The sequence below is a fragment of the Pontibacter pamirensis genome, from assembly GCF_010015475.1.
Lineage (GTDB): Bacteria > Bacteroidota > Bacteroidia > Cytophagales > Hymenobacteraceae > Pontibacter > Pontibacter pamirensis.
In genome coordinates this window covers 1-57671 of the sequence record NZ_SSNI01000002.1, presented here as the reverse complement: position 1 = coordinate 57671, position 57671 = coordinate 1, and the positions used below count along the sequence as shown (strand labels likewise).

The 57671-nt window shown below is 49.0% G+C and carries 55 protein-coding genes; 40 read left to right on the top strand and 15 right to left on the bottom strand.

What is annotated here, in order from left to right:
* The first annotated feature begins 423 nt into the window (after positions 1 to 423).
* Positions 424 to 825, top strand: coding sequence for an Ig-like domain-containing protein (locus tag E1919_RS03105; protein WP_162051877.1), 402 nt, complete (start codon positions 424 to 426; stop codon positions 823 to 825).
* A 118-nt stretch (positions 826 to 943) separates the two neighbouring features.
* Here the strand turns inward: E1919_RS03105 and E1919_RS03100 are convergent, their stop codons facing one another.
* A complete protein-coding gene (locus tag E1919_RS03100; protein ID WP_162051876.1) occupies positions 944 to 3400 on the bottom strand; it encodes a type IA DNA topoisomerase in 2457 nt (818 codons plus the stop codon).
* A gap of 219 nt (positions 3401 to 3619) precedes the next feature.
* Here E1919_RS03100 and E1919_RS03095 point away from each other — a divergent pair, with 219 nt between their 5' ends.
* The 11 genes from E1919_RS03095 (at position 3620) to E1919_RS03045 (ending at position 11579) form a co-directional block, all read left to right on the top strand.
* A complete protein-coding gene (locus E1919_RS03095; RefSeq protein ID WP_162051875.1) occupies positions 3620 to 4450 on the top strand; it encodes a metallophosphoesterase family protein in 831 nt (276 codons plus the stop codon).
* A 9-nt stretch (positions 4451 to 4459) separates the two neighbouring features.
* Positions 4460 to 5068 carry a hypothetical protein gene (locus tag E1919_RS03090; protein ID WP_162051874.1) on the top strand — a complete coding sequence of 203 codons (609 nt, stop codon included), beginning with the start codon at positions 4460 to 4462 and terminating at the stop codon, positions 5066 to 5068.
* Between the two features lie 98 nt (positions 5069 to 5166).
* Entirely contained in the window at positions 5167 to 5388 is a 222-nt protein-coding gene (locus E1919_RS03085; RefSeq protein WP_162051873.1) for a DUF2905 domain-containing protein, read from the top strand.
* 157 nt (positions 5389 to 5545) lie between these two features.
* Positions 5546 to 6310, top strand: a complete 765-nt coding sequence (locus tag E1919_RS03080; protein WP_162051872.1) for a YdcF family protein — start codon at positions 5546 to 5548, stop codon at positions 6308 to 6310.
* A 126-nt stretch (positions 6311 to 6436) separates the two neighbouring features.
* Positions 6437 to 7156 carry a DUF2064 domain-containing protein gene (locus tag E1919_RS03075; protein ID WP_162051871.1) on the top strand — a complete coding sequence of 240 codons (720 nt, stop codon included), beginning with the start codon at positions 6437 to 6439 and terminating at the stop codon, positions 7154 to 7156.
* Positions 7157 to 7349: 193 nt separating this feature from the next.
* The gene (locus tag E1919_RS03070; RefSeq protein ID WP_162051870.1) at positions 7350 to 7685 is read left to right on the top strand and encodes an arsenosugar biosynthesis-associated peroxidase-like protein; all 336 of its coding nucleotides are present in this window, start codon (positions 7350 to 7352) and stop codon (positions 7683 to 7685) included.
* A 3-nt stretch (positions 7686 to 7688) separates the two neighbouring features.
* Positions 7689 to 8756, top strand: coding sequence for an arsenosugar biosynthesis radical SAM (seleno)protein ArsS (arsS, locus tag E1919_RS03065; RefSeq protein WP_162051869.1), 1068 nt, complete (start codon positions 7689 to 7691; stop codon positions 8754 to 8756).
* A gap of 149 nt (positions 8757 to 8905) precedes the next feature.
* Positions 8906 to 9418: a rhodanese-like domain-containing protein gene (locus E1919_RS03060; protein ID WP_162051868.1), complete on the top strand. Its 513-nt coding sequence runs from the start codon at positions 8906 to 8908 to the stop codon at positions 9416 to 9418.
* Positions 9411 to 10007 carry a TIGR04282 family arsenosugar biosynthesis glycosyltransferase gene (locus E1919_RS03055; RefSeq protein WP_162051867.1) on the top strand — a complete coding sequence of 199 codons (597 nt, stop codon included), beginning with the start codon at positions 9411 to 9413 and terminating at the stop codon, positions 10005 to 10007. Before E1919_RS03060 ends, E1919_RS03055 begins: the two co-directional genes overlap by 8 nt.
* Positions 10008 to 10131: 124 nt before the next feature.
* Positions 10132 to 10812, top strand: a complete 681-nt coding sequence (locus tag E1919_RS03050; RefSeq protein ID WP_162051866.1) for a DUF2461 domain-containing protein — start codon at positions 10132 to 10134, stop codon at positions 10810 to 10812.
* A gap of 83 nt (positions 10813 to 10895) precedes the next feature.
* Positions 10896 to 11579, top strand: a complete 684-nt coding sequence (locus E1919_RS03045) for a DUF4919 domain-containing protein (protein ID WP_162051865.1) — start codon at positions 10896 to 10898, stop codon at positions 11577 to 11579.
* A 74-nt stretch (positions 11580 to 11653) separates the two neighbouring features.
* On the opposite strand, the gene E1919_RS03040 is transcribed toward E1919_RS03045, so the two are convergent.
* The 3 genes from E1919_RS03040 to E1919_RS03030 are packed head-to-tail and all read right to left on the bottom strand — an operon-like array spanning position 11654 to position 15199.
* A complete protein-coding gene (locus E1919_RS03040; RefSeq protein ID WP_162051864.1) occupies positions 11654 to 13012 on the bottom strand; it encodes an MptA/MptB family glycosyltransferase in 1359 nt (452 codons plus the stop codon).
* A 3-nt stretch (positions 13013 to 13015) separates the two neighbouring features.
* Positions 13016 to 14497 carry a cellulose synthase family protein gene (locus E1919_RS03035; protein WP_162051863.1) on the bottom strand — a complete coding sequence of 494 codons (1482 nt, stop codon included), beginning with the start codon at positions 14495 to 14497 and terminating at the stop codon, positions 13016 to 13018.
* A 9-nt stretch (positions 14498 to 14506) separates the two neighbouring features.
* Positions 14507 to 15199, bottom strand: a complete 693-nt coding sequence (locus E1919_RS03030; protein WP_162051862.1) for a glycosyltransferase family 2 protein — start codon at positions 15197 to 15199, stop codon at positions 14507 to 14509.
* Between the two features lie 134 nt (positions 15200 to 15333).
* Here E1919_RS03030 and E1919_RS03025 point away from each other — a divergent pair, with 134 nt between their 5' ends.
* Positions 15334 to 15837 (top strand): peroxiredoxin, encoded by a 504-nt coding sequence (locus tag E1919_RS03025; protein WP_162051861.1) that lies wholly within the window; start codon positions 15334 to 15336, stop codon positions 15835 to 15837.
* A gap of 72 nt (positions 15838 to 15909) precedes the next feature.
* On the opposite strand, the gene E1919_RS03020 is transcribed toward E1919_RS03025, so the two are convergent.
* From E1919_RS03020 to E1919_RS03000, 5 genes are all read right to left on the bottom strand, one after another.
* Positions 15910 to 16479 (bottom strand): hypothetical protein, encoded by a 570-nt coding sequence (locus E1919_RS03020; RefSeq protein ID WP_162051860.1) that lies wholly within the window; start codon positions 16477 to 16479, stop codon positions 15910 to 15912.
* Positions 16480 to 16499: 20 nt separating this feature from the next.
* Entirely contained in the window at positions 16500 to 17498 is a 999-nt protein-coding gene (locus E1919_RS03015) for an alpha/beta fold hydrolase (protein WP_162051859.1), read from the bottom strand.
* A gap of 11 nt (positions 17499 to 17509) precedes the next feature.
* Entirely contained in the window at positions 17510 to 18559 is a 1050-nt protein-coding gene (locus E1919_RS03010) for a patatin-like phospholipase family protein (RefSeq protein WP_162051858.1), read from the bottom strand.
* A gap of 98 nt (positions 18560 to 18657) precedes the next feature.
* Positions 18658 to 18891 carry a hypothetical protein gene (locus E1919_RS03005; protein ID WP_162051857.1) on the bottom strand — a complete coding sequence of 78 codons (234 nt, stop codon included), beginning with the start codon at positions 18889 to 18891 and terminating at the stop codon, positions 18658 to 18660.
* 399 nt (positions 18892 to 19290) lie between these two features.
* Complete coding sequence (locus E1919_RS03000; RefSeq protein ID WP_237143968.1) at positions 19291 to 20682, bottom strand: neutral/alkaline non-lysosomal ceramidase N-terminal domain-containing protein; 1392 nt, start codon at positions 20680 to 20682, stop codon at positions 19291 to 19293.
* Between the two features lie 406 nt (positions 20683 to 21088).
* On the opposite strand from E1919_RS03000, the gene E1919_RS02995 reads away from it, so the two are divergent.
* From E1919_RS02995 to E1919_RS02965, 7 genes are all read left to right on the top strand, one after another.
* Complete coding sequence (locus E1919_RS02995; RefSeq protein ID WP_162051856.1) at positions 21089 to 23350, top strand: Tex family protein; 2262 nt, start codon at positions 21089 to 21091, stop codon at positions 23348 to 23350.
* Between the two features lie 143 nt (positions 23351 to 23493).
* Positions 23494 to 24657 (top strand): PQQ-dependent sugar dehydrogenase, encoded by a 1164-nt coding sequence (locus E1919_RS02990; RefSeq protein WP_162051855.1) that lies wholly within the window; start codon positions 23494 to 23496, stop codon positions 24655 to 24657.
* Positions 24658 to 24989: 332 nt separating this feature from the next.
* Positions 24990 to 25739: an SRPBCC family protein gene (locus tag E1919_RS02985; RefSeq protein WP_162051854.1), complete on the top strand. Its 750-nt coding sequence runs from the start codon at positions 24990 to 24992 to the stop codon at positions 25737 to 25739.
* Between the two features lie 43 nt (positions 25740 to 25782).
* Positions 25783 to 26952 carry a zinc-dependent alcohol dehydrogenase gene (locus E1919_RS02980; RefSeq protein ID WP_162051853.1) on the top strand — a complete coding sequence of 390 codons (1170 nt, stop codon included), beginning with the start codon at positions 25783 to 25785 and terminating at the stop codon, positions 26950 to 26952.
* Positions 26953 to 27334: 382 nt separating this feature from the next.
* On the top strand, positions 27335 to 27928 hold the full coding sequence (locus E1919_RS02975) for a hypothetical protein (protein WP_162051852.1): 594 nt from the start codon (positions 27335 to 27337) through the stop codon (positions 27926 to 27928).
* A 40-nt stretch (positions 27929 to 27968) separates the two neighbouring features.
* Positions 27969 to 28163, top strand: coding sequence for a hypothetical protein (locus E1919_RS02970; RefSeq protein ID WP_162051851.1), 195 nt, complete (start codon positions 27969 to 27971; stop codon positions 28161 to 28163).
* 42 nt (positions 28164 to 28205) lie between these two features.
* Complete coding sequence (locus tag E1919_RS02965) at positions 28206 to 28580, top strand: hypothetical protein (protein ID WP_162051850.1); 375 nt, start codon at positions 28206 to 28208, stop codon at positions 28578 to 28580.
* A gap of 158 nt (positions 28581 to 28738) precedes the next feature.
* On the opposite strand, the gene E1919_RS02960 is transcribed toward E1919_RS02965, so the two are convergent.
* Both E1919_RS02960 and E1919_RS02955 read right to left on the bottom strand, forming a co-directional pair.
* Positions 28739 to 29200, bottom strand: coding sequence for a hypothetical protein (locus E1919_RS02960; protein WP_162051849.1), 462 nt, complete (start codon positions 29198 to 29200; stop codon positions 28739 to 28741).
* A gap of 74 nt (positions 29201 to 29274) precedes the next feature.
* A complete protein-coding gene (locus E1919_RS02955; protein ID WP_162051848.1) occupies positions 29275 to 30690 on the bottom strand; it encodes a high affinity choline transporter 1 in 1416 nt (471 codons plus the stop codon).
* A 199-nt stretch (positions 30691 to 30889) separates the two neighbouring features.
* On the opposite strand from E1919_RS02955, the gene E1919_RS02950 reads away from it, so the two are divergent.
* The 8 genes from E1919_RS02950 (at position 30890) to E1919_RS02915 (ending at position 37489) form a co-directional block, all read left to right on the top strand.
* A complete protein-coding gene (locus E1919_RS02950; RefSeq protein ID WP_162051847.1) occupies positions 30890 to 31810 on the top strand; it encodes a M48 family metalloprotease in 921 nt (306 codons plus the stop codon).
* 120 nt (positions 31811 to 31930) lie between these two features.
* Positions 31931 to 32653 carry a head GIN domain-containing protein gene (locus E1919_RS02945; protein WP_162051846.1) on the top strand — a complete coding sequence of 241 codons (723 nt, stop codon included), beginning with the start codon at positions 31931 to 31933 and terminating at the stop codon, positions 32651 to 32653.
* A 3-nt stretch (positions 32654 to 32656) separates the two neighbouring features.
* On the top strand, positions 32657 to 33238 hold the full coding sequence (locus E1919_RS02940) for a hypothetical protein (RefSeq protein ID WP_162051845.1): 582 nt from the start codon (positions 32657 to 32659) through the stop codon (positions 33236 to 33238).
* A gap of 273 nt (positions 33239 to 33511) precedes the next feature.
* Positions 33512 to 33724, top strand: a complete 213-nt coding sequence (locus E1919_RS02935) for a hypothetical protein (RefSeq protein ID WP_162051844.1) — start codon at positions 33512 to 33514, stop codon at positions 33722 to 33724.
* Between the two features lie 58 nt (positions 33725 to 33782).
* The gene (locus E1919_RS02930; RefSeq protein ID WP_162051843.1) at positions 33783 to 34697 is read left to right on the top strand and encodes a M28 family peptidase; all 915 of its coding nucleotides are present in this window, start codon (positions 33783 to 33785) and stop codon (positions 34695 to 34697) included.
* A 383-nt stretch (positions 34698 to 35080) separates the two neighbouring features.
* Entirely contained in the window at positions 35081 to 35764 is a 684-nt protein-coding gene (locus tag E1919_RS02925) for an outer membrane beta-barrel protein (protein WP_162051842.1), read from the top strand.
* A gap of 124 nt (positions 35765 to 35888) precedes the next feature.
* A complete protein-coding gene (locus E1919_RS02920; RefSeq protein ID WP_162051841.1) occupies positions 35889 to 36911 on the top strand; it encodes an SDR family NAD(P)-dependent oxidoreductase in 1023 nt (340 codons plus the stop codon).
* Positions 36912 to 36973: 62 nt separating this feature from the next.
* Positions 36974 to 37489 carry an NUDIX domain-containing protein gene (locus E1919_RS02915; protein ID WP_162051840.1) on the top strand — a complete coding sequence of 172 codons (516 nt, stop codon included), beginning with the start codon at positions 36974 to 36976 and terminating at the stop codon, positions 37487 to 37489.
* Positions 37490 to 37551: 62 nt separating this feature from the next.
* Here E1919_RS02915 and E1919_RS02910 read toward each other — a convergent pair whose 3' ends face one another.
* The gene (locus tag E1919_RS02910; protein ID WP_162051839.1) at positions 37552 to 38265 is read right to left on the bottom strand and encodes a hypothetical protein; all 714 of its coding nucleotides are present in this window, start codon (positions 38263 to 38265) and stop codon (positions 37552 to 37554) included.
* Between the two features lie 63 nt (positions 38266 to 38328).
* A complete protein-coding gene (locus E1919_RS02905; protein ID WP_237143967.1) occupies positions 38329 to 40059 on the bottom strand; it encodes a glycoside hydrolase family 3 protein in 1731 nt (576 codons plus the stop codon).
* 397 nt (positions 40060 to 40456) lie between these two features.
* Here E1919_RS02905 and E1919_RS02900 point away from each other — a divergent pair, with 397 nt between their 5' ends.
* The 6 genes from E1919_RS02900 (at position 40457) to E1919_RS02875 (ending at position 45619) form a co-directional block, all read left to right on the top strand.
* Positions 40457 to 41266, top strand: a complete 810-nt coding sequence (locus E1919_RS02900; RefSeq protein ID WP_162051837.1) for a rhomboid family intramembrane serine protease — start codon at positions 40457 to 40459, stop codon at positions 41264 to 41266.
* A 16-nt stretch (positions 41267 to 41282) separates the two neighbouring features.
* Positions 41283 to 42125: a TVP38/TMEM64 family protein gene (locus tag E1919_RS02895; protein WP_162051836.1), complete on the top strand. Its 843-nt coding sequence runs from the start codon at positions 41283 to 41285 to the stop codon at positions 42123 to 42125.
* A 408-nt stretch (positions 42126 to 42533) separates the two neighbouring features.
* On the top strand, positions 42534 to 43061 hold the full coding sequence (locus E1919_RS02890) for an RlpA-like double-psi beta-barrel domain-containing protein (RefSeq protein WP_162051835.1): 528 nt from the start codon (positions 42534 to 42536) through the stop codon (positions 43059 to 43061).
* 101 nt (positions 43062 to 43162) lie between these two features.
* Positions 43163 to 44005: a potassium channel family protein gene (locus tag E1919_RS02885; RefSeq protein ID WP_162051834.1), complete on the top strand. Its 843-nt coding sequence runs from the start codon at positions 43163 to 43165 to the stop codon at positions 44003 to 44005.
* Positions 44006 to 44058: 53 nt separating this feature from the next.
* Entirely contained in the window at positions 44059 to 44619 is a 561-nt protein-coding gene (locus E1919_RS02880; protein ID WP_162051833.1) for an HD domain-containing protein, read from the top strand.
* A 418-nt stretch (positions 44620 to 45037) separates the two neighbouring features.
* A complete protein-coding gene (locus E1919_RS02875; RefSeq protein ID WP_162051832.1) occupies positions 45038 to 45619 on the top strand; it encodes a nitroreductase family protein in 582 nt (193 codons plus the stop codon).
* A gap of 67 nt (positions 45620 to 45686) precedes the next feature.
* On the opposite strand, the gene E1919_RS02870 is transcribed toward E1919_RS02875, so the two are convergent.
* Positions 45687 to 46379, bottom strand: coding sequence for a TIGR02117 family protein (locus tag E1919_RS02870; protein WP_162051831.1), 693 nt, complete (start codon positions 46377 to 46379; stop codon positions 45687 to 45689).
* A gap of 208 nt (positions 46380 to 46587) precedes the next feature.
* Here E1919_RS02870 and E1919_RS02865 point away from each other — a divergent pair, with 208 nt between their 5' ends.
* From E1919_RS02865 to E1919_RS02845, 5 genes are all read left to right on the top strand, one after another.
* Complete coding sequence (locus E1919_RS02865) at positions 46588 to 49143, top strand: M14 family metallopeptidase (protein WP_162051830.1); 2556 nt, start codon at positions 46588 to 46590, stop codon at positions 49141 to 49143.
* Positions 49144 to 49311: 168 nt separating this feature from the next.
* On the top strand, positions 49312 to 49848 hold the full coding sequence (locus E1919_RS02860; protein ID WP_162051829.1) for a DinB family protein: 537 nt from the start codon (positions 49312 to 49314) through the stop codon (positions 49846 to 49848).
* Between the two features lie 185 nt (positions 49849 to 50033).
* Positions 50034 to 51605, top strand: coding sequence for an FG-GAP repeat domain-containing protein (locus E1919_RS02855; protein WP_162051828.1), 1572 nt, complete (start codon positions 50034 to 50036; stop codon positions 51603 to 51605).
* A gap of 205 nt (positions 51606 to 51810) precedes the next feature.
* Positions 51811 to 53250 (top strand): SLC13 family permease, encoded by a 1440-nt coding sequence (locus E1919_RS02850; RefSeq protein WP_162051827.1) that lies wholly within the window; start codon positions 51811 to 51813, stop codon positions 53248 to 53250.
* Between the two features lie 101 nt (positions 53251 to 53351).
* Positions 53352 to 53534 carry a hypothetical protein gene (locus E1919_RS02845; protein ID WP_162051826.1) on the top strand — a complete coding sequence of 61 codons (183 nt, stop codon included), beginning with the start codon at positions 53352 to 53354 and terminating at the stop codon, positions 53532 to 53534.
* Between the two features lie 297 nt (positions 53535 to 53831).
* Here the strand turns inward: E1919_RS02845 and priA are convergent, their stop codons facing one another.
* Positions 53832 to 56363, bottom strand: a complete 2532-nt coding sequence (priA, locus tag E1919_RS02840) for a replication restart helicase PriA (protein WP_162051825.1) — start codon at positions 56361 to 56363, stop codon at positions 53832 to 53834.
* 302 nt (positions 56364 to 56665) lie between these two features.
* Here priA and E1919_RS02835 point away from each other — a divergent pair, with 302 nt between their 5' ends.
* Positions 56666 to 57448 (top strand): endonuclease/exonuclease/phosphatase family protein, encoded by a 783-nt coding sequence (locus tag E1919_RS02835; RefSeq protein ID WP_237143966.1) that lies wholly within the window; start codon positions 56666 to 56668, stop codon positions 57446 to 57448.
* The last annotated feature ends 223 nt before the right edge of the window (positions 57449 to 57671 follow it).

The following is a 57671-nucleotide window of genomic DNA, read 5'->3' as shown; positions in this document are numbered from 1 at the left end:
CTTAAAGTTATTAACAGAGTACTTATCTATGTATAAGCCCGCAGCGCTGCTGTCATATTTTAGCGCTGTTTTTGACGTTTTTTTCTGTGCAACTAGGATGATCTTTTACACCTGCATGCGTGGTTTTGTTAAAAATTAAATAATTGTACTTTTAATTATAATTTTTATCACGGTGTAGCGTTGTAACATACATGATATAGGATATGTGGCTGATGTGTAGTGGTGTAAGCGTGTTTTTAATAAAGACGGCTATTTATATAGTATATTATGAATTGTAAATTTTTATGAAGGAAGTCTTTGACTTGTAAACAATGTTTTTAAAATTGCAGCATGCTTCTGGTAAGGGACCCGCTGGAGGTTGAGTCAAAGGAGTGCAAATTTATGCTACTTCCAAAGGTAGTTTTACAACTTTTAGCCAATTTTATGAAATTAAAAACAATGCTAGCCTCTATGGCAGCCGTATGTATGCTTACGGCATGTGAGGATTTGTTCGAGGACGGAAGCTTGCAGCCAGATGGATCTGTTCCAAGCTTAAAGGTCAACAGCCCCACCAGAAATCCTACTGTTACAGCTGCACAAGGGCTGCAGGTTTATGTAACTGTAGTAGACAAAGATAAAGTAGATAAAATTGACTTCAAGGTATTAGGAGCCAGCGGTGAAAAGGCGCTTATCGACTTCAGCAAAAAGTCTAACAAAACTGTAGTTGAATTCGATACATTGGTATCACTTAAAGGTATTGTGCCGGGTGATTATACGCTGAAAATCAGTGCTAAAGATAAGCGCACCAACTTATCAGAAGAAGAGGTTACATTCACTGTTGAATAAACAGGATTCCATCTTAGTGGAGCGGCAACTGTAGTGTATTTACGGTTGCCGCTTTTTTATTGAAGGAATATTTTCTAAAGAAATAGAACCGATGCCAGTGGAGGAACTTTAGTTTAACCTAAAACTGGTAAACCACCTGCCATTGCTCATTTAGCTTTAAGCCGGCATCAAAAGGTTCCCCTGTCTTCTCGGAGGTAAAGCCTTTTATCTTTGGTGTTTTACCTTTTGTAAGAAGTGTGGCTATTTGTTTATCCGTCAACTGTTTGCCGCCCATTTCAAAAGGCACCAGGAAACGGCATCCTTCCCTGAAGCGGCTGCACCCATAAGCTGTCTTGCCTTTCAGTAGTTTGCCTTGTTTGCAGCGCGGGCACTGTTCGAACGGATCTGCTGCAGGTGTCTTCTCTACTTTTTCCAACACCAATTGGTTTACTTTGTCTAATTTCAAAACCGCATCAAAGCTCTCGCCTTGTTCATCTTTAAAGCCTTTTATAGCAGGTGTTCTGCCTTTGCTGAGCAAAGTCTGCACTTGCTTCTCCGTTAGTTCCTTGCCTTGCTGCTCTATTGGGATGAGGAAGCGGCAACCTTCTTTATAACGGATGCAGCCGTACGCTTTGGAGCCTTTGAGAATATGGCCTTCCTTGCAGGCGGGGCAGGAGCCCAGACCGGCCGCTGCCGGAGCAGTCTCTTTCACTGCCTTTGAAGCAGCAGCGGCTTTCTTCTGAGGCTTCACCTGTTTAGTGTCCTCCTGTTGCGGCTCCAGGGTAACGGAGGCGGCATGGTCGTATTTTACCTCCTGTACCAGGCTGATGACGAACTCCTGCAGTTCCTGCAGGAAGGCTTCTGCCTTAAATTCGCCGCCCTCTATCTGGCGCAGCTTGCGCTCCCACTGCCCCGTCATTTCCGCCGATTTCAGCGTCTGGTTCCGGATTACACCAATCAGGTCAATGCCCATTTGCGTGGGTACAATCTTCTTTTTCTCCTTGCGGATGTACTGGCGCTTGTAAAGGGTTTCGATGATGGCGGCCCGGGTTGAGGGGCGGCCGATGCCGTTTTCCTTCAGCGCCTCTTTCAACTCATCGTCTTCCACCTGCCGGCCGGCTGTTTCCATGGCGCGCAGCAGCGTGGCCTCCGTGTACTCCTTCGGCGGGTTTGTCATCTTCTTATCCAGCAGCGGCTCGTGCGGACCATGTTCTCCTTTTTCAAAATTGGGCAGCACTCCTGCGGCTTCTTCTTCCTCCTTGTTTTCACCTTCCTTTCCTGCCGGTGCATCCGAAGACTTCACATCATCGGCTCCGTAGAGCACGCGCCAGCCCGGTTCCAGAATCTGCTTGCCCCGCACCCGGAACGTATAACCTGCCGATTCAGCCATCACAGTGGTATTACTCACGATACAATCGGGGTAAAAAGCAGCAATGAAGCGGCGTGTGATGATGTCGTACACATCTGCCTCACGGCCATACAGGCTGCCTGCCGCTGCGCCGGTAGGTATAATGGCGTGGTGGTCGGTTACTTTGTTGTTGTTGAATACTTTCTTCGTCTTCCGGATTTTGCTTTGCAGCAGCGGGGCCACCTCCTGGGTGTAGTTGCTCAGGCCCTGCAGGATGCCCGGTATCTTGGGGTAAATATCATCCGGCAGGAAAGTCGTGTCCACGCGGGGGTAGGAGACCACCTTTTTCTCGTACAGGCTCTGTACCGTCTTAAGCGTCTCATCCGCGGATAGGCTCAGCTTGTTGTTGCACTCAATCTGCAGCGAAGTCAGGTCAAACAGTTTGGGAGGCGACTCAGTACCTTTCTTTATTTCAACATCCGTTATTGTCAGCTCTGCCTGTCGTATAGCATCCAGTATCTTCTGCGCCTCTTCCTCTTTCTGAAAGCGGCCGTTGGTGCTGGAGAAGGTGGTATCGCGGTAAACTGTTTTTAGCTCCCAGTAAGGCTGCGGCACAAAGTTCGCAATTTCGTGGTGGCGGTTAACCAGCATGGCCAGCGTTGGTGTCTGCACCCTTCCGATGGAGAGCGTCTGGCGGCTGCCGTTAGCATACTTCAAGGTGAAGAGGCGGGTGGCATTCAGGCCCAGCAGCCAGTCGCCGATGGCGCGGCTTTTACCTGCCTGGTAGAGCGAATCAAACTCAGAGCCCTCTCGCAGCTTTGCAAAGCCCTGCCGGATGGCATCCTCAGTGAGCGACGAAATCCAAAGTCGCTTGAAGGGCTTGCGGTAGTTGGCCTCCGTGAGCACCCAGCGCTGGATTACTTCTCCCTCCTGGCCGGCATCCCCACAGTTAATCACCTCATCTGCTTTTTCAAGCAGCTTCTTGATGATATTGAACTGCTTCTGTACCCCACTGTCCTTCATTAGTTTGATGCCGTAGCGCTCGGGCAGCATGGGCAGGTCATACATGCTCCAGCGCTTCCACTCGGGGCGGTAGTCGTCAGGCTCACGCAGGGTACAGAAGTGGCCGAAGGTCCAGGTTACCTGATAGCCGTTGCCTTCATAATAGCCGTCCTTTTTCGATTTTGCGCCTAGTACCATGGCTATCTCACGGGCTACACTTGGTTTCTCAGCAATACAAACTTTCAAGCAGATCAGAATTTAGTCTTTCCAACAGAAGTCAAATTTAACGCTTTTGGCGCTTAAATCCGAACGCAGGGAGATGCCTCTGTTTTAAACAAAATGGTAAAACGGAGGTTTGCGCAGAAACAAAACACGTAGAAGGTATCGCTGTTATAACCTATTCAGGTATAACAAACAGTGTCAAAACACTATCTTTACTTTAATATATAGTGCCGGTAGCAAACCATGTCGACTAACAAAAAAAACTCATGTGCCAAGGCAGCCCTTGCTGCTGTCTTTTTACCAGTGTTTGCACTTGTCTTGCAGGCTTGCAACAAGTTTGAATACAGCCCTTATGAGGTGCGGCTAAAGGAGGATGAAAAGCATATCAACCAACGCAATGTAGCTCGTATAAAGGCACTTGGCATTAGCTCAGCCGATACGCTGCGTTTTGTCCTGACGTCTGATACACAGGGTTTCTATCAGTCCAACGAGGACATCGTGCGTCACATCAATGGCCGCCGTGATGTTGATTTTGTGCTGATAAGTGGCGACCTGACAGATTTTGGTTTGCAGAAGGAGTTTGCGCTGGTGCACGATAGCTTTAGGAAACTGAAGGTGCCTTACATTGCTGTTATAGGAAACCATGATGCCACCGACAACGGCAAGCAGGTATACAAGGCCATGTATGGCGACTTTGACTTTAGTTTTACTGTTGGAAGAAGTAAATTCATTCTGCTGAACACGAATAACCTCGAGTTCAAAAAGCAGGCGCCTGACCTGGAATGGCTGCAAAAGGAACTTGCCCAAAGCACAGGCTATGACCATACGTTTGTTGTGTCGCATATATCACCTACCAGCTTTGGTTTTGGGGAGGAGAAGGCGCAGCACTACGGGGAGCTGTTAAGCCAGCACAAGGTATGCTATTCCCTGCACGGGCACGACCATAACTTCAAGCATTACTTTCCTTTTGATGGAAGCGTCCCTTACCTGCATACCGGCACTACAGAGCAGCGGGAGTACATTGTGTTCACGGTAGTACCAGATACAGTTACCTTTGAGCGTGTAAAATTCTAGCGTCCTCCTATGAAAACAAAACTACTGTTATGGGTACTGCTCATGCTGCTGACCACAGTTCCATTTAACGCTAAAAGCCAGGGAACTGACAGCCTTGCCCATAAGAGATGGTACCAGCCTGATGGTGTAGTGCTGCAGTATGCAGGCAACATGGGGTTCTTATCTGTTGGACCAAGTTATAGTTTAGCGAAAAACAAGCTAAACGTGGAACTGCTGTACGGTTTTGTACCCAAGTATGATGCGGAGGAGGCATTGCACCTGCTGACCCTGAAAGGGGTGTGGTTGCCACTAAAAGAAGTAAAGCTAAACAATGATTATACCCTTACGCCCCTGCGTGCCGGCTTAGGAGCCAGCTACTATTTCAACGATCAGTTCCCGCTTACCTGGAAAGATGGGATACCGGCAGGCTATTACTGGTGGTCGAGTGGTGTGCGGGTGCTGGGCTTTGCCGGAGCAGGCATCAACCGCAACTTCGGCGATGACAAAACGATAAAAGGAGTAAGCCTGTACAGCGAGATAGGCACCTACGATCTCATCCTGACCTCCTGGGTGAAAGACGAGCGCCTGACATTATGGGAGATTGCAAACCTGTCATTAGGCGTGCGGATAAAATTTTAAGTACAAGTACAGTGACGGACTCAATAGGGTGAGAGGGGCTTTTAGCAGGATTTAAAGCGCTTGCAGCATCCGGACAAAAAACATAAGAGCAACAGGCCATGCAGCCAATCGGAAAAACAATAGTCGTTATAGGTGTGTTAGTGGTTGTGGTAGGGCTGGTTATATGGCTGGCTGGCGATAAGTTCAGCTGGTTTGGCCACCTGCCCGGCGACATACGCGTGGAGAAGAAAAACATGCGCTTTTACGCCCCCATCACCAGCATGATCCTGCTCAGCATCCTGCTCTCGCTCCTGATGTGGTTGTTCCGGAAATTCTTTTAGCCTCATGCTTTTTATGCTTAGGCCATAATGCCTAAATTGCCTTCGCCAAAGGAGTGCCTTTTCTTATGAAAATTAAGCTGCACAAAGATGAGATTGCCATCCTGACAATGGTGCTCGGTTTTCTTATTGCTTTGGCTTTTCGTTTAAACGTAGGGCAATGTTTTTCATCCTTTCCAAAACACTACACTTTTTTCTGATGCCCTTTATCTGGGTGCTCGTCCTTTTACTACTGGCGGTGTTCCTGAAATCTTTCAGGTGGAGACGCATCAGTTTGCTGGCCGCAGTAGGAATACTCCTTATCTTCTCTAATCCTTTCCTGGCGAATGAAGCCTGGCGGGCATGGGAGGTAGAGGCTACTCCGGTAAGTGAACTGGAGCACTATGATGTAGCCGTTATCCTGACTGGTGTAACAGCTTACAGGGAGGATATTCCAGACAGGATTCATACGCATAAAGGAGCTGACAGATTCCTGCACCCCTTGCAGCTCTATCGTATGGGGAAGGTGGATGAGTTTCTGATTACGGGCGGTAGCGGGCGCGTATTGGCGGGTGCTGTGCCAGAAGCAGAGCAGGTGGAGAAAGTACTGCTGATGGCTGGTGTGCCAGAAGAGGATATCAGGACGGAAGGTAACAGCCGCAATACCCGTGAAAACGCTACAAATACAGCCGCGCTTGTCGCGCAAAACCCGGAATGGCAAAACCTACTGCTGGTGACTTCTGCCTTCCACATGCGCCGTTCGGCGGGTTGTTTTGAGAAAGCAGGCGTAAATACCACTTCCTTCAGCACCGACTTTTACGCTTCTGAGCGGCGCTTTACACCAGACGAAACCATCATCCCGAGTATACACGCCTTCAGCAACTGGCACCTGCTTATACATGAAATGACAGGCTTTGTAGTCTACAAAATTTTGGGCTATTGTTAAGGTGATTTCATGCTTGTAAGTGTAGCGGTTTCCAGTGTATTTAGAAGACGCTTGATTCTGCTTTCAGGAATATTGAAACTAAATGTACTGTAGCAGGTAAAAGTAGATATACTGTAGCCACTGTTTTTGAGCACAACCTCCGATACCGCCATCCTTCTGTTTGCACATGCAGCAGCGCATGAAGTAAAATCTAAAACTTTTTCTTCGTGGCACAGTGCGCATGTCAACCAAAAGATTGCCAAAGTTCTGCTGAAGCACACGATCAGGACAATCAATAAGTCTGGTATTCCGTGCTTTACTGTGTTTACAGAGCAGCAGAAGGGGAGGACTTTTGGCGAGCGCCTGGCCAACGCTTTTCAGGATGCCTTTCAGGCAGGATATCAGCGGGTGATATGTGTGGGAAGCGATTGCCCCGCCCTGTCCCAGGCCGACCTGCAACAGGCAAAAGTGGCCTTACAAGGCCACCGTATGGTGGTGGGCCCCGCCTCCGACGGAGGTGCCTATCTTATCGGGCTGCACATCGATTCCTTTAATCCTGAAGCCTTCGCAATGCTTAACTGGCAGACAGAGCAGGTCATGCAGGAGCTGTCTATATACGCTTTCCGGCAGGAGGCTCGCCTGGATGCTTTTGAGCTGTTACAGGAGAAAGCTGATATTGACACAAAGGAAGACCTGAGCTTTATCTTGCAACAGCTGCCACTGCTGAACAGGCTTAGAAGGCAGATACTGTTCATATTAACAAAAAAAGCAGCGAAAGAACATGTGCTCCGGGGTTTACTTCAATATCGTTTAGGTAAGCATATCCTTAACCTGCTATTGCGGGCGCCTCCATTCCAACCGCAATAGCACCCACTTTTTCTGAACAATGCAGCACCTGACAGGTTGCTGCTCTAAGCACTTTTGCACTTACAGCCAAGTTAGTAAGAGGCAAAACGTGTTTATTTTACCTCATCAGCAAATCTATAATATAAATGGCAGGAGCAATCTTTTTGCTGCTGACCTGCTACTGTATTTCCTAAACTATATAAAATAACATATCATGAATAAGACCTACTACAACCCGGCTGACCTGTCGAAGTTTGGCAACATTTCAGAATTGCAACCGGAAATGGGACGCAAGTTCTTCGACTACTATGGCGAGGTGTTTAAAGAAGGTGCTCTGACGGAACGCGAAAAGGCGCTGATTGCCCTCGCTGTGTCGCATGCGGTGCAGTGCCCTTATTGCATCGACGCGTACAGCACCGACTGCCTGGAGAAAGGAGCCGATGAAAACCAGATGATGGAGGCCGTGCATGTTGCCGCAGCCATAAAAGGCGGCGCGGCGCTGGTGCATGGGGTGCAGATGATGAACAAGATAAAAGAACTCTCGATGTAGCCTATGGGATCTACCGTAAAATCACTCAAAGGGCAGCAACACGAGCTGTCTGACTCTTCCTTTCAGCTGAATGTGCTGCAGGCGCCAACACAGCACGGGGAGCAGTTCCCTGCCTTTGCCAGGCGCCTGCAGGAGCATGACCTTTACCCGCTGAAGCCTACAGGCACCACTATCCTGCAAGTGAACATGGGCAAGATGTGCAACCAGACCTGCAAGCACTGCCACGTAGACGCTGGCCCGGACCGCAAAGAGATTATGACGCGCGATACCATGCAACTGTGCCTGGATGCGCTGCAGCAGTCGCCGGACATAACCACCGTGGACCTGACAGGCGGTGCCCCGGAGATGAACCCGGACTTCCGCTGGTTTGTGGAAGAACTTTCGAAACTGGGGCGGCAGGTAATGGTGCGCTGTAACCTGACTATTATTCTCGCCAATAAAAAGTACCATGACCTGCCGGAGTTTTTCAGGAAGCACGGAGTGCATGTGGTGTCTTCGTTGCCTTACTTCCAGGCTTCGCGCACAGATGCACAAAGAGGTGATGGGGTGTTCGAGAAATCTATTAAGGCGCTGCAGATGCTCAACGAGGTAGGGTACGGCCATGAGGGCAGTGAGTTGCTGCTGGACCTGGTGTACAACCCGTCCGGGGCTTTCCTGCCAAGTGCGCAGGCCTCGTTGGAAGCGGAGTTCAAGCGCAGGCTGCGCAGCGGCTACAGTGTCGAATTCCACAACCTGTTCTGTATTACTAACCTGCCCGTAAGCCGCTTCCTGGATTACCTGGTGCAGAGCGGCAACTACGACAGCTACATGGAGAAACTGGTGAATGCATTCAATCCCGTGGCAGCAGCGGGCGTGATGTGCCGTAACACCATCTCCGTTGGCTGGGACGGGCACCTCTACGACTGTGACTTTAACCAGATGCTGGAGCTGAAAGTGGAGCAGGGTTCTTCCCATCACATCCGCGATTTTGACGCAGCAGCCTTAGATAAACGAAACATCGTGCTGAACCAGCACTGCTACGGCTGCACAGCCGGAGCCGGCTCTAGTTGCGGTGGCGAAACGGTGAAGTAAATTGTTGTTGATTGTAAATCGTTTATTGTTGTTCGTGGGGTAATGAAGCAGTTGAATTTTAGCAGTCACCAGCTTCCGCTCATTTCAGAGGCTTTCAAACTTTCTATCACCCTTTGTCCTTCTTCCTTCATCCATCTGTCCTGTAATAAATGAAGAAACTATACCTGGCGTCGGCAACTTTCTGGCTGCTGGTGCTGCAGGCCTGTGGGCAAACAACAGGCAGTGCCTATGCCTTGATGCTGAAAGGTTTGTACAGCCACACCGTACCGCAACTAAAGCCGGATCAGCTGTATCAGCAGCTACATAAAGCAGAAAATAAACCGCTGTTACTCGACACGCGCACTGCGGCGGAGTATAAGGTGAGCCATTTAAATGGTGCAACGTTTGCAGCCTACGAGAACTTTAGTCTTTCTCTGCTGAAGGATATACCGAAAGATACGCCCATCATTGTATACTGCTCCGTTGGTTACCGCAGCGAGAAGGTAGGGGAGCAGTTGCAGCAGGCGGGCTTCTACAACGTGCACAACCTGTACGGTGGTATTTTTGAATGGATAAACCAGGGATACCCGGTTTACAACAAAGTGGGCAAAACAAACAAAGTGCATACGTATTCCAGCACATGGGGCATTTGGTTGGAGAAAGGAGAGAAAGTATATGAATGATAAAAAGCTGTTAATGCTGTTTGTGCGCAATCCGGAGCTGGGAAAAGTAAAAACCAGACTGGCAGCATCCGTAGGACCAGACAAGGCCCTGGAAATATACCTGCAACTGCTCCAGCATACCTGCAAGGTTACCCAAAAGTTACCCATGAAAAAACTGGTATACTACTCCAATGCGGTGGACACAAACGACCTGTGGCCCAATGAGGAGTACCAGAAGCGGGTGCAGCCACAAGGCAATTTAGGAGAGAAAATGGAAGCTGCTTTTGCCATTGCTTTTGCAGAAGGACATACTGATGTGGTGATTATTGGCAGCGATTGCCTGCAACTAACGCCTGCTATTGTTTCAGAGGCATATCATAAGTTGGCGCAGCATGATGTGGTGATTGGACCTGCGCTGGATGGCGGCTATTACCTGCTGGGTATGAAAAGGCTGCACCCCGAACTCTTCCGAAACAAACGCTGGAGCACAGAGCATGTCTTTCCGGATACCCTCTCCGATGTGGAGCGCCTGCACCTTTCGCACGCTCTCTTGCCCCGCCTCTCGGATGTGGATTATGTGGAAGACCTGGATGCACGTTTCTTTCCCTGATGCTACGACAGAAGTTCAATTTCACCTGGTGCGCGGCATGAACACAGCATCGGGAGGCATTTCATTTGTCGCTTTGCTTATCAAAGGACTAAACCAACCATTGTAAAAGTAGTATACACATTCCATGTCATCAATCATACAGAAATCTACGCTTCAGTTTTTAGCCGAGCTGGCAGCGCATAACACCCGCGAGTGGTTTGCGGAGCACAAAAACCGTTATGAAGACGCCCGCAAAAACTACATCAGTTTCCTGGATGAAATGCTGCAGGAGATGCAGCATTTTGAACCGGCAGCGCGCGGGCAAAGAGGCAAAGACCTGGTGTTCCGGATTTATCGCGACGTACGCTTCTCAAAAGACAAGAGACCCTACAAAGACCACTTCGGAGCTTACGTAGCGGAGGGTGGAAGAAAGTCGACTTTGCCGGGCTATTACCTGCACCTGGCGGGGAATAACAATTCGTTTGTTGCCGGAGGCCTCTGGATGCCGCCGGCAGAGCAGCTAAAAGCAGTGCGCCAGGAGATTGACTATAACCTGGATGCGTTCAAAAGCATAATCGAGTCTACGGACTTTAAAAATTGTTTTGGAGATTTGCAGGGGGAGCAACTTAAAACTACTCCCAAAGGCTATGATAAGGAGAACCCAGCCATCAACTATTTACGCCACAAAAGCTGGAACGCTGTAATGCCTTTACCGAATAACGAGGTTTTACAGGAGAACTTCATGGAGGTGGTGCTGGACGCTTTTCAGGCCCTGAAACCATTCAACGATTTCCTGATGCAGCCGCTGCAGGATGTGGAAGAGTAGATAAACCAAATAAAATTTTATTTTCTCTATATATTGTTTAGATTGTGTAACGCAAGCTCACGTTCCGCTAAAAGAATAGAGAAATGAAACAGGCCCTTGTTATTCTTTTTACACTTCTTAGTATGCTTAGTGGGTATGCGCAAAGTTTCTATTTTGAGAAGCCGGATTATAAAAAAATAGAAAAAGCCATAAAGGTTGAAGGCTCTAACTACTATTATTCTGCGCTGATGGAGCGGTATAACCGGGCAGATACAACCATGACCTTAGATGAGAAGAGGCACCTGTACTATGGTTATTCTTTTCAGCCGAAGTATTCGCCTTACGACTCGCCGGATTTTGCTGACAGCCTGCGAGCAGTACTACAGAAAGACCAACACAGTGACGCTGACCTGAAGCGTATCTTGAAGTATGGCGATTTGCTTTTAGCTGATAACCCGTTTGATTTAAGAGCCATCAATTATCAACTATACGCCCTGGAAAAGCTTGAAAAGCAGGAAGCCTTCAGGAAAAGATTAAACCAAATGAACATAACAATAGAAGCGCTGCTAAGCTCAGGCGATGGCCTGAAAAAAGAGTCTGCTTTCTATGTTATTTATACAACGCACGAATACGACCTGCTCAACATTCTGGGCTTCCAGTTTGGAGGGCAGCAAAGTTTAATCGAGCATTATGATTACCTGAAGGTAGCAGAAAACCCAAGCCAGGTAGAGGGCATGTACTTCGATGTCAGTCCGTGTTTGAACTCCCTGAATAAAATGTTCAAGTAGCCCTCATTGCAGACAGTTGGAGCCTGCTTCTTTGCATGTGTCATTAGACACAGTTTCACTTTATTGAGTCAAAGCTAAGCTTTACCTGTTTTATCACGCACTTCCTCTTCTGCTATTAAGTGCCGCTTGCGCTGCCGGTAGAGGTAGAGTTCTATTAGCAGCCAAAGAAACACGAGCGTATACTCCAGCAAAATAAGTCCCATGCTTTCGGTGTTAGCAGTAGTTTGGTAAGCGGCATACGACAGGATAGCAAAACCCGACCATACCACAGCAAAGCGAAAGCGGCTCATAGTAGTAAGCGCCAGGAGTGTAGTAAGGTACCAGGGGTGCACTGTGGTAGCCAGGAATAGATAGATGGTAAGAGCGGCTGCCATGTAGCCTGCCATTCTGCGGATGGAACTCAATCTCTTTTTAGTGGCTAACCAAACAATTAGGAGCAGAGTAATCAAAGAAAGCAAAGGCCCCAGTACCATAATTATATTGAAACCGGCAAGTTTATACCCGATCCAGCGCAGGAAAAAATAGATGCCGGCGTTGAACTCGAACTTTTGAAAGTACAGGTCCAGGCTCTGGAAAATATGCTGGATTACCTCCATAGACAGGAGCGGGTAAAACACAACTACCACTGTTCCCCCTGCTGCCCCCCCGAAAATCAGGAACTTTCTTGGGCCTAGTCTGCGGAGCAGGAAAGGCAGAAACATGAGCGGTAAGAGTTTGGTGCCGATGGCCAGGCCAAAGGCTACGCCTGAAAATAAAAAGCGCTGGTAAAAAAGCTGGTGCAGGGAGAGAAGCAGAAAAAAGATCAGCAGCGCCTCAAAATGCAGGTTGCCCACCAACTCCAGTATTACAAGCGGGTTGAGGGCATACAGCAGCACGTGCTTATCCGGGAGGGCCATTTTGCGGAGCAGGCGCAGCAGCAATAGTATGCTCCCTAGCTCTGCCAACAGTAGCACTACCCGCAACACCAGTACATTGCCCCATAGGTTGGCGGGGAAAAGTTCAGCAGACATCAAGAAAACAGCTTGCGAAACAGGCGGATAAATGCTGTAGTAGTGAGGGGAATTTAGCTGCTGGTAGAGTGCTGTGGTGATACCAACCACAGGCGGTGCGTCACCGGAAATGATAAACTTTGGCAAGTGCAGGTAAGGATTCATGCCAGCGGCTAACAACCTGCCATCCCATATAAAGCGGAAATAATCATCAGACAGTGCGGGTTCAGCAAATAGGAACAGGAGCCTGAACACGACCGCTGCCCCGATGCCATACCATATATGGAAGTGTGCGTTGATCAGGTAGAGGTAGCAGCCAAAAGCCGCTGCATAAAGCACGAGAAGCTGCACAAATTCAGTTCGTGGCGTAGCATAAGCCAACGCAAGATAAGCTAGTGCTGAAACTCCTGTTACGATGTAAGTAGCCGTGTTACTCTTCGTCATACTTTAAGCCTGCCTGCTATGAAAGAGAGAATAAAAGAACACGGTGCCAAACCCGAAGGCCAGCATGAGATGAAAGGGCAGCTGGCCATAGTCCTGTAACCTGAATGCCGCGCCAATCCCAAATATAAAATACAGCGCCAGCAGCCCCTCCAGTATGGTGACAGGACTTATACTTTTGATGCCATAGCCCTGTTTCCGCCACGAGTCCTTAGCGTTCACAATATTGTATTTCGGCGTCCGGACAAACGGTGTTTTTTTTCCAAAGTATCCTTCCAGCACGGCAATGCTGTTGTGGAGCGAAAGCCCCATAGAGATGGACAGGAACAGGATAAACTCAGGCACAAACCACACCGTGGTACGCCAGGCGGAGGCGCTGTGGGCAGAGTGTGCTGACCAGTAAAAAGCAACCAGTGCAGCTAAGCTCAGTAACAAGGCATACCCCAGCTGAAAAAAAAGTGCTAGCTCCGGTAAATTGTTTTTGAGGAACAGCACAGGCAAGCTTAAAATTGCCGTGAGCAGCACACAAACAAAAATGGCACTGTTTAATAGGTGAAAGAAGGCGTGCAGTTTTGTAGAAAACGAAACACTAGAGCGCAGTACCCGCCCTAAATGTTTACGTGCGGTTTCTGCAGCTCCTTTCGTCCATCTAAACTGCTGCGATTTTAGTGCACCCATGGCGGCGGGTAACTCAGCCGGTGCCTCCACATCTTCCATGTATAGGAACTGCCAGCCCCGTAGTTGCGCCCGGTAGCTCAGGTCTAAATCTTCTGTCAGGGTGTCGGCCTGCCAGCCCCCGGCATCCAAGATACAAGCCTTCCGCCATACACCTGCCGTACCGTTGAAGTTCATGAAGTGGCCCCCGCTGTTGCGCCCGGTTTGCTCCACGGTAAAATGTGCATTTAGCCCGAAGGCTTGCAGCCTCGTTAGCAGGGAGTAATCGCTGTTCAGGTGGCTCCAGCGGGTTTGCACGACGCCAATCTGCGGATCGGTGAAAGCAGCTATTGTCTGCTTCAGGAAATCAGGTTTGGGCAAGAAATCCGCATCAAATATAGCAATGTACTCTCCTGTAGCCTGTGCCAGCCCGTGCTGCAAAGCGCCCGCTTTATACCCAGTGCGCTCAACCCTGCGGATGTGCTGTATGTGCAGGTGCGGGTAGGCTTTAAGTTTTTCTTCGATAATAGCCGTTGTGTCATCCGTAGAATCATCAAGGATCTGAATCTGCAGGCGGTTGTGGGGGTAGTCAAACGCTGCCACGGCCTCCAGTAGGCGTGCTACCACATAGCGTTCATTGTAAACTGGTAGTTGTACGGTTATTAGGGCTGGCCAGTCCTGCCGCAGTGTGTAAGGGAGGGTATGGAGTTTGTGGCGGCCCCTGCGGTGCAACCAGTAGAGAACTGTCAGATGCAGCTGCGCCATGCTATAGCAGAAGATGAAGGCAAGGCATATTGCATACACAACCAACATCAATCCTTCTGCCATACTCATACCCGGAGTTTATAGATACTTAAATATAGTCAGAATGATTTTATAACCTGCCATCACGGTGCCCTTTACAGTGCCCGACACTTTTGATGTTCCTATTCGCTTGCGGTAAGTTACGGGTACTTCGGTATAACTAATCATTTTCCTGGCCGCTTTCGCCTGCATTTCTACTGTCCAGCCATACGTGCGGTCGCGCATAGAGAGCGCCAGCAGTGTATCCAGTTTAATAGCCCTGAAAGGACCCAGATCGGTAAAGCGCGCACCATAGAACAAACGAAGCAGGGAAGTGGCGAGCCAGTTGCCGAAAATCTGCTGGGGCAGCATGGCACCGGCCCCCCTATTGCCTAAAGCCCTGGAGCCAATCACCATCTCTGCCCGGCCCTCCATAATAGGCTGCACCAGCTGTGGCATCTCCTCCGGGTAATCTGAAAAATCCCCATCCAGGAAAACGATGATATCGGGGCGGGTAGTAATGGGTTTGGCAGTGGCATATGCTATTCCTTTGAGACAGGCATTACCGTAACCCGGCGTTGGCTCCTCCAGCACGGTGGCACCGGCAGCGGCGGCAACTTTGGCTGTGCGGTCGCTGGAGTTGTTGTTGACCACAATCACCTCCTCTACAAAACCAGCCGGTATGGCCTGCAGTACTTTGGCAATAGATTGTTCCTCGTTATAAGCAGGAATGATAACGTTAATTCGGGGCATATTTTAATTGTGGGCACAAAGATGTTCAAATTCTTTTTCTGATACTATTATTGATTTCCTTCTTTGGAGTTCTGCCATAACATAAGTTACCTTTGCAGCCTGAATTTCTGCATGAAGTTTGTTATTAGTTGGTTATGATACTTGAAGCACTTATAAATGAGGACGCAGTGAAGGAGGGAGATAAAGCTCCTGACTTTGAACTGCAAAGGCAGGATGGCGGTTTGTTCCGCCTGCATGACCTGCTGAAGGAGAAGAACGTGGTGCTATACTTTTACCCAAAAGACAGTACCTCAGGCTGTACCAAGCAGGCCTGCGAATTCCGCAACCAGTATAAAGTATTTAAAGAATATGATGCTGAAGTGGTTGGGGTAAGTTCTGACAGCCTGCAGTCGCACAAAAAGTTTGAGCGGGTGCATCACCTGCCCTTTACCCTGCTGAGCGACAAAGGTGGTCAGATACGGAGTATTTATGGGGTGCCGCGCCAACTGGGCGTGTTTCCAGGGCGAGTGACCTACATCATAGATAAATCAAAAGAGGTTCGCGCGATTTACAATTCCATGTCTAAGCCACTGGAGCACATAAGCACAGCGATAGAGGTGTTGCGTGGCATCAACAAAGAACAAAACGCTCCAAATTAAACGGATGTTTTACTTTAAAGCAGAAGTGGCCGCATGAGTAACCGGGTGGCCATTTCTGCTTTAAGAATATTATCAGGAAGGCCTTCGTTTCAGCCATCTGCCGCTGTTGAACTCCAGGCTCAAAAAACCAAACTCTTTATTATAAAGAATCCGCTTTACACCTCCATTTTCGGTGTTGTTGGTTACTACCTCATACACATTGTAATATGCTGTTCCATTTACCTCATGGCTTTCAAAGGTTGGTGGATCCTCATCATTTATTTCCCAAATACCATGGTCGGCTACACTCAATTCTACCTGCAGGTTGTCAGGTTGGCGAAGGATGCGTGTGCTTAGCGCGGGCTCTACATCCGCCACATCTTCCATTAGCGTTCTAATCTGCACGTTAAAGCTTTCAATGCATTCGTCTGTGGCAGTAAATCCCTCGCCTGGGAATTGTTGGGCAAAAAGGCCGGATCGGGTATACGCAACAGTATCCCCTGTATTAGTTTCAAACCTGATGCTAGCATCTTGTTTGTAAACCAGCCACTCTGCATCTGCAGCGGTTGGTTGGTTAAGGGTTACTTCACCGCATTTTTCGCAGGATGTGAGCACGGCGGTTGCAAGGAGTAATAAGAAAAAGGAATGGAGGCTTATCTTCATCTTTTTATGAATGCGATTTTTTATACATGTTGATTTGCTTTTATAAATGAAGCGGCTTTAACAGCATCACTACTGTGACTCTGTTTTTCCTCTGTTAGTTGCACCTGCTCAAACTTTCTAAACCACTTTGAGACCATCTGAAAATGATCGCGCACCGCATCCTTGTGCGTCAGGATGTTGATATGGTCATAGTCGTGCAGATGGCCGTTGGCTTTGCCCAGTACCCGGAAAGCGGCTTGTTTGCTGCCTGTTTCCAGGAGCAGTTTTTCTACATCCACCGGGTTGCCCAGCACATCATCTTTGGCACCGGCCAGGTATAGTGTAGGCGGCACCTCCATTTGCTGCAGCGCTGAGGCATAATCGAACTTGTCGTGCCAGTGGCGCCAGGGCTTTTTTACCACCCAGTCGTTTGTTTGCAGGTGGGTGAGGCGGGTTTCGCGGTCGGATCCCATCTTTAGCTTTTCGGCTGGCAGGGCACCGGTTACAGCCACGGCTGCTTTGGCTACCCAGTTCCACATCACGTCTATCATAAAAAACTTTTTCGGGCTCCAGATGCTGATGCGGCGCTTGCTGGCGAAGAAGGCCATGGCTTGCACCTTCACCGGAACTGCGGGGCGTGCCAGGTAAGCCAGCATGAGCACGCCGCCCCATGAGTGAGCCCCCCAGAACTGTGGCACATCCCCCTTCAGCTCTTTTATCTTGTTGATGAATGCCGGAAAGTCTTCTTCTAAGGTATGGGTTAAGCCAAAATCTGAATCACCGGAAATGGCAGGTTTGCTTTTGCCCCGGCCCCGTAGGTCAGCCACAAACACATCGTAGCCCTGCTGCGCCAGAAAAGGGGCAAAGCCTTTCCCTGACTTAGAGTAAAATATGCGTCCGTTTTCGATGGAGCCATGCACCAGCAGCACCGGCGGCCCCTGCTGGTTTTGGCTGAAGCGTTTCAGGTGCAGGGTATCGGTGGCGGTAACAGGTATATAAATGGATTGTGTTTGTAGGGAAGTCGTAGCAGTTTCTGCCATTTGGGAATAATTTAATTTGAATCGATATACGCCTTCACGCCTCTTTGCCCGCTTTCAAGCAAGGCTGTTTTATCATCTTCAGTTAGTTTACGCACACGGGGGCTATAGCCGGCTGTGCTCACGGAGATGGTGCGTGCCCAGTCATGTGATGTTAGCCCCTGCCGGTTCAGGTTCTCTTTCACAATGGCATAAAAGGCACCCATATAGTCTCCAAATTTATCGATTTTATAAGGTGCAAGGCCTGCTTGCTTCCTGTCATAAGCAATTTGCTCGTCGCGGTCCAGGCGCAGGCCAAGCGTTTGCGGGTTGTGGAACCTGCCGGCGGCATCGTAGTGCTCCGGCTGTGGCTGCGATTCGTGCAGGTATTCCTCCTTGTCGAACACGTCCAGCGGAAAGTTCGCCAGCACCCCACCATCTACCAGCACATCCACCTCCTGTCCTTTCTTTGCTTTGGTTACCACCTGGCCCTGCTGGTCGAGCAACACCGCGCGGTAGTATAAAGGCACCGACATAGAGATACGCACCGCATGCTTTACCTGCATGTTCAGGTATGTTTCGTGGGAGAAAACCACCGTGCACTGGTCTGTCAGGTTTGTTCCGGTCACATATAAGTCACGGAAGTTCTTTTGGCTATTTAATGCATGAAGCTCTGCGAAGGTGATGTCTGCCTTACCTGTCTTGGCTTTCAGTTGCTCTCCCAGCCACTCGGTAAATTTGTCGCCCCGATACCAGCCATATTGTTTAAACAAGCGGTTGGTGCCGCCGAAGAAAATAAACCTGCCGTCGTTAAACTGCAGCACTGGTGTCCGGAAGGTAATGTCGGTAATCTCATCGGGGGTATAGCCTACTGCCAGTAGGGCAGCCTGTATGGCTCCGGCCGAGGTGCCTGCCACCCGTTTGATACCCGGTAAAATATTTTCCTCTTCCAGCGCCTTTAAGGCACCGCCATAGGCAATGCCACGTATGCCGCCTCCCTCTAATGCCAGGTTATAATATTGCGTTTGTCCAAAAACAGTTGTGCCAACCAGCAGGCAAAGTAACAGCAGGATGTTTTTTATCATAAAGGCATTACCTTAAGGTTCTGTTATCTTCAAAGATAAAAAAATAGCTGCTATACCTTAGTTGCAGGTTGGCACTTTAATTTTGTGTTACAAAGTTATTAGCTTCTAACCGGTATAGGCTGTGGTTTCAGCTTCGGTCGTAAAACAAGCCATGCAAGGGTGCCGAAGATGGTGCCGGAAAAAAAGGCTATGGCTGTCACCATCCAGCCGTTTACTCCCCGCTGCTCTGCATCATGATACACCCATGTCAGGATAAACACAAGCAGCATCATGTACACGCCTATAATTGTTAAGAATATAAAATTTGGTAAATCTATTGCTATCAGTTCCATATCTCTCTTGTTGTTTTGTACTAAATCGGAAGTGTAATTCACTTACTTACAATTATATAAACTGCTGTAGTGGGGGTAATGTTTATAACTTTATCAAGAATGGCGTTGCAATATTAATTTTATGTCGGAATTAAGTTGTATTTTAATGACCAGAGAGTCATGAAAGCAGTCATATGGAAATTGTATTGCCGCTAAGATGTGGTGTTTCGGGTGATTTGAAATGCAGAATAGATGCGGAATTAATTGCTTCAAAATAAGAAGTGTAACAAACAAAAAGAGGCTGCCCCTTTTCGGACAGCCTCTTTCCAAGTATAGTATATTCTATCTGGCTAAGTGTATAATCGGTGCGGGTACTTTAAAATCACCAAGGCGGTGCCCTATACATTTGCTGATACGAATTTAATTTGTTTCTGCAGATGGTAAAGCAGGGTCATCAGTAGCGTGCTGGCGCAGCAGCAGTTGTAGCATTTCGGTTAGATAATTACCACTGTGGGGGCCGTAGAAACTCATGCTCCGTGTCTCATACTTGTCCAGGTTGTAATGTTCTGCTGGCGTAACGTAGCCAATATAGCCCCCGTTAAAGCTGGTGGCGATAACCTCTAAACCCTCTTGCGCAGCGGCAGTCTCCAGCTCGTCCATAAACTCACCGGAATAATCAGCAGGGGCACCTATCAGCACAATGTCGCCTACCTGAAGGCTGGTAACATAAGCTGGGTGCTTCCCGAATAACCAGTTGAACAGCGTTGGAGCGAGCCGCAGGTTTTCTGATATGCGCCACTGTGGCTCCGGTAAAAACAGGGGAACTCGATTATAGCCAAGCGTTTGAACATAATCTGTTTCGACCTGGTACAAGTCATGCCGCAGGATGGTTGCCAAACGTTCTCCCACTTCCTCCATACCCCCAAAGGGAGCCTCCTGAAAGTGAACAGCACTGTGGCTGCCCACAGCGCCTGCCGAAAAAGCTGCGAATTCTATTCTTTCTTCCAAGGCATCTACCAGCACGCCGGGGTAGTCGCGGGAGAGGATGGGCTGCATGGAGGGGAGTGTGGTGGGATGCGCTGAGAAGAATGAAAGTACGGCAGTAGTGCCATCCGGTCGCTCAAACTTCAGGAAGCGCAGTTTTGTGTCCCTGTCCTCCCTCGATTTTGTAAGGCGGTTTTTCACCATGCTGGCCGCATTGGCGCTGCCGTAGCCCACACGGGTGGGGGTGAGGTTCTGCCGCGCCATCTGTATACTTTGTACAATCTGCTGCGTCAGTTGCTGTACAATCTCTTTTTCATACTCTCCTGACAAAAGCTTCACGCCAATTTTACGGCCCCAGCCGCCAAAGCTGGTATGGCTGTGGGTGGCGGAAAGGTATACCTGCTCTGGCTTCAGGCCCAGTGCGGGGTATAGTTTCTCCAGTTCCTGTAGCACCAGCATGGGCACAATCAGCAGGTCCAGGGAAATGAAGTAAGCTTCTGTCTGGCCGTTATCGAAGGCGAAGGTGCGTACCCAGGCAGTATCGTGCACTTCCTCATAGTCCATGCCCAGCCGCTTGCCGTAGCCCGCGAGTGGTGCAGGTGCAGGCGGCGTGATGTTTACCTTTCCCCAGCCAACCTCCAGCGTGTCGCCGGTTGTGATGGTGGCGGGGTGGCTGTTCAGGCTGGCCAGTGTCTCCTGGTAGTAATCGGTTTGCTGGTAAGGCGTACGGTCTATGCGCTGTACCATGCAGGCAGGCAACAATAGGAGCAATAGCAGCCAGTACCAGCTTCGGGAGGTTTTCTTTTTAGATGCAGTGGCAGTGTTCAATTCTGCGTAGTTTATGAAATAGGTGATTTTATGAATGCGTTAAGTTGCTAAGGCAGTATGGCTAAACAACTTAACGCCGTGTTGTGTTAGCAAATGCCCCGAATATTTTACAAAGCTACAATCTCATCAGGTTAATCTTTCTAGTTAGGGCAATATACTTTAAATTTGACTTTTCTATAACCTAGGTAATTTAGCACATGATCAGTAGAGCGACAGCAGGGCAGGCATCATATCTTCCTATCTTCAGGCACATCAGCAGGAATGCGGCTTAAACTTCAGAACGCTAACTCCCTTCATTATCAACATAAGAAGAGTGTCAGCGTCGTTTGTTGTATAGAAAAAGACCTATGTCTTTTGTCTTGCTACCTATGTCCCCTTTTATAAGTCTTTAGTATCAAAAATATATATGGAACAAAACATTGACCATCTTTTAAAAATCGCCTCTGAGCTTACTATCACCATCAAGCAGGTGGAAGCTACCGTCACTTTATTAGACGAAGGAGCGACAGTACCTTTTATTTCCCGTTACCGCAAAGAAGTAACCAGCTCGCTGGACGAAGTGCAGATTGCCGCTATCCGTGACAGGATGGAGCAGCTGCGCGAGCTTGACAAGCGCCGCGAGAGTATTCTCAAGTCCATCCGCGACCAGGAGAAGCTGACGCCGGAGCTGGAGGCACAGATTATGGCTGCCGAAACAATGGCTGCCTTGGAGGATATTTACCTGCCTTACAAGCCGAAGCGCCGCACCCGCGCCACCATCGCCCGTGAGAAAGGGCTGGAGCCGCTGGCTGAGCGCCTTTTCCAGCAGGAGAATTTCGATGTAACGGCGGAAGCTGCCAACTTCATCTCTGAAGAAAAAGAGGTGAAAGACGAAGCGGAAGCATTGTCCGGTGCCCGTGATATTATGGCCGAGTGGATGAACGAGAATGCCGAGGCGCGTGCATCCATGCGGCAGCTCTTCGAGAAGAAGGGGGTGTTTAAAAGCCGCGTGATGATGGGCAAGGAGGAAGAAGGCCAGAAGTTCAAAGACTATTTTGAGTGGGATGAGGCGATAGAGAAAGCCCCTTCGCACCGCATACTGGCCATGCGCCGCGGCGAGGCAGAAATGGTGCTGATGCTGAGTGCGCAACCGGAAGAGGAAGCGGCCCTGGCGAAGCTGGAGGATATGTTTGTGAAAGGCAACAACGCGGCGGCAGAGCAGGTGCGTCTGGCAGTAAAAGATTCTTATAAGCGACTGCTCAAGCTGAGCATGGAAACGGAGGTTCGCCTGAGCTCTAAAAAGCGCGCCGATGAAGAAGCCATCCGTGTGTTTGCCGATAACCTGCGCCAGTTGTTATTATCCTCCCCGCTTGGCCAGAAAACAGTGCTGGCGCTGGACCCTGGTTTCAGAACCGGCTGCAAACTGGTGGTGCTGGACAAGCAGGGAAAGCTGCTGCACAACGAAACAATATACCCGCACACCGGCCAGCACAAGGCGCAGGAAGCAGGGCAGAATGTGAAATACCTTGTGGATAAATTTGATGTGGAAGCCCTCGCCATTGGTAACGGAACAGCCAGCCGCGAGACAGAAACCTTCGTGAACAATCTGAACCTGCCGAAGACGGTACAGGTGGTGATGGTGAACGAGAGTGGTGCCTCTATCTATTCTGCCTCCGATGTAGCTCGCGAGGAATTCCCTGATCAGGATGTGACGGTGCGTGGTGCTGTGTCCATCGGTCGCCGCTTGATGGATCCGCTGGCAGAACTGGTGAAAATAGACCCGAAATCAATTGGCGTGGGCCAGTACCAGCACGACGTGGACCAGTCTGCCCTGAAGCATACGCTGGACGACGTGGTAATGAGCTGCGTGAATGCCGTGGGTGTGGAAGTGAACACTGCCAGCAAGCAACTGCTGACTTATGTGTCGGGTCTTGGTCCGGCGCTGGCGCAGAACATAGTAGAGTATCGCAACCAGAACGGTCCTTTCCGCACACGCACGGAGCTGAAAAAAGTAGCCCGCTTAGGTGATAAAGCCTTTGAGCAGGCAGCAGGATTCCTGCGCATCCGCGACGCGAAGAACCCGCTGGATGCTTCTGCCGTGCACCCGGAAAGTTACCCGATTGTGGAGCAGATGGCAAAAGACCTGGGCGTAACGGTGCAGGACCTGGTGAAGAGTGACGAGTTGCGCAAGAAAATTGAGCTGAAGAAGTATGTGACCGACACCGTTGGTTTGCCAACGCTGAAGGACATTGTGAGCGAATTAGCAAAACCAGGCCGCGACCCACGCGAGACTTTTGAGGCATTCAGCTTTACAGAAGGTGTGAATGAAATGAGAGACCTGCGTACTGGTATGAAGCTGCCAGGCATCGTGACCAACATCACGGCCTTCGGTGCTTTCGTAGACATTGGGGTGCACCAAGATGGGCTTGTACACGTGAGCCACCTGTCTGACCGCTTCGTAAGCAACCCGCATGAGACAGTGAAAGTAGGGCAGAAGGTAGAGGTAACGGTACTGGAGGTGGATGAGAACCGCAAGCGTATCTCACTCAGCATGAAAAGTGATCCTGCCGCCGCCAAACCGGCAGGTGGTGGTGCTACTAGAAAAGGCGACACCAGAAAAGAAAAGGAGGCCGAGCCGATGAATGATTTCCAGGCGAAACTTGCCCAATTGAAAGGAAGGTTCAAGTAAAAGCAACCACATATTGATAGAAAGAGCCCTGAGCGTGATTCGTGCAGGGCCTTTTGCATTAACATGCCCCGGTATAGCCATTGCCACTGCGATGCCGTATGATTTGCTATACAATTCTGTTTTAAAATCAAATGAGTACCTATATGCGATTATTTAATTTAAACTACCTGCTGGTCATGCTGCTGCTGCTTGGCTGTGCAGAACCTGCTGACGCGCAGTATGAGCTGCAGGATGCATACCCCAATGTTGAGTTCGATGGCCCGGTAGAGGCGGTTTGGGTGAACGAGGGGCAAGGCCGCCTCTACGTGGTGGACCAGGAGGGGAAAATATACTGGCTACCAGGCAATAAGAATGCCGCCACAAAACAAAACCTGTTCCTGGACATCTCCGACAGAGTAGTGTCAGGCGGAGAGATGGGCTTATTGGGCCTGGCCTTTCACCCCGACTTCCAGAACAACGGCTACTTCTACGTTAACTATACCTCCGGCAGTCCGCTACAAACCAGGATATCTAGGTTTAAGGCAGCGGCAGGCAATACAGGTCAGGTCGACCCAAAAAGTGAAACAATTCTGCTGACATATGATCAACCCTACCGCAACCACAACGGGGGCAAAGTCACGTTTGGGCCGGACGGCCATCTATACATTGCAGTAGGCGATGGCGGCAGTGGCGGCGACCCTCAGAACTATTCCCAGGACAGGTCGAAACTGCTTGGCAAAATACTGCGCATCGACGTGAACAATACTTCCGGCAACCGCAACTATGGTATTCCGGCTGATAATCCTTTCGCTAATAACACGCAAGGCTACCGCGAAGAGATATATGCTTACGGCCTGCGTAACCCCTGGAAGATTTCCTTTGATCAGGAAACCGGCCGCCTATGGGCAGCAGATGTGGGGCAGAACAAGATAGAGGAAATAGACATCATTGAGAACGGCGGTAACTATGGCTGGCGTGTGATGGAAGGTTCAGACTGCTTTAACCCAAGATCTAACTGCGACGAAACAGGTCTTATCAAACCTGTGCACGAGTATACGCATGCTGATGGTGTTTCTATAACAGGCGGCTTCGTATACCGGGGTTCGGCGATGCCGGAGCTACAGGGCAAATACATTTATGCGGACTATGTCAGCGGCAAGGTGTGGGCCTTAACAGTAAACAAGAATGGCACAAAGGCTGACAATACCTTGCTTCTTACCACCAACTTTCCTGTTTCTTCCTTCGGGCAGGATCAGAACAATGAGTTGCTGGTGCTCAGTTATGGCAGTGAAGGCAAACTGTACCGGCTGCACCGGCAGGTGCAATAATGAAAGTAGCTGTATAAGAGCAAACAATCCTAAAGCAACAGGCCCGGTTATACTTTAGCCGGGCCTGTTGCTTTCAATACTTCAGGAAATAGCGCAATTGTAAATACAGTGAAAGATAGCGGGAATGGTAATTTGAAGAACAGAGGCTTTAATATTTCACTGGCTTACCTGTTTAGAATAAGATAATTACATACTTCAACAGCTAAAAAGCGTTCCCGGCACATGCCTGAAACGCTTTTTTTATGCATAAACAAGTGAATGTACTAATATAAGTAGTCATAAAAGCAACTTCTATAGTAAATGAATGCGTATCCATTAAAAAAACAAAACATATGGATACTTACAAATCAAAAATGTCTGATGTGCTTGATACACAGCATATCCTGCCGCCAGCCACAGGATCCAGCCACATGAACGTAGGAACCACAGAGCGTATTGGTTCTGTGGTGGGAGGTGCTTTAATGGCCTACTATGGCTTTCGCAAGCCTAACTTTGGCGGTTTAATTCTGGCCGCCGCCGGAGGCGCTCTGCTCTACAGAGGCTCCACCGGCTATTGCCCCATGAACAGTATGCTTGGCCGCGATACCGCAGATGCAAAAGACATCTCCATCGAAATTACCCGCAGCCTTACTATCAACAGGCCACGCAGCGAAGTATTCCAGTTCTGGCGGCAATTCGAAAACCTGCCGCAGTTTATGCAGCACCTGCAGGAAGTTCGCCAGCAGGGTCCGAAACGCTCCCATTGGGTTGCCAAAATACCAAAAGGGGTGGGTACAGTAGAGTGGGATGCAGACATTGTGCAGGAGGAAACGGATACGCTTATTGCCTGGCGCTCGCTGCCTACCTCTGATGTGGATAACGCCGGTGAGGTCCGTTTTACGGATGCACCTGCCGACAGAGGTACTGTTGTGCAAGCCACTATTTCCTATAGGCCACCTGCTGGTGCAGTGGGAGGACAATTAGCCAAACTACTGAATCCTGCCTTTGAGCAGATGGTGAAGAACGACCTGCACCGCTTTAAGCAGCTCATGGAAACAGGAGAAGTGACCACCATCGAAGGGCAGCCAGCAGGAGCGCGCTAAGAAAGCGCGAGGATTTATATTCTATCAAACTAAAAATAAAACTATGAAAGCACTTTGTTGGAACGGCATCAACGACCTTCGGGTAGAACGTGTGCCAGATCCGTCTATTCTGAATCCGGGCGATGCCATTGTGAGAGTCACCATGTCGTCGGTTTGCGGGTCTGACCTGCACCTGCTCGATGGCTATGTGCCCACAATGAAAGCGGGGGATATCATCGGGCATGAGTTTATGGGAGAAGTAGTAGAGGTTGGCCCTGGCGTAAAAAAGTTTGTGAAAGGCGACCGCGTGGTGGTGGGCTCAGTGCTGGGCTGTGGCAGCTGCGAATTCTGTCAGACAGACCAGTGGTCGCTTTGCGATAACTCCAATCCAAACCCGGAAATCCTGGAAAAAGCCTACGGATATGCCGGAGCCGGTATCTTCGGCTACTCCCATGCCTTCGGCGGTTACGCCGGCAGCCATGCGGAGTATATCCGGGTGCCTTACGCGGATAACGGGGCCTTTAAGGTGCCGGAAGGCGTAACAGACGATGCCGCCGTGTTTACCTCCGATGCCTTCCCGACCGGGTTTATGGCAGCAGATATGTGTGGCATAGAGCCCGGTGACACGGTGGTGGTATGGGGTGCTGGCGGTGTAGGACAGATGGCCATGCAGAGTGCCTGGCTTTTAGGTGCCGGACGCGTTATCGCCATCGATCGGTTCAGAGATCGACTGGCAAAAGCCAAACAGTTTGCCAAAGCGGAAACACTAAACTACGAAGAGGTGGACATACTGGAGGCGCTGAAAGAAATGACCGGCGGGCGTGGGCCAGACCGCTGTATCGACGCTGTAGGCATGGAAGCACACACAACCGGTGTGGAGCAGTACTACGACAAAGCCAAACAGACGCTTCGCCTGCAGACAGGTAGACCAGCGGTGCTGCGACAAGCGATTATGGCCTGCCGAAAAGGCGGTACTGTATCCATCGTAGGAGTATACGGTGGCCTGCTTGATAAATTCCCGATGGGTGCAGCCATGAACAAGGCGCTGACATTGAGGATGGGGCAGATGTTTGCGCAGAAGTATATTCCGCAGCTCTTAGACAGAGTAGCCGCCGGGGAGGTAGATCCTTCCTATATGCTCACACATAAATGGGGCCTGGACCAGAGCCCGGAAGGGTATAAGATGTTCAAGGAGAAAACAGATGATTGCATGCGGGTGGTGTTCACGCCCTAAGTTATTGATTGAGAATAGCAAAGCGTAGAAATTGTGCTGTTGTTAGTCAGAAGACAGACCAACAGCACAATTTCTACGCTATCCATAAATCCTGACCAAAATATACAAAGGAGTCATCCGTACAGATGGCTCCTTTTGCTTTATACCAGCATAAAAAAATGTGCGGTACCGTCTCCTGCTCTGACGCGGAAATCTATTCCATAATGTGCAGTTGGTAAGAGTTTCCGGACTTGCTTTCACAAAACTGTATTTTGTCATCTGCCAAAGGGAGGAGAGAAGCAGAACAAGAGATAAAGTGTAAATCTTTTCTGCTGCTATTGGTGATCCATTCTTTGGATGGTGCGTAATTTGCTTAGCAAGAGGAGGATAAAAGAATAGGAGGATGAGCAAATACAGTTTTATTTATACCCTGCTCCTGGCAGCGGCTGTGCTGTTTTCAGGATGCAAGCAAGCCAGCGATTTAAGGGCATTTACAGAAGCAAACTATAGCTTGCAGGAGGTGCATGACCTGCAGTTGAACGGTGTGGACGTGATGAAGAAGCGCGGCCCGAATGACTTTACCACCAGCGAAGGCGACAGCCTCTTAGCATCCATCTCCAATAATACACTGCGGGCCAGCACCACCTTATACCTGCAGGTACACATGCAGGAACCGGAAGAGGTGCGGCAAATGACCATTACAGAAATGAAGTGGCAACTGCTGGTAGACGGCGAAGAAACGCTGCAGGGCGTAGTGCAGGAGCCCATGCACCTGCACGATGGCCTCAACGAGCTCCCAATTCAAACATCTGTAACCATGACAGAAACAGAAGGTATGCGAAACTACGAGGGTCTCTCCAAACTGATGACGCTGCTCTCCCAGAAAAGGGACCTGCGCCAGAACTTAATCTTTCAGATTAAACCAACGGTGCAGACGCCGGTAGGGGAGGTGGAACTGCCAAAGTATATCACCGTGTCCGGGCCGAGGAGCAGTTGAGGGTTAGATAAATCAAGGTTAAGGAGACAAAAAATGTTTTATGGAATCAACAGAAATAGACATAATTCCTACAGTTCCTTCAGGAAAACTTGGAGACCTAAATGCTGACGTTTTCTATAAAGGAGTAAAATGTGAGATAAGATTAATTTCTGATAAAGATGCTTTGAAAGTAAATGCTTATAAATCTTTTAAAACCGATCTAGCAGAGTGTATTAACTATATTGAAGAGTATTAGAGTCAAACTTCTACAATAATCAAAACAGCCTTACTCAAAAGTTTGGTTATTACTTATGGAAGATGCTTTGCAGAATCTCAGGAGCGAAAGATAAAGTTAGAGCCTAATCATGTTTTCAAGAAATTTAAGAGCATTAACAATAAAGTTGCGCATAACTATATTATTGAATTAAGAAACAATCATATAGCTCATCATAGCGACAAGAATGCTGAAAATAACAAAATGTTTTTTGTTATTCCGCCTTTAATATGCCCAGACAAAAAACCAGTTATATTAACCACTTCCGGTAAAATAAAAGTAGATGCAATTTCGGATTTGACTATCTATGAAATTAAAGAAACAATCAAGTTTGTTTTAGAACATGTTACTGAACAGATTAACAGGTTCTTGGAAAAATTAAGAACTAGCCAATTTTGAGTTTATGCCTCTAATATTTTTTCAGTACCTACTGAAGCATAGTTTACTTGTTGAAAATTGGCTCTATTCATGAGCAAAGCAATATGATTATTCTTCAATTCATTAAATTTGCTATCATGTACTTAGGATTGGTCTCAACATCTTTGGCCATGTCCCGCTTAACTAACAGGAGAATCCGCATCCGTACGAAACTCCGTGGCTCCAGTATCCAGAAACCAGGCATGAGCACTTGGGACATCACCAAAAAATTGCATTTCAAAAGGGAAAACGTCTCTGGCTTTGTCCATCATATCTTCCAGAATGATTTTGCTGTGCAGATCCTTCGGTTCAATAAACGCCATCTTCCTGATGAAGGAATCTTTTGCAAGCAAGGGAGCAGATACTTCATTCGCCCATATCTGATCTGCTGTCGTAATAATGCCGCTCTCCCGGTTGTTCACCAGCCAGAAAAGCAGTTGCTTCTCTATAGCAACTTCGGTAGCGAGGGAGAGGCCGTGGCGGTAAATAGCAGACGGTACAACGCCAGAAGCTTGTATTACGAGAAGTTTAAGGGAAGTATTAGTGTATACTTTTAGTTCGGGTGTGTCGAGATAAACTGTTATTTCCTGAGTTGTTTCCAATTGCTGTAGGCGGATATTGATAAATTGGCAACAAGATACTGCTTTCATGCATAACCTGCAAAAGCCGGATACTCTCAGGAAGTTCTTGGCTCAGCCATGCCCTTGTGCCTTTCTTTCATTGCACTTTTCTGACCCACAACCTGCCCCAGCAACAAACCGGTTATACTTCCAGCCAGTCCATACAGCATCGGGTTCACCTCGGGTTCGAAGTATAAAGCCAGCAGCCATACCCCCATCCCGGCAAGCATAGAAACAATAGCAGCAGTTGAATTTGTCTTGCGCCAGAACATGCCTGCCACCAGCGGCACAAAAAGGCTCACTAGGCTCAGCGCCGACGATTCGCTCACCAGTTCATAGATATTGCTGCGCAGCAGCGCCATCGTCAGAGAGACTGCCGCTACCACTAACACACTGAAACGGGAGAGGCGCAGCAACTGTGTATCTGTCACGTTCTTCAGCAGCGGGCGCAGCATATTCTCGCTCAGAATAGAGGCAGGAGCCAGAATACCGCCGCTGGCCGTGCTGATAATGGCGGAAATAAGCGCTCCGAAGAAAAGCACTTTTACGAGCATTGACGACGACTGCAGGATAAGCCCCGGCACCAGCAACTGCGCGTCCTGCTGCATCAGTCCGGGGTGCAGATGTTTGGCATAGAGAGCCAGCAGCAAGGGTATAAATGCCACTGTCAGGTACAGGAATCCGGCACTAACAGATGCTGCCACCGCCACCCGCTCCGACTTAGCCGACATCACCCGCTGAAACACGTCCTGCTGCGGAATAGAGCCAAGTCCGATGGTAATCCAGAGGCCGAAGTAGTTTAGCCAGCTAACAGCGCCGCGCTCTTTAGGTACAAACTGGAAGAAGTTATCTGGCAGCCCTGCTGTAACCTCCTGCCACGGGACCTGCCGCAGCAGGTCCCAGCAGATAAAGACCAAGCCGCCGATAATCATCACCGTTTGCACAAAGTCTGTGATGGACACAGACCACATGCCGCCCATAAAAGTATAGCCAATCACGATGCCGCTGCCTATCAGAATGCCGGCTACGGTGGAGATACCGAATACCTGGTTCATCACAATACCCAGTGCCACCATCTGCGCGGCAATCCAGCCGAAGTAGGAGATAACCATGAAGAAGGCGGCAATCTGCTCGGAGGTTTTACCGAAACGTACCCGGTAGTAATCACCCAGTGTGAGCAGGTTCATGCGGTAAAGCCGTTTGGCGAAGAAAAGTCCCACCAGCACCAGGCATAGTGCGGCTCCAAAAGGGTCTTCGATGACACCGAGTAAACCATGCGATGCAAACTCAGAGGAGGCACCCAACAAAGTTTCAGAACCAAACCAGGTTGCGAAAACAACGGTAGTGGAAATGTAAAACGGCAACCGGCGGCCCGCCAGCAGGAAATCAGTGGTGTTGTGCACACGGCGTGAGGCCCAGTAGCCAATGCCAATGTTAAAGAGCAGGTAGAGCAGCACAAACAGGACGAGCATAGCAAAAGGATTTTTCTGCTAAAATAGGAAGGAATGCTGAATGCATGGGGAATCCTGAGAACCGGGAATTAGGAAAAGCTTAAAAAAGGGGAATTAGGAAACCAGGTGAACACTTTGGCAAAATACTTGCTAATAAAATATCAGCTGAGAATTACCGTTTTACCTCTACAGCGCACATACTTACTCAAGAAACCAATCTATGATAAACATAAAGAAACTTGCCGTCATGACGGGACTGGTGCTAGCCCCGGTATTGGGGCAGGTAGCAACTGCTGCCATTCCCGCTGATGCTCCGGTTACTGATGTTACAGCGCCTGCTGATACCCGCGACATTGTGCAGGAAATTATTAACGTAGTGGGGTTAAAACCTCGCTTTGAACTTCGCCCCGCTGACATAGACAATGCCGCTGCCGTCGTTTATAACGGCAAACGCTACATCCTGTACAGCGACCGCTTTTTATCCAGCATTAACAACGCCGTACACACCGACTGGGGTGGCGTAAGCATCCTGGCACACGAAATCGGGCATCACCTGAACGGGCATACCTTGTCCAGAAGTGGCAGCAACCCGGAAGATGAGCTGGAGGCCGATGAGTTTTCAGGCTTTGTGCTGCGTAAAATGGGGGCAAGTATGGCAGAGGCGCAGGCCGCCATCGACCTGCTCTCTGAAGAAGAAAACTCCAGAACGCACCCTGGTAAAAGATACCGCTTAGCCGCCATCAGCAAAGGCTGGAAAAGCGCCAATGATCAGTTATTAGCTAGTGCCCAGGGGCCACAGCCGGACCAGCGTGCAATTGTGCCGAGCACCAGGCCTGCTGAACGCCAGGTGGCTTCTGCACAACAGCAGCGGTCTGCCACACAGCGCGTGTCTATGGATAGCCGCAGTGTGCTGACGCGGGTAAACTTTACCAAGGCTCCCCGTGAGCAGTTTTATGTGACAACCCGCCTGAACCTGGTGCATATGACTGAGGACGGCGTAAGAGTGATTGGGAAGCTGGCTAAAACAAACAACCCGGATTACCCTTATTATTTCCAGAGCAAGATGATGGATACTATCTTTGTAACCGATGAAGGTTATCTTGTGAATAAGCGGGGACAGCGGGTAGGGCACCTCTCATAAACCATCTTTTATAAGCAAAGGCCACATCTTCTATAAGGTGTGGCCTTTTGTTTTATGGGTAGTAAGGGTTTTTTCAATATATTGCTACTGAATTATTTTCCTGTCCTTAAAAATCCTACGATGCAATATTCAAGGTTATTCCTCCTCCTGCTTGCTTTTTCTCCCATACTACTCTCCTGCGATGAAGGCGGCTTGTGTCTCAAAGGGGAAGGAGATGTAGAAACACGTTCTCTGGATGTAGCGGATTTGGAAGGTATAAGGGTGGGTGGTAATTCGCGGGTGTTTATCCGGAAAGGATCACCGCAGCGGGTGGAAGTGAAGGGGCAGCCCAATGTGCTGGATGAGTTGGAAACAGAAGTCCGGGATGGTGTCTGGGAGGTTGGCTTGAATCGCTGCCTGCGCGACCACGACCCAGTGGAGGTATACGTGACCACACCAGAGCTTAACAAAGCTAGCGTAGGAGGGTCTGGATATGTGGAACTGGAGGACGTATTCGAAAGCAATGAGTTTGATGCCAGCGTCTCCGGGTCTGGTGACATAAAGCTGCGGCTGGCGGCTAACCGCCTGAACTCCCGCATTAGTGGCTCTGGCACAATTACTGCAGCAGGAGTAGCCACCCGGCACGATATTTCCATCTCCGGATCGGGCAGAAATAGTAGCCTCGACCTGACCACAAGGGAGGCTGATGTAGACATCTCTGGATCCGGTAGGGCAGAGCTAAATGTTGAAGACCGGCTGGATGTCGATATTAGTGGCAGCGGGCGCGTATATCATTGGGGTAACCCATCTATCAATGCCGATGTTTCCGGCTCAGGTAAGGTTATCAAAAAAGAAAGAGAATAGATTATGATAAAAAAGTGCGGAAAACACGCGCTGGTGCTGGCCCTGTTGGTGCTCAGCTTTGCGTGTAAAACCAAGAATGACGTAGAAGCATTCAAAGAGGCAGAATACAGTCTGAAAAGCGTAGACAGAGTAGAGGTGAATGGTGTAAATCTGCTAGAAAAAAAGAGTCCGCAGGATTTTTCTTTTAGTGAGGCAGCGAAGTTGTTTTCGGCTTTCTCTGACAATAACCTGAATGCCACCTCTACCCTTGGCCTGAATGTAAGCCTGGGCGAAGGCCAGGAGGACCGCACCATGACGGTGACGCAGCTCAAGTGGCAGTTACTGGTTGATGACCAACAGGCGATGAGTGGTCTGGTGAGTGAGCCTGTGGAGCTCCGAAACGGCTTAAACACTGTTACACTGCGTTCTCCCTTGAAACTGACAGAAGAGAATGGTCATCCTAACCTGAACAACCTGCTGCAACTGGCAACGCTCCTGAACCAGGACAAAACAGCCCGTCCGAAAGTAACGCTGCAGATAAAGCCTACCATCCAGACGTCCTTAGGTCCAATTGAGCTCCCTTCTTTTATCAACATAAAGGACTAATTAGAAGCCAGACATTAGCGCTGTCTTTTTTTATGTGCTGTAATTATACTTTAGGAACATCGATATGTTTGTGTTAACAAAGAAATTGATATCCTAGTATGCCTAAGTTGAACAGATTAGGGGTTATAGATTTGTACTTGTCAATATGTGCTGTTTTCCTGCAATCTATAGGGTGAAAAATAGAGTAACTTTAGTTTAGGTTCGCCGTAGCTGGCATACTCCTTGTATAAGTTGTAATAACGATATTATCGAAATTGTAACGAAAGCAAGAAGATGAAAGATAATGCAAAGCAATATAACGACCTTCAGGTACAGTTTAATGTGACCCGAACCTATATACGCCAAGGCTGGATTCCTATCGTCGTGCAAATAACAAAAAAAGAAAGTAGCGACTGGCAGTTGAACGGGCAGCCTATGCCGCACCAGAGGCCCGGCAGCAGAAACATAAGGAGAAAGCAGAGTTGGGTAGCCTGGCCACAAATCTAAGGTGAAGCTTATGGCGAACACAGCCACGAGTACTACTTTAGTGTTTTAAAGAACAATCATGAAAAAAATCCTTGCCTTGTCTCTTATAGTTGCTATGCCCCTGATAAGTATGGCGCAGCGCCCGGAGCTGAATAAAGAACAGCTGTTGAAAGATGTAGAAGTGCTTTCTTCAGACGCATTGGAAGGGCGTTTAAGTGGCACGAAAGGCAATAAAATGGCGCAGGAGTATATTCAGCAGCGCTTTAAGCAGATAGGCCTTACGCCGTTTGGGCAGGACTTTAAGCAGCACTTCCGGCTGGAGTCGAAGCGGCTGGTGGTGGAGCAGGCAACCAATCTGGTGGGCTATATCCCGGGAAAGTCAGATAAAGCCATTGTTGTGACTGCGCATTACGACCATGTGGGCCAACGGGATGGGGAAATTTACAATGGCGCCGATGACAATGCTTCCGGCGTGGGAGCACTGCTGGCGGCGGCAGCGCACTTTGCTAAAAGCAAACCGGAACATACCCTGATTTTTGTGGCACTTGATGGGGAAGAACTAGGCTTGCAAGGGGCAAAAGCTTTTCTGGAGAACCCACCCATCCCTCTGCAAAACATGCTGCTGAATGTGAACATGGATATGCTGAGCATTAACGACAAAGGTGAACTCTATGCCAGCGGTGCCTATCACAACCCGCAGTTAAAGCCGTACCTGGAGCAGGTAAAGCCGCAGCCGCAGGCAAAACTGCTGCTGGGCCACGATCAGCCGGAACAAGGCCACGACGACTGGACTTCGCAGTCGGACCATTACCAGTTTCATAAACGGAACATACCCTATGTATACTTCGGTGTAGAAGACCATCCGCATTATCATAAACCCACAGATGGTTATGTGAACGTTAACACAAAGTTTTACCCGAATGCTGCGGCTCTCGTGATTGATTTTATCAGCCTGATGGATGCTAACCTGGACAAGACGGCTCCCCATAAATAGTAAATATAAGAGAAATCATAAAGGCAGGTATCTACTCCTTCACGAGATTTGATACCTGCCTTTATGATTTGTTGAGCCATACATAATTAAAGTAAAGTTATCTGGAGCTATCTAAGACAGCTGTGTTTGGAATAGCGGCGGATAAGTTTTTAATTCAAGATTCCAAAGAACAAGGTTTAACTCCTGCCTTCCTTTTCAAGTATAAAAGCAGATAATTTTTGCCTTCGAATTAAGATAAACGTAAATACAGAGACAAATTCTTTTTGGCGGAAAAATAAGCTTCTACAAACAATCGACCCTCACCTATGAATGGTAAATTTTACCCTTTTCTCTTTTGCTGCTGTCTGACGCTCTTTAGCTTGAATATTGCTGAAGCCCAGACTATGCTGAATAAGAGAAAAGCAGTTAGTAAAGTGCCTGATGAGCGCGGTGTCGTACTTGCTGTTGGCGGTGGTTTGGCTGCTGTCAGAAGTGATATATGCGGTGGGCCAGACTGCAACAGGTTCGGACCAAACGTGAGCCTGGGGGCGCTTTATTACCTGACGAATTACCTGGGAGTTAGCGGCAGCATCGATTATCTGCGTTTAGGTGCAACGGAAGGAGCGCGGCAGCGCCCTTTAAATATTTCCTTCCGTTCAGAAGTGGTAGAAGTGACAGGAACCGTCGTGATAAACCTGCTGGACAGCTACGCTGGCAGTGGGGGCTATCGCTCCTTGCGCAAGCGCTTCCTGGTGCCGTATTTACGGGCTGGCGCGGGTATAGTGTATTATACACCCACCTCGTACCCGGGCCAGGGAAAGCTAAACGAGTCTCAGACTACGTATGAACCGGCGCAAAAGTATCCTGCCATTGCCGCTGTCATTCCCTTCGGAGGAGGCCTTCGCTTTCGCATTAACAAGGAGTTCAGCATAGCACCGGAACTCATCTACCACATCACCACCACCGACTATCTAGACAACATCGGACCAGAACTGGGAAACGCTCAAAGGGATGACCACTATGGCATTGCCGCAGTAAAAGTGCTGTACACACCCGCGCTCCGGAACAGGCTCTTCTCCCGGAAATAATATTGCAAGTAGCTTCTTCAGCAACTTTAGTTTTAACTACTGTGCTTTGGCTGCCGTAGAGAAAAGGCGGAAGTTGCTGCCTTTGCGGGCGTGGCAATCCTGACAACATCTAAACAACCCCAAAATGAAAACAGACGACAAAAATAAACTGTGGTGGCTGGCAGCTGGTGCAGGAGCCCTGATGGCAGCGAGAGCTGTTATAAGAAAATTAGGTGCTTATGATTTCAATCATAAAGTAGTGCTGATTACGGGTGGTTCGAGAGGTCTTGGCCTGGTGATGGCACGGCAGCTGGCTGCAGAAGGTGCCCGCCTGGTGCTCTGTGCCCGCGACGAGTTTGAACTGGAAGATGCCCGCATGGAACTGGCAGGCAACGGCGCTGACGTGCTGGTGCAGAAATGCGACGTGACGGTGGCGCAGGAAGTAAACGATATGATTACGAATGTGCAGAATGAGTTTGGGCCAATTGATGTGCTCATCAACAACGCCGGAATTATACATGCCGGTCCCGTGGCTGAAATGACCTTGCAGGACTTTGATGAAGCGATTAACACACATTATTGGGGGCCTATTCACACAATTATGGCGGTGCTGCCGAGTATGAAAGCGCGCGGCGGAGGCCTTATTCTGAATGTGTCTTCTATAGGAGGGAAAATAAGCGTGCCACATCTTGTGCCTTACAGTGCCAGCAAGTTTGCGCTGACGGGGCTATCGGAGGGGCTGCGGGCTGAGCTAATGAAGTATAACATCAACGTAACCGTTGCTACACCAGGTCTGATACAGACTGGGAGCCCACGGCATGCCATTATTAAGGGCCAGCATAAAAAGGAATACGCGCTATTCAAAATTATGGATTCCACCCCCTTTATTTCTATGAGCGCTGAGGCTACGGCCAAAAAGATACTGGATGCCCTGCGCTTTGGGGATGCCCAGGTAACTACAACGCTTCCTGCTAAACTAGGTGCTATGCTGCACGGCCTGTCACCTGAGTTGATGACAGACATCTTTGGCATGGTGAACAAATTCCTGCCCGGAGAAGGCGGCATCGGGAAGAACAGGGCGAAAGGCTATGAGAGCGAAACAGACCTGTCGATGTCACCGCTGACGAAGCGGACGCAGCAGGCAGCGCAGCGTAACAATGAGTTGTAGCTTTATAAGATTTAAAATTTAAAGTTGTCGGTGCCGTACCCTTGGCAGGACACAGGAAAACAATGGAAATTAAGAAAAGAGAAAGAGCCTATGACGGCTACTTTAAAATTAACAAATTAACCGTAGAGCAGGAAGGGCAGACCTTTACACGGGAGCAGTTTAATCGCGGCAATGCCGTATGTGCGCTGGTTTATGATACCGGAGCTCAAGAATACATTCTCACAAAGCAGTTCAGGGTAGGGGCAGAGTCGGAACTGGTAGAAATTGTGGCAGGTATGATTGATGAAGGAGAGGCGCCGGAGCAAAGCATCCGGAGAGAGATAGAAGAGGAAATTGGCTACCATGTAAACAAGCTGGAGCACCTGTATACTTTTTACTCTTCGCCGGGCGGCGCAACAGAAAAAGTAACCTTGTTCTATGCGGAGGTATCAGAGCAGCACGCAACGGGTGGCGGAAGCGCGCATGAGAACGAGTACATAGAGATAGTGCGGTACTCGGTGCAGGAACTGGAAAAGTTAGAAACCTACGATGCTAAAACCATCATCGCGCAGCAATGGGTAAAGCTGCAGCAGAAGTAAGAAGTTTAGTAACCAAAGCCTGCAAGCCTGGCACATGCCAGCTTTGCAGGCTTTGGTTTGTTTTACCTCTCTGCGCTGCCCTGCAGCATATCCATTGTGTCGGCGCTTCCCTCCAAGGCCAAGTACTCGGCCTGTAAGGTGCGAATCTTTAGCCTGTCGCTGGTTCGCAGTTCGCCTTCCAGTTGGCGGCGGCGCTGGTTAAGTTGGCTGTACACGTAGTCTACGTAGTCCCAGTCGTCCTGTGACCAGTTGCGGCGCTTGGCTCTCACTTCACCCATAAAGGTGAGGTATGCCTCCCGGATGTTCTCAGGTTGTATGGTGTTAAGGTTGTCGTAATCATCCAGAAGTTGGTCCTGCCACTCCGTCACTTTAGCAGGGTCAAGCGGTTGCTGCTGGCGACGTTCCTGCCGGTCTTCCCAACGCTCATAACGGCTCTGTAAAATTCTGAACTCTTCTTTCGACTGCTCCGAAAGGCTGTCAAATTTCTGCTCCAGCTTAACGTTGCGTTCGCGTAGCTCTTCCCGAACCTGCGGCCATTCCCGGCGTATAGCCGTGTCTCCCCGTTCCGTCTGCCTGTTTAACCAGGCCCTGAACTCCTCTAGCTCATCTTCCGCTGTGTTGCCGGTTTTTATTACCCGGGCTGTGTCTTCCGTTTCTGCTGTATCCACTGTTATCTCTTCCGTTGTTTCAACCTCGCGGCGGCTTTCGCAGTTCCAGAGGGCAAAGCTTAAGCAGAGTATAGCTGTATATCTTACTGTTGAGTTTAAAGTATCCATAGTTATATCAAGTAAAAGAAAAATTCTTTTGCCTTATGTACGAAAAGAGCTTCTTTTAGATAATTAACGGCTAGCTATGGGATTTAGTCCTGGGATAATCGGTTTATCTTTGCTGATGCCATCGCCATAGGAGTAATACTTATTCACGGTAACCGGCAGTTTACCCCGCGCCGGTATTTTACCGAAGATTAGTTTTGCCGCTGCTTCCTGTGCATGAAAGTGCGGCTGGTAAGCCAGTATCAGGCCCTGGCTTTTTTCAATGCCCGGAAACTGGTTCAGCGCATAGGCATTATCGAAGAGGGTTATAACAGCCTTGTTGGAGCTTGCCAGTTTTTGCACCAGTTCTCTGGCTTCTTTGGAATAACCGAGGTTATTGCTCGGCCGGATGCTGGGCCCATATAGTCCCACCAGCACCACATCATACTGCTGTAGTTTCTGCCAAAGTTTCTTGGTTTCCTTCGCCTTGGCTTTGCGCGAGATAATAAAATCAGTGGTTGTGGCTCGTTCTTTTACTTCCCGCTGAAAAGCCATCGTACGCCTGGCACCTATTGCGACAGTAGCAATACGAAGGCCGCGCTTTTGCCTCAGTGGTACTATATTTTTTTTATTGTTCAGGAGGGTTAAGGCTGCTTCGGCAATGGCGCGGTTCGTACTGTCTGCTGCCACAGGGTTCAGGTCCTGGTACAGGTTGCTCAGGTCAATAGGGGTATAATTATCCAAGCCTACCCATTGTTTGGCAGTCAGTATACGCTTGCAACGGCGGTCTATTTCACCCTGAGTTATTTCGCCACGTTCGATGGCTGCCTGTATGGCTTTGATGGCAATGGGAACGCTGTTCAAACGTTCTAATACATCATTGCCTGCCACAAGAGCACGTGCCTCCGCCACACCAGGTTCAAAATACTTGGTCACACCCTTCATCACCATAGCATCAGTAAATATGAGCCCATCGAATCCCAGTTCTTTTTTTAGCAGCCCTGTTACAATAGGTTTAGATAAGGTGGAGGGCAGGTTGGCGCTGGAATCGAGCTGCGGGATGTGCATATGGGCCACCATCACGCCACCTACTCCATGGTTGATCAGCTCCTGAAACGGGTACAACTCCATGGAGTCCAGGCGCTCCCTGTTAAATGGGATTACAGGCAGGTCAAGGTGCGAGTCTACATCCGTGTCACCATGCCCGGGAAAGTGTTTGGCCACGGCAATGATATCATTTTCCTGCATACCCCGCATAAAAGCCAGACTTTTTGCCGTTACATCCAGCCGGTTTTCCCCGAAAGAGCGGTAGCTGATAATCGGGTTGTTGGGGTTGTTGTTGATGTCTGCAACAGGGGCAAAGTTTACATGCATGCCGAGCCGCCTGAACTCATATGCCACCTGTGCCCCCATACTATGAATCAGGCCATTGTCGGCCACGGCACCGAGCATTTGCTGGAAGGGGTACTGTACAGTGCTGTCGAGCCGCATTCCAATACCTGTTTCGGCATCCATCGAAATCAGCAAGGGCACTTTGGAGGCTGCCTGATATTTGTTGGTGAGGATAGCCTGTCGCACCGGCCCTCCCTGGAAGAAGATAATGCCCCCTACCTTATACCGCTCTATTAAGTTAAGCACATCAGCCTCATATTTAGGCCCCTGATCCGAAAACGCCTCTATCACAATGAGCTGTGCAATGCGCTCATTAGGGGTGAGAGTGTTGAAAACAGAATCGACCCAGAATGAGGAGGAGTCTTGCAAAGCGGAAATCAGGGAGGTTGGCCGCACATACGCTTCCCGCGCTGCAGGTCGTTCCATAGGGAAGAATATACGCTTATCCTCAGCATATGTCCGTTGGCCGGTGTCTGAGCTTTCGCAGGCAAACAGCAACAGCGGCAGCAATGCCAGCGTTATCCTGCATAAACTTCGTTTAGCAGGATATAATATACAAAACTTATGCATCTTTACTCTTTAACGCCAGTTGCTCTTATTTAACTCCACCTGTTACTACAATCTTTTACAATGTATTGCATTGTTACTGCGCTTTAAGCTAAAGCAGGTGCGATGAACAACACCGCCCGTTTTAAGCGTACAACTAAGCCAATACAGTACGTTAAATTACAGTAGTAGGTAAAGTGAATTGTACTGCTTTTTGTTCATTAACTTTATCTTTCACAAAAATACCGGAGATTTTACACTCCTTCATTAATTGTCTATGCCAACACTTCTATCTGAAAGAGATACTTTTAATGATTTGCAGGATCAGGAGGTGCATTTCGGCTACAGCTTTTTGCCTGGTATTCTGTTTGTGGCGCTTCTGGTGCTCATAAGTCTGCTAAGTTACCTGACAGGTGCCAGCATAAGTTGGCTCGGAGTACTGCCGCGTAATTTCTTCGGGTTGATTGGTGTGGTAACAGGCCCCCTCATTCATAGTGGCCTGCTGCACCTGCTCTCCAACTCATTTCCGCTTGTGCTGTTGTCGGGATTCATCCTCTTCCTGCACCGCCGCACGGCTCCCCGTGTTATACTCTTGATATATGTCCTGAGCGGTATCCTGACATGGTTCATTGGTCGCCAGGCGTATCATATAGGAGCGAGTGGGGTAGTATACGGGTTGGCGGGTTTCCTGCTGTTTAAAGGTTTCCTGCAGCAGAACCGCAGCTCCATGGCGGTTTCGCTGGCAGTGCTCTTCTTGTATAGCGGCCTGTTTTACGGACTTTTCCCGAACGAGGAGCATGTGTCGTGGGAGGGGCACATTGCCGGATTGATCGCCGGCCTGGCAGCGGCCATTGTGTATCCGGAAGGCAATAAGCAGCCGGCAGAACAGAAGCCTATAGAGCCTGGAGTTGTTCAGCGGCACATGAGCAACACGATGGGGGCTAATTACCACTATTTTGGGGTACATTATGCAGTCCGGGAGCAAAAGAAGGAAACAAACACCTATACCTACACCCTGAACGCTGCCACGGGTGCAGCAAAAATGCCAACCAAGCGCACCTCAGTTTCGTCTAAGAGATGGAAATAAGGGATCAACAAGAAGAATGGCTGAAGAGGAAAAATTCCAGAAAAGACATAAAAAGGAAGCGTCTGAGCATACTACCGGACACAGACGGGGAGACTATAATCATCCGCAACCGGAGAAGGAGCCTGCAAAGGTGGAGGAGGACAAGCATAAAGGTGAGGGCAAGCCAAAAGATGAAGATGAGTTTAAGCAGAGCAAGTGGCCGCTGGTTGTTACAGGTATCATCATTGCGGCTTTGATAGCTTCTTATTTTATTTTCCCGGGCTTCCAGCAGGAGGTAAACAATGGCTGGGATGTGCTGACAAGCGGTGATGAGCAGCGCATTTCAGAATGGGTAAGCCAGTTTGGATTCTGGGGGCCCTTCTTTATCATTTTAGCCATGGTTGCCCAGATGTTCCTGCTGGTTATTAATGCGGTGGCCCTCATGCTGGTAGCCATTATCGCTTACGGGGCCTTTTGGGGATCCATTATTGCCATTGCGGCGGTGGTGGTAGCCTCTACCATCGGTTACTGGATTGGGCATGGTCTGGGAGAGGTTGGCGTGAGCAAACTGATTGGCCGGAAAACAGAAAAGAAAGTAACTAATTTTGTCGATAACTACGGGGTATGGGCGGTTGTAATAGCCCGAATCTCGCCTTTCCTGTCGAATGATGCGGTGAGTTTTGTGGCTGGCCTGGCCCGAATGGGGTATATCAAATTTATGGTGGCCACACTGGCAGGCATTGTGCCCCTCACTATCCTGCTTGCCTGGCTTGGGGAGAACAATGAGCGATTAAAGACCGGTTTAATATGGGTCTCTGTTGTCAGTCTCACGGCTTTTATTGGGTACGTTGTTTATGACAAGTACATCAAGAAGAAGTAAGACGGGCGTTCAGGCCTGTAAATAATTACGCTTGAACCACACCTCTTCTTTCATTATTTTTTCTTCTGCCTTTATTGTTCGTCAGGTTGTGCCTATCATCTCTTTTGGTAAAGGTGATAAGAGCTTGTATGTGTTCCACAGATAAAGTTATAATTACAGTTATTTTTTATACCCAAACCCCTCCAACTGCATCCACTTCTTTTCATGAAAAATCTGAAGCAGGGGCTTCTATATATGGTTATTCTATTGTAAGGTTTATATAAAATATTATTAAAATAATAATGTAGGGTTAAAATGCGTAAAAAGCCATTCTGAAGCATCTGTCGCGGCAAAATATAACCATTCTTTTTTCCTGTCGTTAAACCGGGTTGTTGTTATAAAAAACAATGTTCCACGAAAAGGATAAATATGTTTAGAACAAAATTACTCGCCGCCTTATTCTCTATTGTGTTGGCTGTGGCTGAAGAATTTTCCTTCTTTAACGAAGCATCCTCTGCACCGAAAATCGAAGAAAATGAGCAAAAGCTCACTTGGCATCTAAAAGCACCTGAACGCACAGTCACAGAAATCAAAACGCCGGAACCCGAGGAGCCACCGCTTGAAACCTTCACTGTTTCCGCCTCTGTTTATCATCCTGTGCCGGGCCAAACTGACTCTACTCCATTTATTACTGCAGATGGGTCCCGCATTAACAAAAACAACCCTAAGAAGCATCGTTGGATAGCCGTATCCCGGGATCTGCACAGCCGTTGGGGCGGAGACATCAGCTACGGCGATTCTCTTCAGATAACAGGAGTTTCCGACGAACTGGATGGCCTGTATATAGTGCGTGATGTAATGAACCGCCGGATCCGCAAGCAAATCGATATACTGGTGGGGGAGCACGATAAAGTAATGGGCTTCTGGAAAGATGTTGAAATAGCTAAGCTCAATTAAATACCAATATTATATACCTGAACGAACTGTTGCCTGCACCGTACCTTATGCAGTCTCCGTTGCTTCCAAAGCAAGAGATGCTTCTGATGTAACGTGAACGTATGGCGAAAGAACATCCGCAGAAAGGTACTGTAAAGCAGGAACTGGAGAAGGAGCGTAATGAGCTGCTGAACAGGCTGCAGGATGCACTGGAACTGCCCATGGTAGTACTTGGCTTTATCTGGCTGGTGCTGTTGGTAGTAGAGTTTATCTGGGGCTTAAGCCCCGTGCTGCAGCTTATCAGCACCGTTATCTGGATATTGTTTATCCTCGATTTTATCCTCAAATTCGTATTGGCGCCCCACAAGCTGCTGTTTCTGCGCCATAATGTGTTAACTACCATTTCACTGGCTGTGCCCGCCCTGCGCCTGTTCCGCATTACAAGGGCTTTCAGGCTCATCAGCACCGTAAGGGCTACCAGAGGGCTGCGATTGGTGAAAGTAGTGGGCTCCATCAACAGGGGCATGCGCAGCCTGGGCAAAGCCATGAAACGCCGCGCCTTTGGCTATGTAGCAACGTTAACCCTTGTCGTAATTACTGTGGGAGCGGCGGGGATGTATGCCTTTGAGAATGAGTATGGACTGAAATCTTATGGAGAAGCCGTTTGGTGGACGGTGATGCTGCTTACTTCCATTGGCAGCGATTACTTCCCCGTAACACCGGAAGGGCGCGTGCTCTGCCTGCTACTGGCCATGTATGGCTTTGCCGTATTCGGCTATTTTACGGCTACCTTAGCCACTTTCTTTATAGACCGGGATGCTGGCAGCGACGATGCAGAAGTAGTGGGAGCAAAGCAGGTAAAGGCGCTGCAGCAGGAGATAAGGCTGCTCCGGGAGGAGTTGCAGACCATGCTGCATCAAAATGGAGGAACACCGAATCAGAACAACACCCCACCAGAAGTATGACGGCTTTAGAAGATTGCTTAATTTTGGTTTTTACAGACTGAATAATTCTGCTCATGACACACGAAGAAGCCGTAGAAGTACTGAACAGCATGACTAAGAGCGAAAGCCTCCTGCGCCACGCCCGCACAGTGGAACTGGTTATGCAGGCTTACGCGACTAAGTTAGGAGAGGATGAAAACAAGTGGGCAATTGCCGGCCTGCTTCATGATGCTGATTATGAAGCTTATCCGGATCAACACCCCAATGTAATTGTAAACCTGCTGCGGGAGCGTGGGGAGGAAGAAGTAGCACACGCTATCTCAGCACATTATACCCACTGGGGCGTAAGCTATGATAATTTACTTGATAAAGCTCTAATTGCCTGCGACGAGATTACGGGTTTTGTTGTGGCCTGTGCGCAGGTAAGGCCTGACCGCCTGCAGGGGCTGGAGGTGAAATCGGTTATAAAGAAGCTGAAGCAGAAAAGCTTTGCGGCCTCCGTAGACCGGGAGGAAGTACGCAAAGGAGCAGAATTATTCAGGGTAGACCTAGCCGAGCATATCGGATTTATCATTCAGGTGCTACAGCAGCACCAGGAGGAACTCGCGCTGCAGCTCCAGGCTAGCAGCACATAAAATTAATGAGCAGGGGCAGTTACTGATTCTGTTACAGTAGCTGTCCCTTTTGCCTTATATATCCTTAAACTGTACACCCGCTGCTGTAGCATAACGTGCTCATTTCTGTGCCTGTTAAGCCTTTGTTTCCTTTCATCACTTGCTTATGAATTGGTTCTTTGGGAGGTCGTGTTTTATTGCAATACCAAACCCGGAGAAGTATAGCTAATTTGGCAATCATAGCTGCTTCTCCTGCTTTACCACCGCTTTTCGATATTCCTCTTCCTGAGGTAATAAATGCGGAACAAATATTAGAGCAGCGGTGTTGTGTTTGTACATTAAATGTATATACATATAATTCGTATTTATATACCGTATAAAGGAAAAGAGGCTTCAGTATTTTGCGCTTTTCTTTACATGAAATTCAAGAGATAAAACTATGATATCAACAGAGAAAAAAATTGCAATACATAACCTGATTGAGGAGCGTTGGAGCCCCCGCGCTTTCGAAAATAAATCAGTAGACGAAGAGCAGTTAAAGGCTCTTTTTGAGGCAGCACGTTGGGCACCATCTGCTATGAACGAGCAGCCGTGGCGATTTATTTACGCCGTCAAAGAAGACAAAGAGAACTTTAATCGCCTGTTCAGTTGCCTGGTAGAGGGTAATAGCTGGGCAAAAAATGCATCTGCCTTGTTCATCAGCGTGGCTAAGAAGAACTACGATCATAATGGTAACCCCAATGGTGTTGCGCTGCATGACCTGGGGCTGGCCACTGGTAACCTGCTGTTGCAAGCCACTGATTTAGGACTGCACGTGCACCTGATGGGAGGTTTTAAAGCAGATAAAGCACGGGAGGTGCTGGGTATTCCCGAAGGCTTTGAGCCTGTGTCAATGGGTGCTGTCGGCTATGCAGGTGATCCGGAAACCCTTCCTGAAAACCTGAAAGCACGTGAGGTGGCACCCCGCAAGCGTAAGCCCCTGAATGAAATTATTTTTAAAGGAGAATGGAAGCAGTATTAAAGATATTAAAGTGTAGTGTTTTGTGATTGTGTAAGAGCGCCCCGGCAAATGCCGGGGCGCTTCTGTTTTAGCGCAAATGCCGCATCACCGCAAATGGCAGTGGTGCCCACAAAGCTGCTTCTACACCCGCTGCTTTCAGCCCCTGGTTTACCCAATTGTTACAGTTTTTGAGGATATAAAATTTACCGTGTGCTTCATAAAAAGTGTCCTGGCCCGTGTAGCCTGAGTCTGTGATGTGAATGTACTGCCCGCTCTCTTGCTGAAAGGAGGCATCTATATAGTCAACCAGCTGGCGGTAATGCGCTGCAGACAACAGTACCGGCTGCTGCCGTTTAGTGGGCGTTAACCGGGACACAATATACTTCACATGCATGGCCGATGGGGTAGGCCAAAGCGTAGCACGTAGAGCCACACCTGGTGTCAGGTCATCCCATTCAGGTGTTTCCATGTAAAAACGGCGGTCGCCCCAGCCAAAGGCCAGATACTGATAGCTGCTGTCAGCGTTCTCAAAGTGGTGCAGCGGAATCTTGTTTCGCCAGTCAATGGTGGGAGTTGCAACGGGTACCACAATATCAGTGTGCACTCCGTTGGAGGTGACATAAATCTCTACAGGGGCGGCAGGTGGGACCTGGGCAGCACTGCTGTTCACGGGTATACTGCTCAGCACAAAGGCGGAAAATACAAAAAGCACAACCAGGCCAGCAACTGTACCTATGAACCACAGCACAAAAGACAAAATTCTGATGATTACACGCTTCATACCATACCATACGGCAGGCAGCGCTGAAAATTTACCTGGAATAAAACAGCACAGCCTGTAGCGGTACAGAAGCGTGCTTATTTGCCATACTCAGCATTTTTGCGGAAATTGTACTTCATTTCAACCAAACGCCTGTTTAGGCTTTATTTTTGTCACCTTTGATAGCAAATTTTAACGGGCCCTTAAAAACTCTTATACTTTACACAACATGATGAATACGCTAAAGCGAAACATCGCTTTGTTGCTGGTGCTGCTTTGTATGCAGGTGGCTGTGGCACAGGAGCGCCTGCAGTCTCCCGAGCAATTTTTAGGCTACCAGCTAGGCAAGCAATTTACAACGCAGAACCGCATTTTAGATTATGTGAACTACCTCGCAGCACAGGCTCCAAACCGCATGAAAGTGCAGCAGTATGGGCAGACCTACGAAGGACGTCCGCTGATGCTAGCCTATGTTGCCTCCGATGAAAACCTGCCGCGCCTGGAGCAGATCCAAGAAAACAACCTGCGCCAGGCAGGATTGCAGAGCGGGCAAGTGCAGGGAAACCAGCCTGCCATCGTGTGGCTAAGTTACAATATTCACGGGAACGAATCGGTGAGCTCCGAGGCAGTGATGCAGGTGCTCTACGATCTGTTGGACCCTGCCAATGCACAGACAAAGCAGTGGCTGCAGAACACAGTTATCATATTAGACCCGATGGTGAACCCGGATGGCCGTGAGCGTTATGTGCAGTGGTATAAGCAGGCCTCCAACCAGGGAGGCAATGCCTCTCCCTATGCCTGGGAGCATTATGAGCCGTGGCCGGGCGGCAGACCAAACCACTATTATTTCGACCTGAACCGCGACTGGGCTTGGCAAACACAGATTGAGTCGAAGCAGCGCTTGAAGGAGTACAATAACTGGCTGCCACAGGTACACGCCGACTTCCATGAGATGGGGACAGAGTCTCCCTATTATTTCTCACCGGCGGCAAAGCCTTTCCACGAGAGCATTACGCCATGGCAGCGCCAGTTCCAGAACACCATCGGTGACTACAACCGACAGTACTTCGATAAAAACAACTGGCTATACTTTACCCGCGAGAACTTCGACCTCTTTTACCCCAGCTACGGCGATACCTACCCGACTTACAATGGGGCCATTGGTATGACTTACGAGCAGGGTGGATCAGGCCGTGCCGGTTTAACTTACCAGAAGCAGGATGGCGACACCCTAACGCTGGTAGATCGTATTGCCCATCATGTTGCAGCCAGCCATGCCACCATCCAGGCCTCCTCTGAGAAGGCCGACCAACTGAAGCAGGAGTTCCGCAAATACTATCAGAATAACCTGAACAACCCTGCCGGCGACTATAAAGCATTTGTGCTAAAGGCAGACGGCAGAAGTGCTGCTAACCTGAAATCACTGACGGATTACATGGATCGTCAGGGAATCCAGTACGGCTATGCTGGCAAGAGCACCTCTGTGCGTGGCTTTAATTATAGCACCGGCAAAGAAGAGAGAGTGTCTGTCGGTTCGAATGATGTGGTGATCAGTATGTACCAGCCAAAATCGACCCTGGTTAAGGTGCTTTTCGAGCCAAATGCCAGGCTGGAGGATTCCCTTACCTATGACATCACCTCCTGGTCTTTGCCTTACGCTTACAATGTGCAGGCGTACGCCCTGAAAAACAGAATGAATGTGAGCAGCATTAATACGGCGGCAACTTCGGCGGCGGCTATTACTATCGAGCGCCCTTATGCCTACCTGGCCCGCTGGAACAACCTGCAGGACCTGAAGTTCCTGACAGAACTGATGAAACAGGACGTAAAGGTGCGACAGGCAGAGAAAGCTTTCGAAACGGACGGACAGCGGTACGAGCCAGGAACACTGATTATTACCCGCACCGGCAACGAGCGTATGGGCGATAAGCTGGATGCTACGGTACGGGAGCTGGCGAAGCAGTACGATGTGAACCTGAGTGCTACAGGCACTGGTTTTGTAAGCAGTGGCGCGGATTTTGGTTCCGGTAGCGTGCGTTACCTGAAAATGCCAAAGGTGGCTTTACTCTCAGGTGAGGGAGTTTCTCCTTATGGCTTTGGTGAGGTATGGCACTATTTCGAGCAGCAGATCGGCTATCCGGTTACGGTACTGAACACCTCCTATTTCAGAAACATACCCCTTAATGAATTTGACGTGCTCATCCTTCCCAATGGCAGTTACAGCCAGGTGCTGAACGAGGAAACGCTGGAGAATGTGAGAGATTGGGTGAATGCGGGTGGTAAACTCATTGCCATGGAAAGTGCTGCTGGCTTTTTAGCTGGCAAAAAAGGGTTCAACCTGAAAAAGAAAAGCCAGGAAGCTGAAAGTGAGGAAAAGAGCAAGGTAAAAGATGAAAACCCTTACAAAAACCTGCATACCTACGCAAACCGCGAACGTGAAGCGCTGGAAGGAGAGGTACAAGGCAGTATTTTCAGGGTAGACTTAGACAAAACACACCCGCTGGCGTTTGGCTACGGCGATACTTATTTCGGGCTCATCCGTTCAGCCGATACGTTCAGCTTCCTGGAAAACGGCTGGAATGTAGGGGTGCTGAAGAAAGACAACTATACTACAGGTTTTGTAGGATCTAAAAGCAAAGAGAAACTGCAGGATGCGCTGATTCTGGGAACGCAGGACATGGGCCGCGGTCAGGTGATATACCTTGCCGATAACCCCTTGTTCCGTGGGTTCTGGCAGGGCGGCAAGCTGATGTTCGGAAACGCTGTATTCCTGGTAGGGCAATAAGAGAAGTCAAGGGCAGTGCTTTGTTGCGCTTGCTAACTTCATATTGATGAAGGAATTTGTAAAGCCCCCTGCACCAGACCTGGTGCAGGGGGCTTTTCTTTGAGGCTGGCGCTTGCTAAGGTATATATTCGTACCTTGCACAGCATCTAATCACAGTATTTTTAAAGTATGCAAACCCAACAATTCATTACATATCCGTCGCCAGAAGAGCACAGCGGCTTTTTAAGTAACTATGTGCAGCAGGCTAAAACCGACGACCTGATAGAGGGGCTCACTGCCAGCTATGTGTTTATCACGGGTATGTTGCAGGGGCTTACAGATGAGCAATTGCTATATCGCTATGCCCCGGGCAAGTGGAGCATTAAAGAGGTGATGGTGCACATGGTGGATACGGAGCGTATCTTCTCATACCGCGCCCTCCGCTTTGCCCGCCAGGATAAAACTGAGTTGCCAGGCTTTGACCAGGATAAGTACGTGATGCCCTCTAAAGCTGACGCCCGAGACATCAACTCCATCATAGCAGAGTACACTTCTTTGCGAACTGCCACCATCGAGCTTTTTAAAGGCTTCGACGAGGAAGCGTTGCAGCAAAGAGGAGTTGCCAGTGGGCTGGAAGTAAGTGTGCGTGCGCTGGGTTATGTCATACTTGGCCACGAGGTGCACCATCAGAAAATTATCCGGGAGCAATACCTGAAAGCGGTATAGTTGTTTCTCTGAAACCATAGACCAGTGACTCATTTTTTTAGAATACTGAACAGTATTACTTTATAAAGGCTATACAAGGCCTTAGCTTATAAAGCAGAGTTTAAACACAGAAAATTTATTCCGTGTTTAAACTCTGCTTCTTTTATTCAGTCAAAGTTCCAAAGCTGCTAAAACCTGACTGAAATATGCCCACTACTACACCTCACGCCCGGAAAACAAAGCGAAACTTTTACCTGAAAGTGGCGCTTTGTGTATTCGTACTCCTGACTGTTGCTGTCACCATCTACATTACAGTGGTTAACGCACGACCCATCAGTTGGACAGCCCACTTCGAAGGGCTTGGTACAGGTTCTTCTCCCCGCTTGGTTGACCTGAACGAGGATGGTGTGCTGGATGTGGTGATAGGGGCAGGGGGCGCAGAAAACCAGCCAAGCGATACAGCAGTTATTGCCATGGATGGGGCTTCGGGCAACTTGCTGTGGCACGTAGCTGGCCGAAACCAGGTGGTAGGGTCGGCGCTTTTTTATGATGTTACAGCCGATGGTGTACCGGATGTGTTTATAGGCGGCCGCACTGCTGAACTGTTAGCCATAAATGGAGCGAGTGGAGAGGTGCTGTGGCGGTTTTTCCCTTATGACTTTGCTGTAAACTCAGCTGATTCCGGTATATATAACTTCTATAACCCGCAGCTTATTCCGGATCAGGATCAAGATGGTAAAGAGGATTTACTTATCTCAAACGGCGGGGACTATACCGTAAAAGCCCATAACCCGAGGAGGCCGGTAGGCAAGCTGATGGTAATCAGCAGCAGAAGTGGCCAAATCATATCGGAAGTGGAAGTGCCGGATGGTAAGGAAACGTATATGTCTGTTGTGAAGGTGAGCCTGAAGAACAATGAAAGAGAGGATGTTATTTTTGGAACTGGTGGCGAAACAATTGGCGGGAACCTCTACCGGACAACACTACAGGACATCCTTAAAGGCGACATCTCATCAGCAGTGGTTCTGGCTACTGGTAAAAACAAAGGGTTTATTGCCCCTCCTGCACTGGCAGACCTCACCGGTGACGGCATTTTTGATATCATTGTAAATTCAGTAGACGGACGTACCATGGCGATAAACGGGGCAACTGATTCGCTGCTGTGGAGCGTGCGGGTACCCGACACGGAAATATATTCCAGTCCTGCCATCGGTTACTTTAATGCGGATGAGGTGCCCAATGTTTTCACAAACTATAGCATCGGGGTGTGGCCCATGATCAAGCGTTCGACACAGCGGATGATAGATGGCAAAACAGGAAAAGTGCTCACCACTGATACCGCCGGAATCTTCTCCTATGCCTCACCGGTTGTGGCTGATTTTAATAACGACGGATTTGATGATGTGCTGCTGAGTGTCAACAGCCTGATACGTCTTAACCTGTACGATCTTAGTAAGCGCCATATCAGCCAGTTGATGGTTTTCGATTTTCATGATAATGTGACATACCAGGTAGGGGATACCTTGCTTGGTAGCAATGTAGCCAGTACGCCCTGGATAGGGGATATGGACGGAGATGGCAAAATGGAGATAGTGTCGACCACTATGGAACTGGACGGGCAACGCAACGACATTGATAGGCCAACAAACCTGCGGGTATTCCACCTAAAAACGCCTTATGCTGTTAAGAAAAAAATAACATGGGGCGGCTATATGGGCAGCAACTATGATGGCGTTTTCAGAGGTGAACAAAAGGCAGCCAGCGTAACAGCGAACTGAGCTAAGTCTTGTCTTCACCATCTATGCCGATGGCAAACGAACGCAGTTGCGTAAAGGGCGGCGGTTCAGCAGCTATTCTGTACAGAAACGCTACCCTAGTGCATGGACAGTATTTATGAACATGCCTGAACAGAAAAGCACCATCTTTTAGCAGAAGTATCCTTATATTGTCATTTTATAATGATACTATAAGTGGCCCCTCCCGATGCATTTGACCCGTAGAAACATTGGCTTGATACTCGCTCCCATGCTGGCATTGGTTGTGTGGTGGCTGACGCTGGTTCTAACCTATGAGGCCCGTACGGTGGCTACCATCATGGTTTTTTGCCTCGTTTTCTGGATGACGGAAGTAATACCACTCTCCATGACGGCCTTTCTGGGTGTGCTGTTGGCAGTAATGGTAGGCGTTGCTGAAATCGGGACAGCCTTCCAGAACTTAGGGCATCCCATTATCCTTCTCTTTATCGGGAGCTTTCTGCTGGCCCGCTCCATGACGCGCCATGGCCTTGACAAGCGCATTGCGCTGTTCATACTATCCCGGCCTTTTTTTCAGAAGAGCCTCTTCCGGTTGTTCCTTGGCTTCTCCTTTATCTCTTTCCTGCTCTCGATGTGGGTGAGCAACTCAGTTACCGTGGCCATGCTTCTGCCACTTATGCTTGGCGTAACGCAGCTGGTGTGCCAGCCGGAGCAGGGCAGGAACTCAGCTACATTTTTCCTGCTGGGAATTGCCTACAGTGCTTCCATTGGCGGCATCAGCACCATTATCGGATCTCCGCCTAACCTGATAGGGGTAAATTACTTGGCGCAGCAGGGTGTCACGATCGATTTCCTGCAGTGGATGCTGCTGGCGCTGCCAATTTCTCTAAGCATGTATGGACTGATGGTGTTGTATATGCGTTATTTTCTGAGCAAGAGCAGCTATGACCAGGCGGTGGTGCAAGCCTATGTGGCAGAGCACCAGCAGCAGCACCAGAAGCTAAAGCAGGGCGAGAAAGTGACCATGGGCGTGTTCATCGTGGCCGTTACGCTCTGGCTGGCACCGGGCGTGTTTAATTTGCTAGGGCTGGAGGAGGCTTATACATTTATGAGCGCATACTTTGCCGAAAGCACCGTAGCCGTACTGGCGGCGCTGCTGCTCTTCCTGATACCGCCGGGGCAGGAGAATAAGGGAGAGGGTACGCTAACGGCAGAAGATCTGGTAAAGATTGACTGGGACACTATACTGCTTTTTGGAGGCGGCATGGCTTTAGGGCAGTTGGTGGTTACTTCAGGGCTGGCAGACATCATTGGCCGCAGTATCACAACTGTCATCGATTCTGAAAACCAACTGCTGCTGGTATTTGTATTGATTACGCTCGTGCTGCTGCTGACAGAGGTAAGCTCTAATACCGCGATTGCCATCACCTTTGTGCCTATTATCATCGGGGTGCTGCAGGGGCTAGATTTACCGCTGCTTTACCCTGTATTAGGTGTGGTGGTGGCCTGTAGCCTTGCTTTTATGCTACCGGTTGCCACTCCTCCAAACGCCATCGTATATGGCAGCAAACAGGTTTCTATCGGCGAAATGGCCCGTACAGGATTGGTGCTAAATGTAATCGGAGCTGTTGTTACTACGGCGTGGGTGCTGGTTTATATGTCCCTATAATGGCTGGAGAGCCAGACTAGTACGAATTGACTATCTTTCGCTATTTTAAGCTACTTTGAAAATTAATTGAATTATTTTTTAAACTCCCCTTTACTGCCAATATGCGAAACCGCAGAATCTACCGTAATGTCGTAACAATTGCCTGCTTTGTGTTTGCAGGGATGAATGCTTACAGAATCATGCAGGGAAATTACACGTGGATAGATGTCTTTCTGCTGGTTGTTTTCCTGATTTTCGGAGTGACCTATTCATATATTATTTTCCGTCAGAACAACGAAAACTGAGAGAAGAGTAAGTACTTAACGTACACAAACTGTTTATAATGGGAAAACCTGAGAGTCTACACTGTTCCTTCTGAACAATCAGACCCTCAGGTTTTCAACTTTTAGCCAAAGGTATCTCTCTATACGGAAGAGGTTTAGGTGTGGTTTATGCTTTTTGAAAATAATTTAAATTTATTTTTTTATACGCTGAATGGCGTTTGTTTAAGTTATCAAAATAAGCATTTCTAAATGTTCTGCACCATCGTCTGCTGCTTTACGAGCTCGTATAATAGTTCCAGAACAGGTACTCAACCTGTATTACATCGGATCAACATCGGCTACAATGCGGACTCCCTTGAAATCGGGGAGGAGTCTGAGGTTAAAAATAGCTTTTGCCAACTGGTTTTTCGCAGCCTTTAGGTTTGTGTTCGCGCGCGGGAGCTTAATGTGTATCTCGTTCAGGAACAGGTTGCGGATTTTGAAGATATAAGGCACCTCCGGCCCCAGTACCTGCTGTTTGCCCAAACGGTCTACAAGGTCTTTGGCCAGTACAATGGCGGCGTTCTCAGAAGTCCCTTCTTCAGCGTGTTTCACTGTGATTCGAATCATGCGCACAAACGGCGGATAGCCAAAACGCAGGCGCTCCTCGATTTCGTGCTCATAGAGGCTGTCGTAATCATTGTTGCGCACTTTCCTGAAAATGGGCTGCAGCGGGTCGCGCGTCTGGATGAGTACGGTGCCGGGTTTGCCTTTTCTGCCGGCGCGGCCACTCACCTGCACAAACAACTGGTACGCCCGCTCGTGCGCCCGGTAATCAGGGAAATTGATTACCGTGTCTGCGTTTAGTATACCCACCAGGCTCACGTTCTCAAAGTCGAGGCCTTTGGTGACCATCTGTGTGCCCACCAGCACATTTGTTTTTCCGTTTTCGAAGTCGGCAATAATTTGCTGATAGCTGTTCTTCGTTTTGGTAGTATCCAGGTCCATCCGCTGTACTTCTGCCTTCGGGAGCAGCAGTTTCAGCTCGTCTTCTACCTTTTCCGTTCCGAAGCCCATGCTCTTGAGTGTGGTGGCACCGCAGGCGGGGCAATCATGGGGCATGCGTTCGTGGTAGCCGCAGTAGTGGCAACGCAGCTCGTTGTTATACTTATGATAAGAGAGACTCACGGCGCAGAACTTGCACTTGGGTATCCAGGAGCACTCATCGCAGGAGATGAACGGAGCATAGCCACGGCGGTTCTGGAAAAGAATTACCTGTTCCTCGCGCTGCAGCCGTTCTTCTATGGCTGTCAGTAACTGGCTCGAGAAGTGGCTGTTCATAGCTTTCCGCCGCTGTGCATCGCGCGTATCTATCAGTTCTATGTCCGGTAATTTGGCCTGTCCAAAGCGCTTGCTCATGGTTACCAATCCCCAACGGCCGGTTTTGCAGTTATAGTAACTCTCGATGGATGGTGTGGCGGAGCCAAGCAAGGTCTTTGCCCCTTGCAGGTTTGCCATCACCAAAGCTGTTTCACGGGCATTGTAACGAGGTGCCGGATCATACTGCTTGTAGCTGGACTCATGCTCCTCATCCACAATAATCAGCGACAGGTTATGAAAGGGCAGGAAGATGGAGGAACGCACGCCCACCACCACCTGAAAGCGCCCTGACAGGATACCCTGCCACACTTCGGCCCGTTCGTTATCAGAGAATTTAGAATGGTATACCCCCAGCTTCTCACCGAATACCTTCAGCAGGCGCGTCACAATCTGGGCGGTCAGGGCAATTTCCGGCAGCAGGTATAGTACCTGTCCTCCTGCCTCCAGCGCGTGCTTTATCAGGTCGATGTATACCTCGGTTTTACCACTGCCCGTTACGCCATGCAGCAGTACCGTGTCTTTTTCCTTGAACAGGCCCAGTATCTCATCCTTCGCCTGCAGTTGGTGCTCCGACAGCGCCATTGGCAACTGTTGCTGCAGATTGTCTATCGGGAAGCGCGACACAATCTGGTCGAATTGCTCCAGCACGCCTTTTTTTATCAGCGTATTGATGGAAGAGGCAGAAAGATGTGGGTTTTTAGAGAGTTCGCTTTTCTCAAGGCCTTTGTAATTCAGGTTGATGTCCTGGTGTACCGGCACCTTCTGGAGGTAGTTCAGGAGGATGTCCAGCTGCTTGGGTTGCGGGGTGAGCTGGTTGAATAGCTCTTCCAGCATACCCTCTTCCTGCACGAAATGCTCTGTCAGGCGCACCTTCTTCACTACCTTAGGCGAAAACTTATCGCTGACCTGCTCATAAATAATGATTGCCTCTTTCTGAATCAGCGATTTGATGAACTTGTGGTAGCTTTTCAGTTGCAACAGGTTGGCCACTTCTGAGAACGTAAGCGCCTGGTTATGCTGCAGGGCAAATATGATTTTCTCCTCCTGCGGGGCAAAAATGATTTCATCTTCTTCCGGATTGTACTGCGGGTGCAGCTGTATCCGCGATTCACTGCTCAGCTTCAGGGCCGAGGGCAGTCCGGCATTAATCACCTCGCCGAGAGTACACATGTAGTAGTCGGCAATCCACTTAAAGAGCTTGAGCTGCGGCCCTGTCACTATGGGGGTGTCATCGAGCACATCCAGCACATACTTTGCCTGGTAGTCAGCAGGGGCGTTTTCGTGGATGTCTGCTACAATGCAGCTCAACACCCTTTTCCCTCCAAACTGCACAATTACCCGCGCACCCACCATCACGCTGTCGTTCATTTCGAACGGAATGCGGTAGGTGTACAGCTTTGGCAAGGGCAGCGGCAGAATCACATCGGCAAACAAAGTGACACGGTCAGTAGCAGGCTCCGGCGGGTAATTAAAGTTTAAAAGTTCTGACAAGGGTGTTGTATACTTTAGCTAAAGACAAAGGTCGTAAATTTTTGATGATTATAAAGCATCTGCTCCGGCTCACATAGTCGCTACTTTCTTGTGCTTCCTAATCAATAACAGATAAATCAAGGCGAATCAGGAGGGTGAAATGAGCAGAAGTATGTATATTTATTCTGATATGGGAGAGAAGAATTTTATTTTCTCCCGCATGAAAAAGAAAACAAATTCAAGACATGTTAGGAAAAACTTTAGTTATCCTGAGCCTACTGTCGCTTTGCTGTAGCATCAGTGTGCTTGCACAATCTAAAACAATGCGTGTAGCAACCTATAACATCCGCTACGACAACCCACAGGACACCCCGAATAACTGGGCGAAGCGCCTCCCTGTAATGGCGAACCAAATTCAGTATCATGACTTTGACATCTTCGGGACGCAGGAGGTGCTGTTTCACCAGCTAAAAGAATTGGCTGAAGCCTTGCCTGCTTACGAACGTATAGGAATAGGAAGGGATGATGGCAAAGAGAAAGGGGAGTTTGCGGCTGTCTTCTATAACAAAGATAAATTTGCGCTGCAGCAGCAGGGACACTTTTGGCTTTCTGAAACACCTGAAAAACCAAGCAAAGGATGGGATGCTGCTATTCCCCGCATTTGCACCTGGGGCCAGTTCCGGGAACAGGAAACAGGCTTTTCCTTTTACTTTTTTAACGTCCACTTCGACCACATGGGAGAGCAGGCACGCAAGGAGAGTGTGCAACTGGTGCTTAAGAGAATAAAGCAGGTAGCCGGAAGTTCACCCGTCATTCTCACCGGTGATTTTAATTTCAGCCAAAAAGACGAAAATTACACCACCCTGAATACTTCCGGCATATTTAAAGACGCGTATCAGCTGGCAGCTATACGCTATGCACCCAGAGGTACCTTCAACAGTTTTGACGCTGCCCGTAATTCCGATAAAAGAATTGACCACATCTGGCTTAGTTCAGGTTTCAAAGTTAACCGCTATGGCATTTTGACAGATACTTATGGCGACGGAAAGTTTCCGTCCGATCATTTTCCGGTAGTGGCAGAGGTAGAGTATACGGTGAAGATGTAGGAAGGCCATTAGCTATGTAATATCGATTTTCGGATGTACCGGGTCCAACCACCCCTGCCCCTCCTTGTCTAAGGCTACGATTAGGACACAAATTTCTGCGCGAGCATCCACCCATCGAAGATTTTACAGAATTCCATGTATCCGCGGTGGAGGGTGATAACACCTGCTCTCTTTTCATGTGGCTTCCATCCTCCCAGCCTGGCCATGACCCAGTAACACCACT

Bases quoted from the DNA above. Each gene is read 5' to 3' on its own strand.
- E1919_RS03105 (WP_162051877.1), top strand. From the start codon at position 424: ATGAAATTAAAAACAATGCTAGCCTCTATGGCAGCCGTATGTATGCTT.
- E1919_RS03095 (WP_162051875.1), top strand. From the start codon at position 3,620: ATGTCGACTAACAAAAAAAACTCATGTGCCAAGGCAGCCCTTGCTGCT.
- E1919_RS03090 (WP_162051874.1), top strand. From the start codon at position 4,460: ATGAAAACAAAACTACTGTTATGGGTACTGCTCATGCTGCTGACCACA.
- E1919_RS03085 (WP_162051873.1), top strand. From the start codon at position 5,167: ATGCAGCCAATCGGAAAAACAATAGTCGTTATAGGTGTGTTAGTGGTT.
- E1919_RS03080 (WP_162051872.1), top strand. From the start codon at position 5,546: ATGTTTTTCATCCTTTCCAAAACACTACACTTTTTTCTGATGCCCTTT.
- E1919_RS03070 (WP_162051870.1), top strand. From the start codon at position 7,350: ATGAATAAGACCTACTACAACCCGGCTGACCTGTCGAAGTTTGGCAAC.
- arsS (WP_162051869.1), top strand. From the start codon at position 7,689: ATGGGATCTACCGTAAAATCACTCAAAGGGCAGCAACACGAGCTGTCT.
- E1919_RS03060 (WP_162051868.1), top strand. From the start codon at position 8,906: ATGAAGAAACTATACCTGGCGTCGGCAACTTTCTGGCTGCTGGTGCTG.
- E1919_RS03055 (WP_162051867.1), top strand. From the start codon at position 9,411: ATGAATGATAAAAAGCTGTTAATGCTGTTTGTGCGCAATCCGGAGCTG.
- E1919_RS03050 (WP_162051866.1), top strand. From the start codon at position 10,132: ATGTCATCAATCATACAGAAATCTACGCTTCAGTTTTTAGCCGAGCTG.
- E1919_RS03045 (WP_162051865.1), top strand. From the start codon at position 10,896: ATGAAACAGGCCCTTGTTATTCTTTTTACACTTCTTAGTATGCTTAGT.
- E1919_RS03040 (WP_162051864.1), bottom strand. From the start codon at position 13,012: ATGACGAAGAGTAACACGGCTACTTACATCGTAACAGGAGTTTCAGCA.
- E1919_RS03035 (WP_162051863.1), bottom strand. From the start codon at position 14,497: ATGAGTATGGCAGAAGGATTGATGTTGGTTGTGTATGCAATATGCCTT.
- E1919_RS03030 (WP_162051862.1), bottom strand. From the start codon at position 15,199: ATGCCCCGAATTAACGTTATCATTCCTGCTTATAACGAGGAACAATCT.
- E1919_RS03025 (WP_162051861.1), top strand. From the start codon at position 15,334: ATGATACTTGAAGCACTTATAAATGAGGACGCAGTGAAGGAGGGAGAT.
- E1919_RS03020 (WP_162051860.1), bottom strand. From the start codon at position 16,479: ATGAAGATAAGCCTCCATTCCTTTTTCTTATTACTCCTTGCAACCGCC.
- E1919_RS03015 (WP_162051859.1), bottom strand. From the start codon at position 17,498: ATGGCAGAAACTGCTACGACTTCCCTACAAACACAATCCATTTATATA.
- E1919_RS03010 (WP_162051858.1), bottom strand. From the start codon at position 18,559: ATGATAAAAAACATCCTGCTGTTACTTTGCCTGCTGGTTGGCACAACT.
- E1919_RS03005 (WP_162051857.1), bottom strand. From the start codon at position 18,891: ATGGAACTGATAGCAATAGATTTACCAAATTTTATATTCTTAACAATT.
- E1919_RS02995 (WP_162051856.1), top strand. From the start codon at position 21,089: ATGGAACAAAACATTGACCATCTTTTAAAAATCGCCTCTGAGCTTACT.
- E1919_RS02990 (WP_162051855.1), top strand. From the start codon at position 23,494: ATGCGATTATTTAATTTAAACTACCTGCTGGTCATGCTGCTGCTGCTT.
- E1919_RS02985 (WP_162051854.1), top strand. From the start codon at position 24,990: ATGGATACTTACAAATCAAAAATGTCTGATGTGCTTGATACACAGCAT.
- E1919_RS02980 (WP_162051853.1), top strand. From the start codon at position 25,783: ATGAAAGCACTTTGTTGGAACGGCATCAACGACCTTCGGGTAGAACGT.
- E1919_RS02975 (WP_162051852.1), top strand. From the start codon at position 27,335: ATGAGCAAATACAGTTTTATTTATACCCTGCTCCTGGCAGCGGCTGTG.
- E1919_RS02970 (WP_162051851.1), top strand. From the start codon at position 27,969: ATGGAATCAACAGAAATAGACATAATTCCTACAGTTCCTTCAGGAAAA.
- E1919_RS02955 (WP_162051848.1), bottom strand. From the start codon at position 30,690: ATGCTCGTCCTGTTTGTGCTGCTCTACCTGCTCTTTAACATTGGCATT.
- E1919_RS02950 (WP_162051847.1), top strand. From the start codon at position 30,890: ATGATAAACATAAAGAAACTTGCCGTCATGACGGGACTGGTGCTAGCC.
- E1919_RS02945 (WP_162051846.1), top strand. From the start codon at position 31,931: ATGCAATATTCAAGGTTATTCCTCCTCCTGCTTGCTTTTTCTCCCATA.
- E1919_RS02940 (WP_162051845.1), top strand. From the start codon at position 32,657: ATGATAAAAAAGTGCGGAAAACACGCGCTGGTGCTGGCCCTGTTGGTG.
- E1919_RS02935 (WP_162051844.1), top strand. From the start codon at position 33,512: ATGAAAGATAATGCAAAGCAATATAACGACCTTCAGGTACAGTTTAAT.
- E1919_RS02930 (WP_162051843.1), top strand. From the start codon at position 33,783: ATGAAAAAAATCCTTGCCTTGTCTCTTATAGTTGCTATGCCCCTGATA.
- E1919_RS02925 (WP_162051842.1), top strand. From the start codon at position 35,081: ATGCTGAATAAGAGAAAAGCAGTTAGTAAAGTGCCTGATGAGCGCGGT.
- E1919_RS02920 (WP_162051841.1), top strand. From the start codon at position 35,889: ATGAAAACAGACGACAAAAATAAACTGTGGTGGCTGGCAGCTGGTGCA.
- E1919_RS02915 (WP_162051840.1), top strand. From the start codon at position 36,974: ATGGAAATTAAGAAAAGAGAAAGAGCCTATGACGGCTACTTTAAAATT.
- E1919_RS02910 (WP_162051839.1), bottom strand. From the start codon at position 38,265: ATGGATACTTTAAACTCAACAGTAAGATATACAGCTATACTCTGCTTA.
- E1919_RS02905 (WP_237143967.1), bottom strand. From the start codon at position 40,059: ATGGAACGACCTGCAGCGCGGGAAGCGTATGTGCGGCCAACCTCCCTG.
- E1919_RS02900 (WP_162051837.1), top strand. From the start codon at position 40,457: ATGCCAACACTTCTATCTGAAAGAGATACTTTTAATGATTTGCAGGAT.
- E1919_RS02895 (WP_162051836.1), top strand. From the start codon at position 41,283: ATGGCTGAAGAGGAAAAATTCCAGAAAAGACATAAAAAGGAAGCGTCT.
- E1919_RS02890 (WP_162051835.1), top strand. From the start codon at position 42,534: ATGTTTAGAACAAAATTACTCGCCGCCTTATTCTCTATTGTGTTGGCT.
- E1919_RS02885 (WP_162051834.1), top strand. From the start codon at position 43,163: ATGGCGAAAGAACATCCGCAGAAAGGTACTGTAAAGCAGGAACTGGAG.
- E1919_RS02880 (WP_162051833.1), top strand. From the start codon at position 44,059: ATGACACACGAAGAAGCCGTAGAAGTACTGAACAGCATGACTAAGAGC.
- E1919_RS02875 (WP_162051832.1), top strand. From the start codon at position 45,038: ATGATATCAACAGAGAAAAAAATTGCAATACATAACCTGATTGAGGAG.
- E1919_RS02870 (WP_162051831.1), bottom strand. From the start codon at position 46,379: ATGAAGCGTGTAATCATCAGAATTTTGTCTTTTGTGCTGTGGTTCATA.
- E1919_RS02865 (WP_162051830.1), top strand. From the start codon at position 46,588: ATGATGAATACGCTAAAGCGAAACATCGCTTTGTTGCTGGTGCTGCTT.
- E1919_RS02860 (WP_162051829.1), top strand. From the start codon at position 49,312: ATGCAAACCCAACAATTCATTACATATCCGTCGCCAGAAGAGCACAGC.
- E1919_RS02855 (WP_162051828.1), top strand. From the start codon at position 50,034: ATGCCCACTACTACACCTCACGCCCGGAAAACAAAGCGAAACTTTTAC.
- E1919_RS02850 (WP_162051827.1), top strand. From the start codon at position 51,811: ATGCATTTGACCCGTAGAAACATTGGCTTGATACTCGCTCCCATGCTG.
- E1919_RS02845 (WP_162051826.1), top strand. From the start codon at position 53,352: ATGCGAAACCGCAGAATCTACCGTAATGTCGTAACAATTGCCTGCTTT.
- E1919_RS02835 (WP_237143966.1), top strand. From the start codon at position 56,666: ATGCGTGTAGCAACCTATAACATCCGCTACGACAACCCACAGGACACC.